Source organism: Phaeobacter sp. CAU 1743 (assembly GCF_039839315.1).
GTDB lineage: Bacteria > Pseudomonadota > Alphaproteobacteria > Rhodobacterales > Rhodobacteraceae > Phycobacter > Phycobacter gallaeciensis_A.
In genome coordinates, this window is sequence record NZ_JBDOQR010000002.1 from 1 (window position 1) to 55,511 (window position 55,511).

The 55,511-nt window shown below is 61.9% G+C and carries 53 protein-coding genes, 2 tRNA genes and 1 pseudogene (1 of these 56 running past the window's edge); 20 read left to right on the forward strand and 36 right to left on the reverse strand.

The window, feature by feature from the left end:
- Positions 1-98 (forward strand): annotated as a pseudogene (locus tag AAFO90_RS00835) (IS5/IS1182 family transposase); the annotation flags it as partial.
- Positions 99-100: 2 nt separating this feature from the next.
- On the opposite strand, the gene AAFO90_RS00840 reads toward AAFO90_RS00835, so the two are convergent.
- The 3 genes from AAFO90_RS00840 to AAFO90_RS00850 all read right to left on the reverse strand — a co-directional run bounded on the left by AAFO90_RS00840 (position 101) and on the right by AAFO90_RS00850 (position 1,521).
- Positions 101-415, reverse strand: a complete 315-nt coding sequence (locus AAFO90_RS00840) for a DUF427 domain-containing protein (protein WP_347508190.1) — start codon at positions 413-415, stop codon at positions 101-103.
- Positions 416-554: 139 nt separating this feature from the next.
- Entirely contained in the window at positions 555-1,256 is a 702-nt protein-coding gene (locus AAFO90_RS00845; RefSeq protein ID WP_065271902.1) for a helix-turn-helix domain-containing protein, read from the reverse strand.
- On the reverse strand, positions 1,228-1,521 hold the full coding sequence (locus tag AAFO90_RS00850; RefSeq protein ID WP_274829925.1) for a hypothetical protein: 294 nt from the start codon (positions 1,519-1,521) through the stop codon (positions 1,228-1,230). The genes AAFO90_RS00845 and AAFO90_RS00850 overlap by 29 nt, the downstream gene beginning before the upstream one ends.
- A 189-nt stretch (positions 1,522-1,710) precedes the next feature.
- Here AAFO90_RS00850 and AAFO90_RS00855 point away from each other — a divergent pair, with 189 nt between their 5' ends.
- From AAFO90_RS00855 to AAFO90_RS00875, 5 genes are all read left to right on the forward strand, one after another.
- Positions 1,711-2,244 carry a hypothetical protein gene (locus AAFO90_RS00855; protein ID WP_274839016.1) on the forward strand — a complete coding sequence of 178 codons (534 nt, stop codon included), beginning with the start codon at positions 1,711-1,713 and terminating at the stop codon, positions 2,242-2,244.
- A gap of 123 nt (positions 2,245-2,367) precedes the next feature.
- A complete protein-coding gene (locus AAFO90_RS00860) occupies positions 2,368-2,985 on the forward strand; it encodes a ribonuclease HII (protein ID WP_065271900.1) in 618 nt (205 codons plus the stop codon).
- Between the two features lie 110 nt (positions 2,986-3,095).
- Positions 3,096-4,199 (forward strand): site-specific DNA-methyltransferase, encoded by a 1,104-nt coding sequence (locus tag AAFO90_RS00865; protein WP_065271899.1) that lies wholly within the window; start codon positions 3,096-3,098, stop codon positions 4,197-4,199.
- Positions 4,200-4,411: 212 nt separating this feature from the next.
- Positions 4,412-5,776: an adenylate/guanylate cyclase domain-containing protein gene (locus tag AAFO90_RS00870; protein WP_347508289.1), complete on the forward strand. Its 1,365-nt coding sequence runs from the start codon at positions 4,412-4,414 to the stop codon at positions 5,774-5,776.
- Positions 5,777-6,036: 260 nt separating this feature from the next.
- Positions 6,037-7,524 (forward strand): globin-coupled sensor protein, encoded by a 1,488-nt coding sequence (locus AAFO90_RS00875; RefSeq protein WP_347508191.1) that lies wholly within the window; start codon positions 6,037-6,039, stop codon positions 7,522-7,524.
- Positions 7,525-7,606: 82 nt separating this feature from the next.
- Here AAFO90_RS00875 and AAFO90_RS00880 read toward each other — a convergent pair whose 3' ends face one another.
- A complete protein-coding gene (locus tag AAFO90_RS00880) occupies positions 7,607-9,031 on the reverse strand; it encodes a sulfotransferase (RefSeq protein ID WP_347508192.1) in 1,425 nt (474 codons plus the stop codon).
- Positions 9,032-9,496: 465 nt separating this feature from the next.
- A tRNA-Arg gene (locus AAFO90_RS00885) sits at positions 9,497-9,573 on the reverse strand.
- Positions 9,574-9,731: 158 nt separating this feature from the next.
- Between AAFO90_RS00885 and AAFO90_RS00890 the strand changes: the two genes are divergently transcribed.
- On the forward strand, positions 9,732-10,757 hold the full coding sequence (locus AAFO90_RS00890; protein ID WP_347508193.1) for a LacI family DNA-binding transcriptional regulator: 1,026 nt from the start codon (positions 9,732-9,734) through the stop codon (positions 10,755-10,757).
- A complete protein-coding gene (locus tag AAFO90_RS00895; protein WP_347508194.1) occupies positions 10,757-11,971 on the forward strand; it encodes a crosslink repair DNA glycosylase YcaQ family protein in 1,215 nt (404 codons plus the stop codon). Before AAFO90_RS00890 ends, AAFO90_RS00895 begins: the two co-directional genes overlap by 1 nt.
- 25 nt (positions 11,972-11,996) lie before the next feature.
- On the opposite strand, the gene AAFO90_RS00900 is transcribed toward AAFO90_RS00895, so the two are convergent.
- From AAFO90_RS00900 to AAFO90_RS00965, 14 genes are all read right to left on the reverse strand, one after another.
- A complete protein-coding gene (locus tag AAFO90_RS00900) occupies positions 11,997-12,914 on the reverse strand; it encodes a helix-turn-helix transcriptional regulator (protein WP_347508195.1) in 918 nt (305 codons plus the stop codon).
- Between the two features lie 144 nt (positions 12,915-13,058).
- Positions 13,059-13,517 carry a thioesterase family protein gene (locus tag AAFO90_RS00905; RefSeq protein ID WP_347508196.1) on the reverse strand — a complete coding sequence of 153 codons (459 nt, stop codon included), beginning with the start codon at positions 13,515-13,517 and terminating at the stop codon, positions 13,059-13,061.
- 19 nt (positions 13,518-13,536) lie between these two features.
- On the reverse strand, positions 13,537-14,742 hold the full coding sequence (gene boxA / locus AAFO90_RS00910; protein ID WP_347508197.1) for a benzoyl-CoA 2,3-epoxidase subunit BoxA: 1,206 nt from the start codon (positions 14,740-14,742) through the stop codon (positions 13,537-13,539).
- The gene (locus tag AAFO90_RS00915; RefSeq protein ID WP_165832684.1) at positions 14,743-14,916 is read right to left on the reverse strand and encodes a hypothetical protein; all 174 of its coding nucleotides are present in this window, start codon (positions 14,914-14,916) and stop codon (positions 14,743-14,745) included. It abuts the gene before it with no gap.
- An 85-nt stretch (positions 14,917-15,001) separates the two neighbouring features.
- On the reverse strand, positions 15,002-16,453 hold the full coding sequence (gene boxB / locus AAFO90_RS00920) for a benzoyl-CoA 2,3-epoxidase subunit BoxB (RefSeq protein WP_065271891.1): 1,452 nt from the start codon (positions 16,451-16,453) through the stop codon (positions 15,002-15,004).
- A 51-nt stretch (positions 16,454-16,504) separates the two neighbouring features.
- Positions 16,505-18,163, reverse strand: a complete 1,659-nt coding sequence (boxC, locus tag AAFO90_RS00925; RefSeq protein WP_347508198.1) for a 2,3-epoxybenzoyl-CoA dihydrolase — start codon at positions 18,161-18,163, stop codon at positions 16,505-16,507.
- Between the two features lie 142 nt (positions 18,164-18,305).
- Positions 18,306-18,761, reverse strand: coding sequence for a DUF309 domain-containing protein (locus AAFO90_RS00930; protein ID WP_347508199.1), 456 nt, complete (start codon positions 18,759-18,761; stop codon positions 18,306-18,308).
- A gap of 1 nt (position 18,762) precedes the next feature.
- Positions 18,763-19,584 carry an alpha/beta hydrolase gene (locus tag AAFO90_RS00935; RefSeq protein WP_347508200.1) on the reverse strand — a complete coding sequence of 274 codons (822 nt, stop codon included), beginning with the start codon at positions 19,582-19,584 and terminating at the stop codon, positions 18,763-18,765.
- Positions 19,581-21,119, reverse strand: coding sequence for a benzoate-CoA ligase family protein (locus AAFO90_RS00940; RefSeq protein ID WP_347508201.1), 1,539 nt, complete (start codon positions 21,117-21,119; stop codon positions 19,581-19,583). The genes AAFO90_RS00935 and AAFO90_RS00940 overlap by 4 nt, the downstream gene beginning before the upstream one ends.
- Positions 21,120-21,386: 267 nt before the next feature.
- The gene (locus tag AAFO90_RS00945; protein ID WP_274835229.1) at positions 21,387-22,892 is read right to left on the reverse strand and encodes a TRAP transporter large permease; all 1,506 of its coding nucleotides are present in this window, start codon (positions 22,890-22,892) and stop codon (positions 21,387-21,389) included.
- Complete coding sequence (locus tag AAFO90_RS00950; RefSeq protein WP_065271886.1) at positions 22,889-23,470, reverse strand: TRAP transporter small permease; 582 nt, start codon at positions 23,468-23,470, stop codon at positions 22,889-22,891. The genes AAFO90_RS00945 and AAFO90_RS00950 overlap by 4 nt, the downstream gene beginning before the upstream one ends.
- A gap of 73 nt (positions 23,471-23,543) precedes the next feature.
- Positions 23,544-24,590 carry a TRAP transporter substrate-binding protein gene (locus AAFO90_RS00955; RefSeq protein WP_065271885.1) on the reverse strand — a complete coding sequence of 349 codons (1,047 nt, stop codon included), beginning with the start codon at positions 24,588-24,590 and terminating at the stop codon, positions 23,544-23,546.
- 516 nt (positions 24,591-25,106) lie between these two features.
- On the reverse strand, positions 25,107-25,805 hold the full coding sequence (locus AAFO90_RS00960; protein WP_274838101.1) for a fumarylacetoacetate hydrolase family protein: 699 nt from the start codon (positions 25,803-25,805) through the stop codon (positions 25,107-25,109).
- Between the two features lie 158 nt (positions 25,806-25,963).
- Positions 25,964-26,050: transfer RNA gene (locus AAFO90_RS00965), tRNA-Leu, on the reverse strand.
- 233 nt (positions 26,051-26,283) lie between these two features.
- Here AAFO90_RS00965 and hemN point away from each other — a divergent pair.
- A complete protein-coding gene (gene hemN, locus AAFO90_RS00970) occupies positions 26,284-27,639 on the forward strand; it encodes an oxygen-independent coproporphyrinogen III oxidase (protein ID WP_347508202.1) in 1,356 nt (451 codons plus the stop codon).
- 45 nt (positions 27,640-27,684) lie between these two features.
- On the opposite strand, the gene AAFO90_RS00975 is transcribed toward hemN, so the two are convergent.
- Both AAFO90_RS00975 and mutY read right to left on the reverse strand, forming a co-directional pair.
- Positions 27,685-28,830: an alkane 1-monooxygenase gene (locus AAFO90_RS00975; protein ID WP_347508203.1), complete on the reverse strand. Its 1,146-nt coding sequence runs from the start codon at positions 28,828-28,830 to the stop codon at positions 27,685-27,687.
- Between the two features lie 77 nt (positions 28,831-28,907).
- Positions 28,908-29,987, reverse strand: coding sequence for an A/G-specific adenine glycosylase (gene mutY, locus AAFO90_RS00980; RefSeq protein WP_347508204.1), 1,080 nt, complete (start codon positions 29,985-29,987; stop codon positions 28,908-28,910).
- Positions 29,988-30,071: 84 nt separating this feature from the next.
- On the opposite strand from mutY, the gene AAFO90_RS00985 reads away from it, so the two are divergent.
- The 3 genes from AAFO90_RS00985 to AAFO90_RS00995 all read left to right on the forward strand — a co-directional run bounded on the left by AAFO90_RS00985 (position 30,072) and on the right by AAFO90_RS00995 (position 31,940).
- Positions 30,072-30,599, forward strand: coding sequence for a DUF721 domain-containing protein (locus tag AAFO90_RS00985; protein WP_274829902.1), 528 nt, complete (start codon positions 30,072-30,074; stop codon positions 30,597-30,599).
- Positions 30,596-31,267, forward strand: a complete 672-nt coding sequence (locus tag AAFO90_RS00990) for a DsbA family protein (protein ID WP_347508205.1) — start codon at positions 30,596-30,598, stop codon at positions 31,265-31,267. Before AAFO90_RS00985 ends, AAFO90_RS00990 begins: the two co-directional genes overlap by 4 nt.
- Before the next feature lie 190 nt (positions 31,268-31,457).
- A complete protein-coding gene (locus AAFO90_RS00995; RefSeq protein ID WP_347508206.1) occupies positions 31,458-31,940 on the forward strand; it encodes a GFA family protein in 483 nt (160 codons plus the stop codon).
- 94 nt (positions 31,941-32,034) lie between these two features.
- Here AAFO90_RS00995 and lpxK read toward each other — a convergent pair whose 3' ends face one another.
- The 5 genes from lpxK to AAFO90_RS01020 form a co-directional block, all read right to left on the reverse strand.
- Complete coding sequence (gene lpxK, locus AAFO90_RS01000; protein WP_347508207.1) at positions 32,035-33,039, reverse strand: tetraacyldisaccharide 4'-kinase; 1,005 nt, start codon at positions 33,037-33,039, stop codon at positions 32,035-32,037.
- Positions 33,026-34,159, reverse strand: a complete 1,134-nt coding sequence (locus tag AAFO90_RS01005) for a glycosyltransferase N-terminal domain-containing protein (RefSeq protein ID WP_347508208.1) — start codon at positions 34,157-34,159, stop codon at positions 33,026-33,028. Before AAFO90_RS01005 ends, lpxK begins: the two co-directional genes overlap by 14 nt.
- Positions 34,160-34,300: 141 nt before the next feature.
- A complete protein-coding gene (locus AAFO90_RS01010) occupies positions 34,301-35,140 on the reverse strand; it encodes a 3'(2'),5'-bisphosphate nucleotidase CysQ (RefSeq protein WP_347508209.1) in 840 nt (279 codons plus the stop codon).
- Positions 35,127-36,473 carry a TldD/PmbA family protein gene (locus AAFO90_RS01015; protein ID WP_347508210.1) on the reverse strand — a complete coding sequence of 449 codons (1,347 nt, stop codon included), beginning with the start codon at positions 36,471-36,473 and terminating at the stop codon, positions 35,127-35,129. The genes AAFO90_RS01010 and AAFO90_RS01015 overlap by 14 nt, the downstream gene beginning before the upstream one ends.
- Positions 36,474-36,617: 144 nt before the next feature.
- Positions 36,618-38,147, reverse strand: coding sequence for a DUF2125 domain-containing protein (locus tag AAFO90_RS01020; protein WP_274829895.1), 1,530 nt, complete (start codon positions 38,145-38,147; stop codon positions 36,618-36,620).
- A gap of 147 nt (positions 38,148-38,294) precedes the next feature.
- Here AAFO90_RS01020 and AAFO90_RS01025 point away from each other — a divergent pair, with 147 nt between their 5' ends.
- The gene (locus AAFO90_RS01025) at positions 38,295-39,044 is read left to right on the forward strand and encodes an SDR family oxidoreductase (protein WP_347508211.1); all 750 of its coding nucleotides are present in this window, start codon (positions 38,295-38,297) and stop codon (positions 39,042-39,044) included.
- Entirely contained in the window at positions 39,041-39,652 is a 612-nt protein-coding gene (locus tag AAFO90_RS01030; RefSeq protein ID WP_347508212.1) for an enoyl-CoA hydratase/isomerase family protein, read from the forward strand. Before AAFO90_RS01025 ends, AAFO90_RS01030 begins: the two co-directional genes overlap by 4 nt.
- Positions 39,653-39,902: 250 nt before the next feature.
- Here the strand turns inward: AAFO90_RS01030 and AAFO90_RS01035 are convergent, their stop codons facing one another.
- Positions 39,903-40,208 carry an HNH endonuclease gene (locus AAFO90_RS01035; RefSeq protein ID WP_347508213.1) on the reverse strand — a complete coding sequence of 102 codons (306 nt, stop codon included), beginning with the start codon at positions 40,206-40,208 and terminating at the stop codon, positions 39,903-39,905.
- Positions 40,209-40,288: 80 nt separating this feature from the next.
- Here AAFO90_RS01035 and AAFO90_RS01040 point away from each other — a divergent pair, with 80 nt between their 5' ends.
- Positions 40,289-41,497 carry a TIGR03862 family flavoprotein gene (locus AAFO90_RS01040; protein ID WP_347508214.1) on the forward strand — a complete coding sequence of 403 codons (1,209 nt, stop codon included), beginning with the start codon at positions 40,289-40,291 and terminating at the stop codon, positions 41,495-41,497.
- Here the strand turns inward: AAFO90_RS01040 and AAFO90_RS01045 are convergent.
- The 5 genes from AAFO90_RS01045 to AAFO90_RS01065 form a co-directional block, all read right to left on the reverse strand.
- Entirely contained in the window at positions 41,470-42,060 is a 591-nt protein-coding gene (locus tag AAFO90_RS01045; RefSeq protein WP_347508215.1) for a glutathione S-transferase family protein, read from the reverse strand. The genes AAFO90_RS01040 and AAFO90_RS01045 overlap by 28 nt on opposite strands.
- 116 nt (positions 42,061-42,176) lie before the next feature.
- On the reverse strand, positions 42,177-43,208 hold the full coding sequence (gene holA, locus AAFO90_RS01050; protein ID WP_347508216.1) for a DNA polymerase III subunit delta: 1,032 nt from the start codon (positions 43,206-43,208) through the stop codon (positions 42,177-42,179).
- Positions 43,205-43,738 carry an LPS assembly lipoprotein LptE gene (lptE, locus tag AAFO90_RS01055; protein ID WP_347508217.1) on the reverse strand — a complete coding sequence of 178 codons (534 nt, stop codon included), beginning with the start codon at positions 43,736-43,738 and terminating at the stop codon, positions 43,205-43,207. The genes holA and lptE overlap by 4 nt, the downstream gene beginning before the upstream one ends.
- Positions 43,725-46,292 carry a leucine--tRNA ligase gene (leuS, locus tag AAFO90_RS01060; RefSeq protein WP_347508218.1) on the reverse strand — a complete coding sequence of 856 codons (2,568 nt, stop codon included), beginning with the start codon at positions 46,290-46,292 and terminating at the stop codon, positions 43,725-43,727. The genes lptE and leuS overlap by 14 nt, the downstream gene beginning before the upstream one ends.
- 90 nt (positions 46,293-46,382) lie before the next feature.
- Positions 46,383-46,904, reverse strand: a complete 522-nt coding sequence (locus AAFO90_RS01065; RefSeq protein ID WP_347508219.1) for a DUF3576 domain-containing protein — start codon at positions 46,902-46,904, stop codon at positions 46,383-46,385.
- 329 nt (positions 46,905-47,233) lie between these two features.
- On the opposite strand from AAFO90_RS01065, the gene AAFO90_RS01070 reads away from it, so the two are divergent.
- Positions 47,234-48,343: a porin gene (locus AAFO90_RS01070; protein ID WP_347508220.1), complete on the forward strand. Its 1,110-nt coding sequence runs from the start codon at positions 47,234-47,236 to the stop codon at positions 48,341-48,343.
- A gap of 113 nt (positions 48,344-48,456) precedes the next feature.
- On the forward strand, positions 48,457-49,107 hold the full coding sequence (locus tag AAFO90_RS01075; protein ID WP_347508221.1) for a YggS family pyridoxal phosphate-dependent enzyme: 651 nt from the start codon (positions 48,457-48,459) through the stop codon (positions 49,105-49,107).
- A 276-nt stretch (positions 49,108-49,383) separates the two neighbouring features.
- Here the strand turns inward: AAFO90_RS01075 and AAFO90_RS01080 are convergent, their stop codons facing one another.
- The gene (locus AAFO90_RS01080) at positions 49,384-49,911 is read right to left on the reverse strand and encodes a L,D-transpeptidase family protein (RefSeq protein WP_347508222.1); all 528 of its coding nucleotides are present in this window, start codon (positions 49,909-49,911) and stop codon (positions 49,384-49,386) included.
- Positions 49,911-50,999 (reverse strand): GTP cyclohydrolase II, encoded by a 1,089-nt coding sequence (ribA, locus tag AAFO90_RS01085; protein ID WP_347508223.1) that lies wholly within the window; start codon positions 50,997-50,999, stop codon positions 49,911-49,913. The genes AAFO90_RS01080 and ribA overlap by 1 nt, the downstream gene beginning before the upstream one ends.
- 171 nt (positions 51,000-51,170) lie before the next feature.
- Here ribA and AAFO90_RS01090 point away from each other — a divergent pair, with 171 nt between their 5' ends.
- Complete coding sequence (locus tag AAFO90_RS01090; protein WP_065271862.1) at positions 51,171-51,857, forward strand: response regulator transcription factor; 687 nt, start codon at positions 51,171-51,173, stop codon at positions 51,855-51,857.
- Between the two features lie 704 nt (positions 51,858-52,561).
- Here AAFO90_RS01090 and AAFO90_RS01095 read toward each other — a convergent pair.
- On the reverse strand, positions 52,562-53,083 hold the full coding sequence (locus tag AAFO90_RS01095) for a DUF3800 domain-containing protein (protein WP_347508224.1): 522 nt from the start codon (positions 53,081-53,083) through the stop codon (positions 52,562-52,564).
- A gap of 166 nt (positions 53,084-53,249) precedes the next feature.
- On the opposite strand from AAFO90_RS01095, the gene AAFO90_RS01100 reads away from it, so the two are divergent.
- Complete coding sequence (locus AAFO90_RS01100) at positions 53,250-54,038, forward strand: exodeoxyribonuclease III (protein WP_065271861.1); 789 nt, start codon at positions 53,250-53,252, stop codon at positions 54,036-54,038.
- 206 nt (positions 54,039-54,244) lie between these two features.
- Here the strand turns inward: AAFO90_RS01100 and AAFO90_RS01105 are convergent, their stop codons facing one another.
- On the reverse strand, positions 54,245-54,766 hold the full coding sequence (locus AAFO90_RS01105; protein ID WP_347508225.1) for a DUF6653 family protein: 522 nt from the start codon (positions 54,764-54,766) through the stop codon (positions 54,245-54,247).
- A gap of 74 nt (positions 54,767-54,840) precedes the next feature.
- Here AAFO90_RS01105 and AAFO90_RS01110 point away from each other — a divergent pair, with 74 nt between their 5' ends.
- Positions 54,841-55,511: the 5' portion of a tetratricopeptide repeat protein gene (locus tag AAFO90_RS01110; protein ID WP_347508226.1), read on the forward strand. 265 nt of this gene lie beyond the right edge of the window; the window shows 671 of its 936 coding nt (coding positions 1-671); its start codon is at positions 54,841-54,843; its stop codon lies beyond the right edge, outside the window.

A 55,511-nucleotide genomic window follows, 5' to 3' on the forward strand; every position in this document is an offset into this window, starting at 1 on the left:
GTCTATCGAAGGATTGGGAAAAATCCATCGCCAGCGCGGCAGCTTGGGTCACAATCGCACACATCCGCCGCGTCACGCGGATGCTCGCAAGACAATGAATTCACTCGAAAAGTTTTGAATCAGACTCGTAGATCCAGACCGCATTGTCGACGCGCTCGTCCTCAAGCTTCAGATCGTGATAGCAGGCGGTGCCTTTGAACGGGCAGAAGGTTTGCAGCGCCACCCGTTCGGACAGGGGCACCAGCACATCGTCGCGCGGGAAATAGACGGTGGGCGGCAGGCGGGTTTCATACATCACCTTTGCCGCGCTGCTTTCGGCGAGAAGGACACCGTTGCGGAACACCCGCACCGGACCGCTGAGCGGTTCGACCAGAATGCCGTATCCCCGGGCGGGGGGCTTAACGTGCACATTCATCCGGGCTGTCCTTTTTAAAAACCGATCTGTGGAGTTGGTCCTATATGGGGCGGGCTCTGCCGGGTTTCCAGATGCGAAACCGGCAGATGCCGCACAGGTGATGTGCAGGTTGCGCACGATGTCGGTGCTCTGTCGCGCATTATACCATGCGGATGACATCCTTGCTAATGGCCAGGACATAGCCGCGTTTGGCGATGTTCTTGACCAGAAGCTCACTTATCATCTGGTTGCCAAGGGTATCGCGCAGGCGTTTGATCCGGGTGGCGCCGGCGGCCTCGTCACAATCGCTGCTGTGACGGCCGGAAATCACCGCTTCGATTTCAGCGCCCGACAGGACGTCATCATCCATCCGCGCTTCGGCCAGGGCCGCGAGGGTCTCCATCGCTGCCGGGGTCAGGCGGAAGCCCATGCTGTTGAGATAGACGGTGTTTTCCTCGCGGCTGATCAGCAGCTCGTTGACCTGAATACCGGCGCGTTCGATCTGCGCCATGCGCCGGTTCAGAAGCAGCAGCATGGTCAGCACCACCAGCGCCGCCAGCATCATCGCAGCGGCAAAGACCAGCAGCACAAAGATCACCATGCGGTAGCTGGCCAGCGTATCGGCAAAGGCGGTGCCGGACTGGGCGAGAATCTCCAGCAGCTTGATCTCGGCCTGGGTGGTCAGGTCGTTTTCCACAAAGACCCGCTCGACACGGGCGTTAAAGGCGTTGGCATCGGGCAGGGTCAGCAGCAGCCAGGTCCCGGCAATCGCCAGTAGCGCGACGATGGCGACGATACCAAACGCGACCACCCGCCCGCCCGCGGCGCGCATTTCAGAAACGGAGGTAATAGGAGCCCGCATTGGCCTTCCTTTGTTGCAGGCCTTCGGGTCCAAAGACCGACAGCACGTTCAAGAGGGTCCATCCGGCAGGCGCCAGACGGGCCGTGATTTCCTTGCGGGCCGGGCCCTTCTTGCAGGGGCCGGACAGCTGGATGACGCCATAATGCAGTTTCAGCGGGTTGTCCTGCTTGGCCTTGTAATCGGCATAGCAATCGGCCGCCTGCACCTGCGGCGCGCCCGCAGTCAGGGCAAGAGCTAGGAGGGGGATCAGGAGCATGTGTTTCATGACGCAACCCTGCGCCTGATCGCGCCGATATTCAATAACAACAGCGTCTTGGCGGGGCTGATATCCGATATCAGGGGGGCGTTATTGCCTGTCCGGCGGCAGCAAAGCCAGGGTGTGGATCACCGGCTTCTGGCCACGATGAAACATTCAACGACATGCCGCCCTGCGCCCCTGATGAAAGGCTTTGATATGACCTACTCCGCTTCCACCCGCCGCTGCCCACAGGGCAAATCCCACCGCAAGTTCATTGCGTTGATTCTGTCGCTGTCGCTGGCTATCACCGGTATCTCCGCCGCGCCTGCCCGTGCCGACGAAGACGTGGCAAAGGTGCTGGCAGGAGTGGCTCTGCTTGGCATTCTGGGCGCGGCGATCAATGATGCGCGGCACCAGGACCGTTACACTGCACCGGTGACCACGCCGCCGCACGGACACGGGTATCCTCAGCACGGCGCGCACCCCCACCACGGTCGTCCGCATCACGGGTCGCGCCCGCTGCCGCCCCGGGTTGCGCGTTATGACCTTCCGGCGCAATGCGTGCGCTATTTCCCCCGCTACAGCCGCAGCCATACCTTGGTCGGGGAGAACTGCCTGAAGCGCCAATACCGGTACGAATCGGCGCTGCCGCAGGTCTGCCGGGTGACCTTCTGGAACGGGCACAAGCATCGCAGCGGTTACAAGCCGACCTGCCTGCAGAACCGAGGTTACCGGTTGGTGCGCCGGTGACGGGCAGGGCGGTGATATTTCCGCAACAGTGAGAGGCGATTTCAGAGGGGTACTGCCCCTCTTTTTCCTTTGGTCGGGCGTGACGGGATTGCAAAACTGCGCTGGTTTGGGTCTCTCGGATCCATGGACCAGCCAGATTACAGCCTTGAAGACGCCGCCCGCGCCCGCGGGTCCCTGATCATCGCCGGAGTGGATGAGGTGGGCCGGGGGCCATTGGCCGGACCGGTCACGGCAGCAGCCGTCATACTGACCCCTGAATGCATTCCCGAGGGGCTGAATGATTCCAAGAAACTGAGCCCGAAAAAACGCCAGGCGGTGGAGCAGGCGATCTTTGACAATGGGGTGGTTGCGATTGCCCATGCCACCGTTGAAGAGATTGATTCCCTTAATATTCTCCGCGCCTCGCATCTGGCGATGGAACGCGCCGTGGCAGCTCTGAACCCGCAGCCGGATTACCTGCTGATCGACGGGAACATGATCCCCAACGGGCTGCAGATTCCGGCCGAAGCAGTGGTCAAGGGAGACGGCAAATCACTGTCGATCGCGGCGGCCTCGATCGTGGCCAAAGAGGCGCGGGATCGGATCATGGTGGATTTAGCGCAACAGTTTCCGGGATATGGATGGGAGAAAAACGCAGGCTACCCGTCGAAACAGCACCGCACGGCGCTGGAGGAATTGGGCGTCACCCCACATCATCGGAGATCCTTCAAGCCGGTCCACAAGATATTGTATCAAGAGTGAACCGTAGACTGCTGTTCTAAAAAACAAATTGACCTCGAATCCCGGATGACTCATCCTGTGGATAACCAAAATGAGCGCAAAAATGCGCCGTGGTTATTGAGGCAGAGCAAATGAACAAAACCATGACGAAGGGCGCCGCGGCGCTCCCTCTAAACGCGATTCTTGGTGGCAATTGCATCGAGGTCATGGCCGGACTCCCGGCAAATTCCGTCGATCTGATCTTCGCGGACCCCCCTTATAACCTGCAGCTGAAGGGCCAGCTTCATCGCCCCGACAACAGCAAGGTCGATGCTGTCGATGATCACTGGGATCAGTTCGACAGCTTCAAGGTCTATGACGATTTCACCCGCGCCTGGCTGCGCGAGGCGCGCCGGATCCTGAAGCCGAACGGCTCGATCTGGGTGATTGGCTCGTACCACAACATCTTCCGGGTCGGATCGGCGCTGCAGGACGAGGGCTACTGGATCCTGAATGATGTGATCTGGCGCAAGTCCAACCCGATGCCGAACTTCCGTGGCAAGCGCTATACCAACGCCCACGAGACGATGATCTGGGCGTCGAAGTCGGAAGGCGCAAAATACACCTTCAACTACGAAGCGCTGAAGGCCTTGAACGAAGGCATCCAGATGCGCAGCGACTGGGTGCTGCCGATCTGCACCGGGCATGAGCGTCTGAAGAACGAGAATGGCGACAAGGCGCATCCGACGCAAAAGCCGGAATCGCTGCTGCACCGCATCCTGGTCGGCTCAACCAACCCGGGTGACGTGGTGCTTGATCCCTTTTTTGGCACTGGTACCACCGGTGCCGTGGCCAAGATGCTGGGCCGCGAGTTCATCGGGATTGAACAGGAAGAGGCCTACCGCGAGGTGGCAGCAAAACGCATCAAGGCAGTGCGCAAGTTCGACCGTGAAGCCCTGCAGGTCTCGGCCAGCAAACGCGCCGAGCCGCGTGTTCCCTTTGGCCAACTGGTCGAACGCGGGATGCTGCGCCCCGGCGAAGAGCTGTTTTCGATGAACCAGCGCCACAAGGCCAAGGTGCGCGCCGATGGCACGCTGGTCGGCGGCGAGGTCAAAGGCTCGATCCATCAGGTCGGCGCCGCGCTGGAAGGCGCACCGTCCTGCAATGGATGGACCTACTGGTGCTTCCGCCGCGATGGCAAAACCGTTCCGATCGATGTTCTGCGTCAGCAGATCCGCGCGGAAATGCAGGCCTGATCTAACCGAGAAAACCAAACAACACCGCTGGTGCCTGTGCCCCGACCTTTGGTCAGGGGCGCGGGCACCTCACCTTGCCCCGCCGATCTGGCGGGGCTTTTTTGGTTCTACCTGCGGGATAGGGGGTGCGTCCCGCCGGGGTGATGCCTATGGTCGGATCGGGAACGAAGGAACGGACGATGGCGGATACGGCTCTGGGTGCGGCGCAGCAGATGCGCGCCGCTGAGACGGTCAATGCGGCGGATCCCGTGGGGGACAGCCAATACGCAGCGGCGGCGCTGGAGGCGCACAAGCGCGAGGGTCTGGAACTCGCGGTGCGGGCGCGCTGGATTGCGATGGCTGTCATCTCGGTCTTTCTGGTTGCCGTCAGCCCGACCTGGGATGTGCTTTATTACCATGGCATTCTGCTGCTGCTGTGCCTCAACGGCTGGCTGATTCAGCGCTATGGACAGGTGGGGCGTTCCCGGGTCGAACTGTTGCTGATCTTCATGGACCTCTTGATCATGACGGTGGGCATGGTGGCGCCGAATCCCTTCAGCCCCAGTGATCTGCCGCTGGCGATGCAGTACAGGATCGACAACTTCCTCTATTTCTTTGTGATCCTGGCGGGCGGGACACTGGCGTTTTCCTGGCGTACGGTGATCGCGATCGGGGTCTGGACCTCTGCGATGTGGGCCGCTGGACTGGGCCTGGCGTGGTGGTTTGCGGACCCCTTTCCAGAACTGACCGCCGCCACGCAGGCCGCTTTTGGTCCCGGCACCGAATTGGCGTCGATGATGGATCCGAACAGTTTCAACATTCCCCTGCGCATTCAGGAGATCTTTGTCTTTCTTCTGGTGGCGGTGACGCTGGGGATTTCCGCGCGCCGGTTCAGCCGGTTGCTGATGGACAACGCGGGGCTTGAACGCGAACGGGCCAACCTGTCGCGTTATTTCTCGCCCAATGTGGTGGACCAGCTGTCGCAGAACGACGATCCGTTGAAGCAGGTGCGCAGCCAGGATGTGGGCGTGTTGTTCATCGACATCGTCGGCTTTACCCGGATGAGCGCGGGGCAGGATCCCCACCGGGTGATCGAGTTGCTGCGGGCCTTTCATGCCCGGATGGAGCGCGAGGTTTTCCGTCATCGGGGGACGCTCGATAAATATCTGGGTGATGGGCTGATGGCGACCTTTGGTACCCCGATGGCTGGACCGCAGGATGCCACCGATACGCTGGCCTGCGCCATTGCGATGCAAGAGGCGCTGGCGGATTGGAACCGCGACCGCCGCCGCCGGGGAGAGCCGGAAATCTGCGCCGGTATCGGCATTCACTATGGCGAGACCGTGCTAGGGGATATCGGTGCAAACCGACTGGAGTATGCGGTGATCGGGACTGCGGTCAACGTGGCGGCACGGCTCGAAGAAATGACCCGCAGACTGCAGGCGCAGATCGTGATGAGTGATGATTTGCGCGGGCAGGTCATGGCCGAGGGGCAGGCGCCGGAGCTTTTGAATGATTTCACCTGTCACGACGGACAGGATATCCGCGGTCTGGATCAGTCCATGCGCGTCTGGAGCGTGACCGCGACCTGTGGCTGACTCGGTCAAGCTACGCCAGCAGAGAAGAGCGTTTCAGGGCATTTTCGAACCGTTTAATTCGGACCCTTGGCGTAAGGCGGGGTGCATGCGGTATGCTGCTCTCTTTTTTAGATTTCAATAATCGAATTTATGGTGAATTAAAATCATTTCACCGCAATGGTTTAGGTCGGTATTCTTGTAACTTTCACGCACGTCTTTAACTAGTCATCAAATGCTGCAAGGCAGAAAGATCACAAGTTTAACAAGGGTACGGGCGTCACATGTCATCCACAGATCATCAGAGTTTTTTCCAGTGGTTTTCTCTTGATACCGATAGCAAGGATCTGATCGCCCAGACCGAAAAACTGCTCGTGCCACACCTCGACCGGGTGCTGGAGCGGTTTTATGATCGCGTGCTGGAACGCGAGGAAACCCGCCGTTTCTTTGCCGATGACAAGGTGGTTGCCCACGCCAAAGCGGCCCAGAAGGCGCATTGGCAGCGGCTGTTCTCGGGGCGGTTCGACCAAGAGTATTTTGATTCCGCCGCTCGGGTCGGCAGGGTCCACTACGAGTTGCGCCTGCCTTTCATTCAGTATCTCGGCGGCTATTCCTCGGCCGGGGCTGATATGATGGATATTCTCGTCCGCAAGCGGATGACCAGCCGGGCGGTGCTGTCAAAACAGGTACAACTGGTGAACCGGTTGATGATGGCCGATTGCGAGCGGGTGATCGCCTCGTATTTCGAGGCGCAGCATGCCGAACACAGCAAGGCACTGGACGTGCTGACCACCGGTATTTTCGAGCTGGAGAAGGGCAACCTGACCAGGCCGATCCGACAAGAAGACGGGATTCCGCCACGGTTCGACGGGATCCGAGAATCTTACAACAATCTGCTTGGCCGCTGGTCTGGGATCATTTCCGATGCCACAACACGCGCCAATTCGGTTGCCGACAAAATCAGCTCAACCTCGGAGCTGACACGGGAAATGGCAGAGCGCGCTGAACAGCAGGCGGCCACCCTGGAAGAGGCCGTCGCCGCCGTCAGCCATGTCTCCGCTGGCACCACCGAGGCCACCCATATGGTCGAGAAGGCCAGCCGACACTCGGACTTGAACCGCAAGGATGCCGAAGAAGGCGGTCTTGTGGTGGAGAGGGCCATCGAAGCGATGGAACGTATCGAAACGTCCTCGTCTAAAATCGCCAAAATCGTAGATGTGATCGAGGATATCAGTTTTCAGACCAACCTTCTGGCGCTGAACGCCGGGGTCGAGGCGGCCCGGGCCGGAGAGGCCGGGCGCGGATTTGCCGTGGTCGCCTCCGAGGTGCGCTCGCTTGCGGCGCGGGCGTCGGATTCCGCGAACGAGATCAAGACCCTGATTGCCGAAAGCTCGATCCACGTCAACGATGGCAGCGATCTGGTTCGCGCCACGGGGCAAAGCCTGTCCGGCATTCGTCAAGGCGTGATCGACGTCTCGCAGCTGATGTCGGAAATCTCCGGCGTAATCTCTCGTCAATCGCTCAGCCTGCAGGAAATCGACAGCAGCATGAGCGATCTGGGCCAGACCACGCTGGATAACGCCACCCGGGCGGGCGCGGTTTATGAGACCACATCGAAGCTTGCCGAGGATTCGGGTCGACTGAAGACCAGCATGGACGGGTTCAGCACGCTTGGGCTTCATGCGGTGGGCGGAGTCGAGGGCCGGATGGACCAAGAGTTCGAAGCCTACCTAGCCAATTCAGTAGACGGCACCGAAGCCAACGCCGCCTGAAAAAATTATGGGTGGCGGTCGCAGCCGTTTCAAGCTTGCTGAGTGTGCTTCAGCAGGCTGACGGCGCTATGGATGCGAATAGTCATCCGAGCCAAAGGCGGAGATCACGCCGTTCCCATTCATGGATCCAGTCCCAGCCACCGAGAGCCTTGATCAGTGGCTGAAGCTGCGCCTCGTAGTTCTTCCAGCGTTCCAGCCCCTTAAGGTTTACGCCTTCACGAACCTGAAGAACGGATGCGGTCCGAATGGTGAGAGGAGAATTCTCCGGATGCAACACATCGTCGGTCCAGGGCAGGTCCAAAAACTCAAGGATTTCCTTCATTTGTGAAGGCGTGTCTTCGACAAGCGCCCGGTAGGACTGCATGCGGAACCTGCCTCCCAATTTCTTCTGAAAATCCTCGGCAGAGCGTTCGGATTGAAGAATGTAATGTGCGATCCACCGCTGCTTCTTGCTGAAACAGGTTGCGCTGCCGACGAGATTGTTTGTCATCAAAGACACTGCAATATCCAAAGGGTGCCTCTTCATATAGATAAAGCACGCCTCAGGCATTGCCTGCGCTGCAAATCCCAGATCAAAGATATTCCCAGGCATCTTGTCGATGATCCACGGCTTGGGTTCATCAAGGGATTGACAAATACCCTTCAGGTAGAGGGCACGACCTGTATCCCGATGGTGCTGCGGCAGGTTCTTACACCATTTCCAATCCGGCTCATTGCAGCTGCACTCCGCCTTCACGGTTTCTTTAGCCCGCTGAAGAGAAGAGCTTTCCCCGACGGATCCAACATCAGGGTGCGTCGATAGCATGGACTCAACCAACGTGGTCCCGCTCCGTGGTGTGCCTGTCACAAAGAGGGCCCGAATCTTCTGGGGTGGGAAGGAAAGGGATTGCAGGTTGTCTCTCGTGAAAACCTCCAATTGGTTGTCGACAGAGGCTTCAAGCTTGGCGCCGTCATACCTGCCTGGTCTCGAATTTTTCGAGGATTGAAAAAACTTTAACGCGGAGGGAAAGTCACCGGACCGCTCAGCCATACGACCAAGCGTGTTGAAAGCGCTTTCGCGATCTTCGGAGGGTGTGTTCCGCAGCCTCACAGCACGCTTCAGTCTTTTGGCGCGTGGACCTGAGGGATCCAAAGGAGAAACAAGATCCAGCGCACAAATCAGGTTGATGTTGCCTGGATGCAGCTCCAGCGCGGCCTCGAAGGCCTGTACGGCCGCTTCCTTTTTCCCCAGAGACAGCATCCTGCTACCCAACCGGGCGAGCAACGCCACATCGTGCGGATTCTGTTCGAGGAGGAGCTGCAGGACGTTCAAAGACTGATCAGAGCGCCGCATTTCCCAATAACAATCCGAAACCAGAGTTAGCAGATCACGATCGTCTGGCATGTGGGCCACAAGCAGCATGAGAAGGGTCAGGGCGTTTTTGTGCTGACCTTTGTTCATGAGGGCACGACACATTTCGAGTGTCGGTTGCCCTTCGATGGTCTTCTGCGGAAGCATCTGATTCATTTCGGTTCCTCGTTACGCGAACATGTTAACTGAAGGCCGCCAGTAGGGGCTTGGAGGGTTGTTCGTTCGTCTCTGCGTGCATCAGGGCAAGTTGCTGGTTCTCAGGCGGTTTCACCTGATCAAACGGGTACTCAGATAGCACCTGGTCGGGGTGGCGCGTCGTTCTTCTGCTTTAAATGGCAGAACCATGCTGCCTTTTTCGGGATTCGTTCACGTCGTCGGATTAACCCGGATTGCTCCGAACCTTTATGACTTCTTATACATAAAGATCCTTAATGGCGCGCTAACCGTGAGTCCGGCCAGACGGGAGCCTGGACCCTCTTGGCGGTGCTGCTCGGCAGTGGCGCGCCAGATGGTTGTTGGTCGGTCCTGATAAGGAGTGAAGCTTCGCAATTGACGAAAAAATCCAGATGCAGCGCTGAAGCAGAGCATTCGCCCATTTGGTTCTGCCAACCATTGATAGGCTGGCGACCCCGGCAGGATTCGAACCTGCAACCTGCCCCTTAGGAGGGGGCTGCTCTATCCAGTTGAGCCACGGGGCCGCGCGTTTCAGGCGATAGCAAATCACATCTGCCATCACAATGCTATGTGGCTGCGTGGTCGTATTTTTCAGATCCGGCAGGTCGGCGTGGTTGCCATTGTGTTGTCATCGCCGTCTGCGCTAACATCGCTCAGGAAACAATCAAAGAGGTCCACGCCCGTGACCACCGACAACAAGCGCCCGCTCACCCTTCGTGATGTCTCGGAAGCCACAGGTGTTTCGGAAATGACCGTCAGCCGGGTGCTGCGCAACCGGGGGGACGTGTCGGAAAAGACCCGCACCAAGGTTCTGACCGCGGCCAAGGAACTGGGCTATGTGCCCAACAAGATCGCCGGCGCGCTGGCGTCGAAACGGGTCAATCTGGTGGCGGTGATCATCCCCTCGCTGTCGAACATGGTCTTTCCCGAGGTGTTGACCGGGGTGAACAAGGTACTGGAAAACACCGAGCTGCAGCCAGTCGTCGGGGTAACAGACTATCAGCCGGAAAAAGAGGAAAAGGTCCTTTACGAGATGCTGTCCTGGCGGCCCTCGGGGGTGATCATCGCCGGGCTTGAACATACCGAGGCGGCGCGCGCGATGCTCAATGCCTCGGGCATTCCGGTGGTTGAGATCATGGACACCGATGGCAAGCCGGTGGATGCCATGGTCGGGATTTCGCACCGCCGCGCGGGCAGCGAGATGGCCAAGGCGATCCTCAAAGCCGGCTACCGTCACATCGGCTTCATGGGCACAAAGATGCCGCTGGACCACCGCGCCCGCAAACGCTTCGAAGGCTTTACCGAGGCGCTGGCCAAGGAAGGCGTCGAGATCGAAGATCGCGCCTTCTATTCTGGAGGCTCGGCGCTGGCCAAGGGGCGCGAGATGACGGCGGAAATGCTGGAACGCTCTCCGGATCTGGACTTTCTTTATTATTCCAATGACATGATTGGGGCCGGCGGGTTGCTGTATCTGCTGGAGCAGGGCATCGACGTGCCGGGGCAGATTGGTCTTGCGGGTTTCAACGGGGTTGAACTGTTGCAGGGGCTGCCGCGCAAGCTGGCCACCATGGATGCCTGCCGTCAGGAAATCGGGCGCAAGGCGGCGGAGATCATTGCCGCGCAGCTGGAAGATCCCGACGCCGAGATCAAACGCCACGTGACCCTGACCCCGACCATCGCTTATGGCGATACGCTGAAACGGCGCTGATGGCACGGGCACGGCTGGGCAACCGGGCGGCGCGGCGGCTGTTTCTGGACCGGCACGCGCTGCTGGAGGCGCCGAGCGGCCCATCAAAGGGTGCTGACCTGCTGGATCTGATTTCGCGGCTCGGGTTTGTGCAGCTCGACAGTATCAACACGGTCGCGCGCGCGCATGATGTGATCCTCTACTCCCGCAGGCCCAGCTATCGCCCCGCCCATCTGAAACGCCTGTACGAGGCCGATCGGGAACTGTTCGAACACTGGACCCACGATGCCGCCGTGATCCCGATGGCCTATTACACCCATTGGCATCTTAGGTTTCAGCGCGATGCCGATCTGCTGCGCAGCCGCTGGCGCAACTGGCGGCGGGACGGGTTCGAGGCGCAGTTTGCCACCGTGCTGGAACATATCCGCGATCACGGGGCGATCAGCTCATCGGATATCGGCAAGGACGAGAAGAAGGGATCGGGCGGCTGGTGGGACTGGCATCCCTCCAAGACCGCGCTGGAATACCTCTGGCGGTCTGGCGCGCTGACGGTGGTCGGGCGCGAGGGGTTTCAGAAACGCTATGACCTGACCGAGCGGGTGATCGACGAAAACCTGCACCCGGGCGCCGCGCCTGTGGATGTGGCGGCGACGGTCGACTGGCTGTGCAATGGCGCGATGGATCGGTTGGGTTTTGCCACCTCGGGCGAACTCGCGGCCTTCTGGGATACTGCCTCGGCCACTGAGGCAAAGGAATGGGCAGCGGCGCAGTTGCAATCCGGTGCCCTTGAGGAGGTCGAGATCGAACAGGCCGATGGTGGCTGGCGCCGGGTGCTGGCGCGCCCGGGCATCGTGGAACAGGCCGAGGCGTTGGGTCCGGCGCCGGGGCGGATGCGGGTGCTGAGCCCCTTTGATCCGGCCCTGCGCGATCGCAAGCGGGCCGAACGCCTGTTCGGCTTTCACTATCGGATCGAGGTCTTCACCCCCGCACCCAAGCGCAAATACGGTTACTACGTCTTCCCGCTGATGGAGCGGGAGCGTCTGGTGGGGCGGATCGACATGAAAGCGGATCGCGGCGCGGGGCAGCTGAATATCACCGCCGTCTGGCCCGAGCGCGGGGTCAGCTGGTCAGCGCCGCGTATCGGCAGGCTGGAGGCGGAACTGGACAGGGTGGCGCGCTTCGCCGGGCTGCAAACCGTTGCCTTCGCCGATGATTGGTTGCGCGACCCGTTGTGAGACAAGCCTGCGGATGCAATCCGGATCAGCCGGTAAAGCCGCGCTCCTGGACCATGGTGATCAGGCTGGCCAGCGACTGATCCACGGTCTGATCCGAGGTGTCCAGTTGCGCCAGCGACCTGCCGTACAGGGCCTCGCGGCTGGTCAGGATCGAGCGGAGCTGTTCCATCGCCTCGGGGTTGCCCGCCATCGGGCGTTCATCGCCCTGCGCCCGCACCCGCGCCATATGTTCATCGGGCCGGGCCTTGATCCAGATGGTGTGAAAATGCGCCAGAACGTTGGTGTAGGTCTCCGGTTCGGCGACGATGCCGCCCGCGACGGCCAGGATCAGGCTGTCATGGGTGGCGATGATGCGGTCGATCGCCTGCGCCTCCAGTTGGCGGTAGCCTTCCTGGCCGTAAAGCGCCATCAGTTCGGACACCGGCATGCCGGACTGGCTTTCGATTTCGCTGTTGAGCTCGACAAAGGGAATACCAAGCTCCTTGCCCGCCATGCTGCCAAGGGTCGATTTGCCTGCGCCGCGCAGACCCACCAGACAGACGCGCCCGGCGCGCTGGGTTTCCGGCGTCTGCGGCGCCAAGAGGTCCAGAACCGCCTGCTGGATGCTGCTGGTGGCGCCGCGATAAAGATCCGCCACCCGCACCGCGTCCGAGGTCCAGGGATCCTCTTCGCCGATCAGCCATTCGATGCGGTGATCCAGTGCCACGGCCACCCTTTGCAAGAGGCCGATGGAGATATTGCCCTCTCCGGCCTCTAGCTGCGCCAGATAGCGCGGCGACACACCCGAACGGTCCGATAGAACCCGGCGCGGAATACCCTTGCGCTCGCGTGCCTTGCGGACCCGTTCCCCCACGCGTGAAATCAGGGCGGGAACGACCTGGTCGATCTCGCTTTTGTCCTGCGCGGGCCGGGTTTCGCCCCGGAAATTGGTGATCTCACTCATGCGGCGCCGATATATGAAACATAATGCACAAACTTAAGGCGCTGCCGCATCCGGTTCAAATGAAAACCGGTACGGGCGCGGCTGCGGAGTGCATTATCTTGCGGGACCCCACGTCAGTGGGGCGCGGGAGCGGGGAATGGGAACCTAGGCCGGGCGCAACCGGGGTTCGACCACGGCGCGGTAATCCGGGGGGGGCGCCTTGGCGGTGAAATTGGTCGGATCGATAAAGACGCAGGTAAAGGTGCCTTCGAAACACAAAACACCGTCCTGCCGTGCATCCACCCGGAAGGTGATCGATTTGGTGCCGAGCTTGCAGGGCCAGACCTCGCACATCAGCCGGTGGCGTGGGGTCACCGGCGAGCGGAAATCGATGTTCATGTTCACGAAGGGCGTGCCGGTGCCGCGGTCCAGTTCCATCTGGAACCAGCCATCGCCATCCAGGTTATGTTCCCACCAGGCATCGATCGCCTCCAGCGCAAAGGCGGGCAGGCGGCCGGTATAGGCGATCTTGGCCGGATCGCAGTCGCCCCAGCCGACGCGGATTTCGTACACGAAGTTCTCCGTCCCGGCGTCCTGTCCGGCGGGGGCGATCTGGTCTGTCATCTGGGTTTTGTCCTGCGGCTCAATAGGTTTCGACGTGGTAACGTCCGTCGGTGCGCATCTTATCGCGCAGTTCGGCCCAGTTCAAACCATGGGAGCGGGCAATATCACGCAAGGCTTCTTCGACGCCTTGCTCCATCGCCTTCAGCCCGCAGATATAGATATGGCCCGCCGGGTTCTGCATCAGCGCGGCAACCCGGTCGGATTCCTCGCGCAGACGGTCCTGCACGTATTGCTTGGGCGCGTCCTCCTGCCGGGAAAAGGCAAAGAGCTTGGTCATGAACGTATCGGGGATCTTTTTTAGCGGGCCGAAGTAGGGCAGCTCACCCGGGCGGCGGGCGCCAAAGATCAGGGTCATCTTGCCGGTCTCATGCGGTGCCTCACGCAGGCGGCGCATGGTGAAGGCGCGGAAGGGGGCCGAGCCGGTGCCGGTGCAGATCATCATGATGTCAGCAGCCGGATCCGAGGGCAGCAGGAAGGTGGCGCCGAAGGGCCCTGTCACCTGTACCTCGTCGCCCGCAGCAAGATCGCAGACGTAGTTGGAGCACAGGCCCTGTTCCTCGCGTTTCACGGTCAGCGAGATGTTGTGGTATCCGGGGCGTTCGCCATCGCGCGGGCTGGACACGGAATAAAGCCGCGGCAGATGTGGTTTGCCTTCGGCGTCGGTGCCGGGGGGGATGATACCGATGCTTTGGCCTTCGAGAACCGGAAAGGGCAGGCCCGCCGGATCCAGGATGATGTGCCGTACATCGCTGTCGCTGTCCTTGTCGGTCAGCCGGTAATTGCCCTGCACCTTGACCCGGGCCGGTTTGCCGGGGGTGTACATGTTGATCACCGGCTTGCTGGCGCTCGCGGGGGCGGTCGCCTTGCCGCCCGCGCCGGCATGGGCATCGGCCAGCAGCGCAGCAACGGCATCGTCCAACGCCTCGACATCGCCTTCGGCAGCGTCGCCGCCGGAAATCTCTTCCTGCTCGGGCAGTTCCATCCATTCGAACTGCTCATCCACCGAATAGGGGGTGTTCACCACCCGCCATTCGTCGATTGAACCGGTCGGGCAGACCGGGATGCAATCCATGCAAAAATTGCATTTCTCCGCGTCGACCACGACGTTCATGTCGTCATGTTCGATCGCCTCTTCGGGGCAGGTCATTTCGCAGGTGTAGCAGCGGATGCAGATCTCGGGATCGATCAGATGCTGTTTCAGCGGCGCGGTGGGGGCGTTTGTCATTCAGCTTCTCGGCGCTTTTTTGAGGATCGCATCGGGCACGGTCAGCGCATCGATCAGCTCGCGACACATGCCGACACAGTCGGAACAGCCCACACAGGGGCCTTTGAGGCCATTGATCTGAACCGACACACGGTTGGCATTTGGCGTTTCAGCTTGGCTGCGGGTGATGTCCATCTGGGGATCCTCCGGTCTGGCTGTTGAATTCCGGCGCCTGCCGGTCAGTGTGACAGGCGCCGGCAAAGAGAGGGTTAAACCCTGCTTATGCCATGTGCAGTTTCACGTATTCGAAATCGCCCGGCTTGTTGTCGATGCCGACCTTGGGCGGCGAAATCCAGCTGGCGTATTTGCCCGGCTCGTAGACCGGTTTCATCAGCGACTGGATAAAGGCACCGTCTTCCTTGTTGGGCAGCCAGTCCTTGACCTTGGCGTCCCACTGCTCTTGCGAGATGATGTTGCCTTCGGGGTCGCAGCGCACTGCGGAGAACACGCCGATCTGGCGGTGGAAGCCTTCGTGCGGCAGCTTCATCTCGAATTCGATGCCGTGCTTTTCGATGATCTTGTTCCAGCGGCCCACGCCACCTGCGGCGTCTTTGACGTAGTCGTCGCGCAGACGCATGTTGATCGCGGTCAGGGCCGGCACTTCTTCGGCGACGATCTGACCATCCTTGACGGTGCGCACAACGTAGGTGTCGTTGGTCAGCTTGTGGTCGTCTTTCAGGCGCATTTCCATGTAACGCCCCTTGATGCCCGAGTTGAAGGCATTGGCGGCGTTGGTGGAAACTTCCTGACCAAAGAGATCAAGTGACAGCGTGTAGTGCAGGTTCAGCTTTTTCTGGATGGTAGGCAGGTCAATGACACCCAGATCGCGGATTTTGTTGATGTCATAGGGGTCGGTGATCCCGGCCTTGTTCATCGCTTCGCAGGTGGCCTGAATGGTCCGGCCCACACCGGTTTCGCCCACGAACATGTGGTGCGCCTCTTCGGTCAGCATGAAGCGGCAGGTGCGCGACAGCGGGTCAAAGCCCGATTGTGCCAGCGATTCCAGCTGCATCTTGCCGTCGCGGTCTGTGAAATAAGTGAACATGAAGAAGGACAACCAGTCCGGTGTTTCCTCGTTAAAGGCACCCAGCATCCGCGGCGCCTCTTCGGAGCCGGAGGAGCGGATCAGCAGCTCGTTCGCTTCTTCGCGGCCATCGCGGCCAAAGTATTTCTGCAGCAGGTAGACCATCGCCCAGAGATGGCGGCCTTCCTCGACGTTGACCTGGAACAGGTTGCGCATGTCATAGAGCGACGGCGCGGTGAGGCCGAGGAACCGCTGCTGCTCGACCGAGCCCGGCTCGGTATCGCCCTGAATGACAATCAGGCGCTTTAGCATGTTGCGGTATTCGCCCGGAACCTCCTGCCAAGCAGGTTCGCCATAGTGTTCGCCCATCGGGATGGTGCGGCCTTCGACCTGCGGCGCCAGCAGCACGCCCCAGCGGTATTCCGGCATCTTCACGTAGTCGAATTTGGCCCAGCCTTTGGGGTCGACCGAAACCGCGGTGCGCAGGTAGACCATCGATTCCTGAAAGTTCTGCGGGATCAGGTCGTTCCACCAGTTGATGTAACCGGGGTGCCATTTTTCCAGCGCTTTCAGCACCTTCTTGTCGCTGGACAGGCCAACGTTGTTGGGAATCTGGGTGTCATAGCTGACATTGATGAGATCAAGCATATCGTTCCTCCGTCACGCGGCGCCGCCTTGGGCTACCGCTGTATTTCCTGGTTACACGCGTTCCATGTTGTATTCGCCGCGCTGGCCGGTGCCGTAGCGCTGCAGGGCGCCATCGCTGCCCACCGCGTTGGGGCGCTGGAAGATCCAGTTCTGCCAGGCGGTCAGGCGGCCAAAGATACGGGTTTCCATCGTTTCCGGCCCGGCAAAGCGCAGGTTGGCCTCCATGCCGGTCATCGCATCGGGGCTGAAGCTGGCGCGTTCCTCAAGGAAGATGCGCACCTCGTCCTCCCAGTCGATATCGTCAAAGGCATAGGTCACAAGGCCCAGCTCTTCGGCCTGATCGGCCTCAAGCGGCTCACCGATATGATCGCGCAGTGCCTCGACCGACTCGGGGGTGCCGAGGAACCGGGTCTGAAGCCGCGTCAGGTCGTTGCCCATCGGATAGGTGCCAAAGTTCCCTTCGCTGAGCGTGATGGCGGCCAGCGGGCGATTGTCGCCTTCGAATTCTTCCAGCATCATGTAGGAGCGGTCGACGGCCCACAGCAGTTCCGCCAGCGGCCCGGCAAAGCAGGAGCCGTGTTCGACCACGGCCACCAGCGAGCGCGAGGTCATGTCGACGCGTTTCAGCAGACGCTTCCAGTACATCAGGATTTCATTGGCCAGCCAGTGATCGCGGTTGTTCAGCAGCAGCGCTTCATGCGCCAGCAGTTTTTCGGCGTCACCTTGGGTCTGGAACACCATGGTGCCGACTTCGCGTTCATTGAGGCGCAGATGCAGAATGGCATCGTCCAGCTCGCGCGCCAGACGCAGCAGGTAGGTCTGATCGCCTTCGGCCTGCAGCGTAGCGGTATCTGCCGGGGCATCGCCATCGGGGCCTTTCAGGGTCACGGTGGCGCGGCCGCCTTTGCGGTCGATTTCGACCTCGACCAGCGTATAGGTGATCGAATCCTCGCCAAAGCTGCGGGTGATCGGACCCAGGGTGATGCCGGTCAGCCCGTCTGCCTTACTGCTGGCAGCCGCAAATTCCTGGGCGCGCTGGGCAACGGTGTCGGCGAATTTTGAATTCGGCACCACCTCATCCACCAGACGCCAGTCGACGGCGCGCTGGCCTTTGACGCCTTCTTCGACCGAGCAGAAGATATCGGCCAGATCGCGGCGCACCTTGCGTTTGTCGGTGACACGGGTCAGCCCGCCGGTGCCGGGCAGAACCGCCAGCAGCGGCACTTCGGGCAGGGCGACAGAGGAGGCGCTGTCATTGGTCAGCATGATGTAGTTGCAGGCGAGGGCCAGTTCATAGCCACCACCGGCGCAGGCGCCCTGAACGGCGGCAATGTACTTCTGACCCGAGTCCGCCTCGGCGGCCTCGTAGGTGTTGCGGGTCTCGTTGGTGAATTTACAGAAGTTCACCTTGTGGGCGTGGCTGGCGCCGCCCAGCATACGGATATTGGCGCCGGCGCAGAACACCTTGTCCTTGCCCGAGCGCATGATCACCACCTTGACCTCGGGGTGTTCGAACCGCATCCGCTGCACGATGTCGGACAGCTCGATGTCGACGCCCAGATCGTAGGAATTGAGCTTCAGCTGGTAGCCGTCGAACAGCCCGCCGTCTTCGTCCACATCCATGTAGAGGTTTGCGATGGGGCCATCATACTCCACCCGCCAGTGGCGATACTTCGAAGGGTCGGTTTGAAAATCGATTGCCTGGGGCATGTCGCGCTCCTGAGTTCTGTTGTGAGTAACCTACCGCAGCTTTGCAGGCTGGCAAAGGAAAAGATGCATAATAATGCCTTCTTTCGGCATAATAATGCAGAATATTGCGGTGTGATTGCGGAATATCCGCTTTGAAAGTGCATTATAGTGCACTTTTTGTGGTGTTCTCGGTCTGGCGGCGAAGGTCCAGCAGCTGCGCCCGAATCTGATCCTCCTGCAGGTCTGCGGTGATCCACAGCGCCCCTGGCAGGTCGGTCATCTGCGCGTCGGCGATATCGCAGAGCCGTTGCACCGCGCGCGGGCGCTCCATTTTCTGCTTCAGCGCTGCATTCGCGAGCTGGATCATCCCCTGCACTAGTCGTCGTTCGGCCGAGGGATCAGGCAGGGCCATCCAGACCGCTTCCCAGACCTCATGTGCTTCCCAGAAATAACCGGTCCGGAAATACTGACATCCGGCACGCCAGGCGTCTGACGCGAAAACAGCCCCAAGGGGCTGTTCCGGTCTTGCTGTCTCGCAGATCGCATCGAAGGTGCCTTCCGGATGCCGGGGCGTCTGGCCCGGGATATGGGCGTGCGGCGGATCCGGAAAACGGGCCATGTCAGGCGGTTTCGACCTCGGCGGCCTCGATCCGGGCCAGACGGCTGGTGAATTCGGCGACCGCGTCGATGACCTTTTGCGGCTGGTCCTGTTGTGGGCTGTGGCGACAATCCTCCAGCACCAGCATATCGCAGGGGCAATAGGTGCGTTCCTCGATCACCTCAACCTGGGCGAGGGTGCCGTATTGGTCCTCGCGGCCCTGAATGGCCAGAACCGGCACCCGCAGATAGTCGATCACATCTGCAACGTCCCAGTCACGGAAGCCTTCGTCGAGCCAGACATCGTTCCATCCGCGGAAGGCGCCTTCGGGGTCCTTGTGGTATTTCGCCAGCTTTTCCTTCAGATCGCCACTGTCATAGGCCTCTTTCGCCTTGGCGATTTCCGCAAGGCCGCCCGGTTCGGTGAAGAAATGCGGCGCCATCAGGATCAGCCCGCGCACCCGGTGATCCAGCACGCTGCCGCCGTAGATCGCCGCGATGGTGGCGCCGTCGCTGTGGCCCATCAGCACGCCATGCTCCAGCCCGATGGCATCCAGCAACCCGGGCAGCACGTCCTTGGCCTCGCGGGTCATGAAATCGAGCGGCCGGGGCAGGGTCACGGGATCGGACTGGCCATAGCCCTGACGAGAATAGACAAAGACGCCCCAGCCGGTGGCCGCAGCCAGTTTTTCGGGGAAATCGCGCCACAGCGCCACGCAGCCCAGCCCTTCGTGCAGCAGCACAAGGGTTGGCGCCTGATCCGGCGCAGGCCCATGGCAGGCATATTCCAGATTGGCACCGCCTGCCGTGACCGTGCCACTTCCACCCCATTCAAACGCCATCATGCATCCTCCCGCAATTTGAAGCGCTGGATCTTGCCGGTTGCCGTCTTGGGCAGGTCGTCGGCATAGACGATCCAGCGCGGATATTTCCACTTGCCGACCTTTTCCTTCACAAACGCCTTGAGATCGGCGGTCAGGGCGTCGTTCCCGGTCCCGTCCTTCAGCACGATATGGGCCTTGGGTTTTTCCAGACCTTCTTCGTCGCGGGCGGGCACAACGGCGGCCTCCAGCACGGCGGGATGGGCGACCAGCGCCTGTTCCAGCTCAAACGGAGACAGCCAGATCCCGGAGACCTTGAACATATCGTCGGTACGGCCACAGTAGATGAAACGCCCGTCCTCGCCACGTTCGTATTTGTCGCCGGTGCGGGTCCATTCGCCTTCGAAGGTACTGCGGCTCTTGCCTCGCTGGTTCCAGTATCCTTCGGCGGCCGAGGCACCGCGCACCAGAAGTTCGCCGATGCCGCCTGCGGGCACCTCCTCGTCGTTCTCGTCCACCAGCCGCAGTTCGTACCCCGGCACCGCCACGCCTGAGGTGCCATAGACCACATCGCCCGGCGCATTCGACAGGAAGATATGCAGCATCTCGGTCGATCCGACACCATCGAGGATTTCGACGCCCCATATGTCTTCCCATTTGCGGCCGACCTCTTCGGGCAGGGCCTCACCTGCGGAAATGCAGCGGCGCAGGGGCGCGTCAGGTTTCTCGGCGGTTTCCAGCGCCGCAACCGTAGCCGCATAAAGCGTCGGCACACCGCAATAGAGGGTTGGCTTTTCTGAATCGAGGATCGACAGCACCGAGTCCGGTGTCGGACGGCCATCGAACAGGATGGTGGTGGCGCCCGCCGACAGCGGGAAGGTCATGCCATTGCCCAGCCCATAGGCGAAGAACAGTTTTGCCGCCGAGAAGATTACATCGTCCTCGGCCACCTGAAGCACCTGCGCGCCATAGGTGTCGGCGGTGGCAGCCAGCGCCCCATGCACATGGCGCACGCCCTTGGGTTGCCCGGTGGAGCCAGAGGAATAGAGCCAAAAGGCGGTTTCATCGGGGCAGCAGGCCACGGCCTCCATCGGCTCTGCCCCGGCAAGGAAATCCTCGAAACTGTCGCAGCCCTCCGGCGTTTCGCCGCCGATCACCACGACGCGCTGCAGATCCGGGCAGGCAGCGACGGCGGGTTCCACCACCGGCCAGAGTTCGGCGCTGACAAACAGGATGGTGGCGCGGCTGTCTTTCAGGATGACCTCGTAAACCGAGGTCGAAAGCAGGGTGTTGAGCGGCACCGGCACGACACCGGCCTTGAGCGCGCCCCAGAAGATCTGCGGGAATTCGATCTGGTCCAGCACCAGCATGGCGGCGCGGGATTCGCGGGCTATGCCTGCCTGGCGCAGGGCGCCTGCCATCCGGTCCGAGCTTTCGGCCAAATCGCCATAGGTAAGCTGCCGCTGCGCGCCGGCGGCCTCCCGGAAGGCCACCTTGTCCGGGCGCTCGCTCCGGTGGCGATCCACAAAATATCCTGCCGCATTGCCGCTGGGTGTCATCCTCGCTCCTCCCTGATGTGCCGCGGAAGGCGCGGGGCGCTCCGGCGGCCTGCGCGGCCCTCCCCGGCGGCGCAGTCTTGATCTGGGACGGATTAATGCACCGGTCGCAAAATAATGCAACATATCGCTGCGATAAACTGCATTATTTTGCACATATTTCCGCCGATGCAGGTGCGAGGCGGGCCGGTCTGGTGGCTCGCAGACAAAAAATCCCCCCGCCAGAGGTCTGACGGGGGGATCAATTGCAGGGGTCGTCGGACCCGATGGTCAGTGCAGCAGCATCAGCGGCAGCAGCGTGATGATCGGGAAGGCGACCAAGATTATCACCCGGATGATGTCCGATGCCACAAAGAACATCACCGCCTTGTAGGTGTCGACCATGCGGGTGGTCCGGTCCATCGCGTTGATAATGAACAGGTTCATGCCCACCGGCGGGGTGATCAGGCCAACCTCGACCACGATCAGAACCAGAATGCCGAACCAGATGGCGACGTATTCCGATTCGATCCGGTTGACGCGGCCTTCGGTGACGCGGATGCCCAGTTCCTTCATCTGCTCCCGGGTCAGTTCCATGCCGTTGGCAATGGCTTCCTGTATCGAGGCCAGCATTTCAGCCCCCATGCCATCCGGCACCCCGTTGCGCAGCACCTCCATCGCTGCATCCGCCTGCATCGCGGGCAGGGACAACAGGCCGAAGTCCATCACCGAGATCACCGGGAAGAAGATCGGAATGGTCAGCAGAATCATCGACAGGCTGTCCATCAGGCACCCAAAGACCAGGTAGAAGGCCAGGATCAGCGCCAGAACCACCCATGGGCTCAGCCCCTGGCTGACGACGAAATCTGCCAGTTCCTGCGGCACCTTGGTCAGCGCGAGGAAGCCGTTATAAAACCCGGCGCCCAGCACGATGAAAAAGATCATCGCGGTCGAACGGGCGGTGACGATAAAGCTATCGACCATGGTTTCGCGGTTCAGACCGCCATTCAGCCAGGCGATGAAACCGGTGCCGAATGCGCCTACGGCTGCACCCTCGGTCGGGGTGAACCAACCGGCGTAGATGCCGCCGACCACCAGGCCAAAGACCAGCAGAACCGGCCAGACCTTGACCAGGTTTTCCATCCGTTCCGCCCAGGGAACCGAGGGGCGGGTGCCCGCGCTTTCGGGGAACATGCGCACATAGATCGAAATCGCGATGACATATCCAACCGCGGCGAGGATGCCGGGAATGAAGGCTGCGAGGAACAGCTTGGCGATATTCTGCTCGGTCAGGATGGCATAGATCACCAGCACCACCGAAGGCGGGATCAGGATGCCCAGGGTGCCGCCCGCCGCCAGTGTTGCGGTCGAAAAGCCACCGGCATAGCCGTATTCCTTCAGCTCGGGCAGAGCGACACGGCCCATGGTTGCCGCCGTGGCCAGCGAGGAGCCGCAGATCGCACCAAAGCCGGCGCAAGCCCCGATCGATGCCATGGCGACGCCGCCTTTCCTGTGGCCCAGGAAACTCGCGGCCGCCTTGAACAAGGCGGATGACATGCCGCCCAGCGTCGCGAAATGGCCCATCAGCAGGAACATCGGCACGATGGTCAGAGAATAAGAGGAAAAGGTCGAGTAGGTCTCGCTTTTCAGGCGCCCAAAGGCAACCTGGGTTCCGTCGGTGACCAGGATCAACCCGACCAGGCCCACCAGGAACATCGAAAGCCCGATGGGAACCCGAAGGAAGATCAGGATCATCAGGATGGGGAATGAGGATATTCCGATTTCAAGAGCTGTCACTGCTCACCCTCCACACCGTCCCACAGCTCAATGCGGCCGGTCATAAATTCGGTTGTACGCACGATCGCGACATAGATCGCCACCACAGCAGCCATGCTGGAGGCGAAGAGGCTGGCGGCATAGGCCCACCAGGTAGGAAACTCGAGCAGGAACGAAGTCTCGCCATTGTAGTACTTGCCGACCATGCCGGCGCCGAGCCGTTCTGTGATCAGGGCGAGAACCCCCGCGAACAGGATCGCGACCACCATGCGCAGGAACCGGTTCACCTTGACGGGAAAGGCGTTTGCCACCACGTCGACCGAGGCATGGCCCGATGTGATCTGGCACAGTGGGATAAACGCGAAGATGGCGAATGCCACGCCGGCCTCTACCAGTTCGAAGTCCCCGTTGATTGGTCCGATGTAGTTGATCAGCCAGTCTGACAGCGCAGGAGCGAGCCCTTGCATGAGGCTTCCGTGCAGCACGCCGTTCAGCAGGCGGCCGATGATCGAAAGGCAGGTCAGGATGATCAGGAGAACGAGGACCATACCGCCCAATATGGCCATCTTCCTGGCCAACCCCATCATGAGCTTTTGCATGGTGTTTACCCTTTTCTGAGTACGCAAAGGGCCGCGGCACGGGTGCGCTGCGGCCCTTTGACTATGCTACCGCTTACTTCACGTATTGCGGTGTGTATTTTTCGATCAGGTAGGTTGCTTCTTCCAGCAGGGCCTGCCCGTCGATGCCTTTTTCAGTCATGTCGGCCAGCCATTTGTTGTAGATCGGCTGAGCCAGCGCGCGCCACTCGTCGGTCTGTTCCTGGCTGAGGGTGATGACATTGTTGCCGTTGTCCAGCGCGAATTCGCGGGCCGGGCCGTCGGAATCTGCTTGGGTGCCGCCGGCGAAGACGGAGAACTCCAGACCGGAGTTGTCGTCGATGGCTTTCTTCAGATCATCGGGCAGGCTTTCATACTTGTCCTTGTTCATCGCCAGAACGAAGGTCAGGGTATAAAGCGCCTTGCCGGTGAATTCGGTGTGGTTCTCGACCAGTTCCGGAACTTTCAGAGCGGTGGTGACTTCCCACGGGATGGTGGTGCCGTCGATCACGCCTTTGGACAGGCCTTCGGGGATCGCGGGAACCGGCATGCCGACGGGGGTTGCGCCCAGTTCGGTCAGCAGCGCGTTGACCGAGCGGGAACCGCCACGGATCTTCATGCCCTGCAGGTCGGCGGGGGTTTCAACCGGATCCGTGGTGTGGATCATACCGGGGCCGTGCACCCAGGTGCCAAGGATGTGGACGTCCTTGAACTCGGTGTCCTTCATGTGGCGTTCGAACATTTCCCAATAAGCGTGCGAGGTGGCACGCGCGTTGGTCATCATGAAGGGCAGTTCGAAGACTTCGGTCGACGGGAAGCGGCCCGGCGTGTAGCCGACCACGGTCCAGACGATGTCGGCAACGCCGTCGATGGCCTGGTCCATCAGTTCCGGCGGCTTGCCGCCCAGCTGCATGGAGGGATAGCGGTCGATCTTGATACGGCCATTCGAGGAGGCCTCAACGTTGTCGGCCCAGACATCCAGAACCAGTTTCGGCACATTTGCCTGCGCCGGCAGGAATTGGTGCAGCTTCAGCGTTACCTCCTGCGCGAAGGCGGATGTGGCGCATACTGCGGCAATGGCCGCCGCGCCTGCTGCGCCAAGAATCTTTCTGCGAGTGGTCATGTGATTCCTCCCTTTGACCCTACTTCCAAGCAACATAATGCAGGCAACTAACATTATTGCAATATATTGCCTATTTTCTTTCTGTTTTGGTCCCCTCCACACCCCTGCGGATCACAAAACAAACTTCGCTGACCTCCTGCTATTTGGTGCATTTGTAACCATCAACAGCAGATCATGCATTTTTCACTCATGAATTGGCTGGTCCCAAATCAGCGCTCAGACTCGTTTAGAAAATGTTACAAGATTTTCATATCTGAGCCGTGACGGATACATTCGAGCATTTCATTTCGTGAAGATCAATCACTGATTGGCGCAGGAGCCATGAAAAAAGACATTTCGGCGGATCGCTGCCTTGCCGCTGCGGTCGCAACCCTCCCTATCGCTGCGCAGGACTGTGGTACGCTTTGCGCACAGCCCTGTAATTGATAGGGCCAAGGCGCCGGGATCAGGAATGGACCCAGCGCACATATTCTTGACGGTTTCGAACCTTCGGGGCGGCTCTATGGCCCTTTGATCTTATTCCGCGGCGCTGAGGGTCAGTTCGACCTGGCTCAACCCGTCGATTCCGCCAGTCATCGACTGTCCGGCTGTTACCGCTCCCACTCCTGCTGGGGTGCCGGTGAGGATCAGATCGCCCGGCCGCAGGTGGTAATAACCCGACAAGTGGCAGAGGATGTCCTCGACCGACCAGATCATCTCATCCAGGCTGGCATCCTGACGTATTTCACCGTCGACGCTAAGCCAGATCCGCTTGCCCGCTGGGCCGTCCCAGTCAGCGCTGCGGGTCAGGGGGGCGAAAACCGTGCCTTGTTCCAGATCCTTGCCCAGATCCCAGGGGCGCCGTTTGTCCTTCGCCTGCCCCTGCAGATCCCGGCGCGTCATGTCCAGCGCGCTGCCATAGCCATAAACCGCTGTGCGGGCCTCTTCCGGTGTGGCGCGGAACAGCGGCGCGCCGATGGCCACGGCCAGCTCCATCTCGTGGTGGAAATCAGAGGTGCCAAGCGGGTAGGGCACGGTAGCGCCGGTCAGAATCGCATTGGCTGCGGATTTGGTGAAGTAAAAGGGCGCTTCGCGGTCGACCTCGTTGCCCATCTCGGCAGCATGTGCGGCGTAGTTGCGCCCGACGCAGAAGATACGCCCGATGGGATAGGTGCGGTCCTCTCCCAGAACCGGGATCGTAGCGGTTTCGGGCAGGGTAAACAGGGTATCGGTCATCTCGGGCGCTCCTGATGGTCACGGGCTGGGCTGCGGTATCATGATGGATGCCTAGCACAGGAAAACCCGTCCCGCAGCCCCGCACGGACCGATCACGGACAGCGACAGATCAGAGGCGCTCGGGGCCAAGATTCTACAACAATTTCAGGAGAGTGATATGGTGCCCAGAAGAGGACTCGAACCTCCACGTCCATACGGACACTAGCACCTGAAGCTAGCGCGTCTACCAATTCCGCCATCTGGGCACGGGTTGGTGAGGGGCCGTATAAGCAGAGTCGCGCGGGGCGTCAAACTCAAAATGCGCCCAATGTCACAAAATTTTTGTGCGGGGATGGCTGCTGCCGATGTCCCGCGAATTCAGGCGGTTGATGGCGCCTTTCTGGCTGGACCGTTGCAATAGCCGACCGGGTGGGTGATTTTTCCCGTGCAATTTGATCCTGCGCAAAGTCAGCGCGCGCCTGAGCGGCAAAAAGGCGGTATGACACAGATTGACCGCCTTGCCGCCCTTGGCCTGTTCGACAGCCGGGTGCCCCGCTACACCTCCTACCCGACCGCTCCGGTCTTTTCTTCCGCCGTGGGTGCGGCAGAACAGGTCGGGCATCTTGATGCGCTTGATCCGGCGGTTCCGGTTTCGGTGTATCTGCATATCCCGTTCTGCGAGCGGCTCTGCTGGTTCTGCGCTTGCCGGACCCAGGGCACACGTCGGCCCGAGCCGGTGGAAAGCTATGTCGAAACGCTGGAGGCCGAGTTGAAGCTGGTCGCGCCGCATCTGCCCGCGGGGCTGCAGATGGGGCGGTTGCACTGGGGCGGTGGCACGCCGACCATCCTGCCGCCAGCGCTGATCCACAGGCTGGCCCAAGCGGTCAAGGCGGTCTTCCCGCCGACGCCGGACTGGGAGTTCTCGGTCGAGATCGACCCGACGCTGGTGGACCGGGACAAGATCGCGGCGCTGGCCGAAGAAGGCATGAACCGGGCCAGTATCGGTATTCAGGATTTCAATCCCGAGGTGCAGGCCGCCATCGGCCGGGAACAGCCATATGAGGTGACGCGCGCCTGTGTCGAGGATCTGCGGGAGGCGGGGATCACCTCGCTCAATGCCGATCTAGTCTACGGCCTGCCACATCAGGACGCCGCGCGACTGAAGGATACGGTTGAAAAGGTGCTGAGCCTTGCACCGGACCGGATCGCGCTGTTCGGCTATGCCCATGTGCCCTGGATGGCCAAACGTCAGGAGCTGATCGACGAATCCGCCCTGCCGGGAGACGCCGAACGCTATGATCTGGCCTGCGCGGCTGCGGATCAGTTCCGCGCCGCTGGTTATGAAACGATTGGTATCGACCATTTTGCCCTGCCCGAGGACGGGTTGGCCAAGGCGGCCAAAAGCGGCCACCTGCGGCGCAATTTTCAGGGTTACACCGATGACCGGTGCCCGACGCTGATCGGTTTGGGTGCCTCTTCGATTTCGCGTTTTGCCGGGGGATACGTGCAGAACGCCGCTGCGACCCCTGCCTATGTGGAGCGGATCGAAAAAGGGCAGCTCGCCGGGGCGCGGGGCCATGAGATGAGCGAAGAGGACCACCTGCGTGGTCGCGCCATCGAGATGATCATGTGTGATTTCCGTCTCGACCGCGCGGCGCTGGAACGGGAATTCGGTGATCTATCGCGCAGTATCGATCCCGATCTGGTCGCCGTTCAGGCCCGGTTCGGAGAGCTGGTGACACTTGATGGCAAGGCGCTGGAGATCCGCCCCGAAGGGCGCGCCCTGACCCGGCTGATCGCCAGCCATTTCGATGCGCATAAACCCGAAGGCGCCCGCTACAGCCGCGCCTCCTGAGCCGCGAACACCGGGGTCTGCGTGGCCCCGGCCACAGCAGCCTCGTCAGCGGGGCATCGGGTTGCGCGCCTTGTTGTAGGCCGTCCAGTCGGTGATTTCCGGATAATACATCTGGCGCCAGTGGCGCACGCGCGGGTTCATCACCCGACGCCAAAGGGGCGGCATCATCGCTGCCACCGTCATCACCGGATAGCCATAGGGCAGCTGCGGCGCGTCTGCCTCGGTATAGTTCTGGAGCAGCGGGAAGCGCCGGTCGGGTTTATAGTGGTGATCGGAATGGCGTTGCAGATTGATCAGCAGCCAGTTTGACGCCTTATGCGCCGCGTTCCAGGAATGGCAGGGGCGCACCGGTTCGTATTTTCCGTCCCCCAGATGTTTGCGGGTCAGCCCGTAGTGTTCGACGTAATTGACGAGCTCCAGCTGCCAGATGGCGACGCCCGCCTGCACCAGAAACAGCACCAATCCGCCAAATCCGCCCAGCAGAACCGCCAGAACCAGCATGGCCGCCTGTAGCGCCCAGTAGCGGAAGAACGGATTGGCCGGATCGCTCCAGGGGCGGTCTTTCTTGGCCAGTTTTTCCTTTTCGGCGCGGAAAGCAGATTGCCAGCATTGCCGCAGCACCCGCGGGTAGAAGCGGTGGAAACCTTCGTTGTAGCGCGCCGTGACAGGATCGCGTGGCGTGCCGACATAGCGGTGATGCACCAGCAGGTGTTCGGAGCGGAAATGCGAGTAGAGTACCATCGCCAGCAGGATATCGGCCAGCCAGCGTTCCGCCCTGCTGCGCTGGTGCATCAGCTCGTGACTGTAGTTGATGCCCACGGTGCCGCTGACCACGCCCATGCCAAAGAAGATGCCGAATTTTTCCAGCCCGTTCAGCGTTTCACTGCCCGCCACGTAGAAGATCAGGCCAAACAGCGTCAGGAACTGGATCGGCACCCAGGCGATGGTCAGCATGCTGTACCAGCGCAGATCCTCCTCGGGCGTCATCGGGTCGGCATTGTCGAGGTTGAGGCCGAAAACCCCGTCGAGCGCCGCAAAGAGATACCATGTCACCAGTGGCGTCAGCAGTACCCACCAGCCACCCATGATGGCGGAGAACCACAAGAGCGGCACCAGCAGGAAGGACAGCCAGAACGGCAGGGCCGATTGCCAGCGGCTCAGGGTTTCCGGGGCGATCTTGGTGGCGATCATCGTCAGCACTCCCAAAGTATGGCGCGTCGGGAAAACCCTATGCCGGGTCCGGCCCAAACCCAAGAGGTCGAATGGCCTCAGTCGCCGCCGGTCTGCCCGCCACGCCACAGGTCAAAGGCTTTGCGCATCACCGTCGGCAGGTCCGAGGGGCGGAACGCGTGTCGGGAGATAATCTCTTGTTGCTCGGCGGGTGCAAACCCCTCAGGCAGCTCTGCCACCATCACCCGCAGGATCAGGTGGAAATGGGTGAAGGTATGGCGCACCTCGGCGCCGAGATCCTGCCAATCCGCGTCAAACGGCGGCGCAGGCTGGGGCGACTCGCCCCATTCCGGGCCGGGCCAGCCCAGCATCCCGCCCAAAAGCCCCTTGTCCGGTCGCCGCTCCAGCAGCCAGTCCCCGGCGCTGCTGCGCGCCAGATAGACGATGCCGTGACGGGTGGGTTTGGCTTTCTTTGGGGTCTTCTTCGGCAATTCAGGCGCGGTGCCTGCGATTCGCGCCGCGCAGGGCTCCCGCCAGGGGCAGATGCCGCAGGCGGGCGATTTCGGGGTGCAGATGGTGGCGCCCAGATCCATCACCGCCTGTGCATAGCAGCCGGGACGGACCTCAGGGGTCAGCTCGGCGGCGCGGTCCTTCAGCAGCGGTTTTGATCCCGGCAGCGGATCGTGAATATCATGCAGCCGCGCCATCACCCGCTCCACATTGCCATCCAGAACGGTTTCGGGGCGGTCGAATGCGATCGAGGCGATTGCCGCCGCCGTATAGGGGCCGATCCCCGGCAGTTTCAGCAGCGCCTCGTAGCTGTCCGGAAAAGTGCCATCCAGCTCCTGAGCCACCACCCGGGCGCATTTCAGCAGGTTGCGGGCGCGGGCGTAGTAGCCGAGGCCTGCCCATTCCGCCATTACGTCGGCATCCTCGGCCGCGGCAAGGTCCTCGACCCGGGGCCAGCGGGCGGTGAAGCGCTGAAAATAGTCGGTCACGGCGGCCACGGTGGTCTGCTGCAACATCACCTCGCTCAGCCAGACACGATAGGGGTCGGGCCGCACTCCGGCGGCGCGGTCTGCCGGGCCGGTGCGCCAGGGCATGTCCCGCGCCTGCCGGTCGTACCAGTTCAGGATATCGCGGCTGAGCCCGCCTGGATCCGCATTCAGATCACGCATAGTTTACTCCCGGTTCCTGCCTTTTTCTGGCCCCTGCAAACGGACCCTTTACAATAGGGCGGTCAGTCACGCAAAACCACAGTTATGGCATTCAGGCGCAGCAGCACACGCGGGTTCGCACGGACTTCCAAGCTTTTGAACGACCAGATCCGCAAGGCTGGCGAAAGTCGGGGCTTTGCGGTGTCGCGCCTGTTGACCCATTGGGAAGAGATCGTCGGGGCCGATCTGGCGGCAATGGCCCGGCCGGTCAAGGTCGGCTATGGCCGCAGTTCTTTCGGAGCAACGCTGACGGTGCTGACCACCGGGGCCAATGCGCCGATGCTGGAGATGCAGAAGGAACGGCTGCGCGAAAAGGTGAACGCGGTCTATGGCTACAATGCGATTTCCAAGGTGCTGATCACCCAGACCGCGCCGATCGGGTTTTCCGACGGTCAGGTCTCGTTCAAATACGCACCCAAGGAGAACACCCCACTGCAGCCTGATCCACAGGCCGTATCCGAGGCCGCCGCGGCGGCCGAAGGGGTGGGAAACGAAGAGTTGCGCGCCGCGCTGGAACGGCTGGGGCGTAACGTTCTGACAAAACAGAAAACAATTCGAAAGGGGTATGAATGACCCGTCTTATGTCTGGTGTCTTTGCCGTGGTGGCTGTCGCTGCCGGCGCCTATGCCATCTCTGGGCTGAGTGGCCAAAACCGGCTGCCCGAAAACCCGCTGATCGGGGCCGCCTATGCCCAGGACGCCGAGGTCGATACCTCGGCCATTACCGAAATGGTGCAGGGCGCCGAGGATGCGCCGGTGACCCTGATCGAATACGCTTCCTACACCTGCCCGCATTGTGCCAACTTCCACACGGGCCCCTACAAGAAGCTGAAAGAGGAATATATCGACACCGGCAAGGTGAAGTTCATCTACCGCGAAGTCTACTTTGACCGCTACGGTCTTTGGGCTTCGATGATCGCGCGCTGCGCCGGTCCCGAGAAATTCTTTGGCATGACCGATCTGATCTTCAAGGAGCAGTCCGACTGGGCCCGTGCCGGTGGCGCCACCGAGATCGTCGACGCGCTGCGCAAGATCGGTCGCCTCGCCGGGCTTGAGAACGATCAGCTGGAAGCCTGCCTGCAGGATGGCACCAAGGCGCAGACTCTGGTGACCTGGTATCAGGAAAACGCCGAAGAGCATGATGTGACCGCGACGCCTTCCTTCGTGCTGAACGGCAAGAAGATCGAGAACCAGTCCTACGACTCCTTCAAGGCGCTGATCGACGCCGAACTGGAAGGCTGATCCCCCTTACGGATCCACGCGAACAGAAAACCCGGTCCGATGTGGCCGGGTTTTTCATTGGTCATATCAGAAGATCACGTTGATCCGCTGTGAGCCCAATTTCCCGGGTGCTGCGCTCTGCGCGAATGTCGGCTTGGCATAGTACATAGAGCTCTGGCTCCAAACTGATTTGAGAAGGTTGAGAGAAATAATGACAACTGGATTAACTGGAAGCTGCCTATGCGGGCAGGTAGCTTACGACACGGGTAGCGAGCCGCTTTGGATCACCATTTGCCATTGCCGTTTCTGCCAACGTGCCACGGGCTCGGATCGAATGATCCAGCCAGTTTTTGAGAGGCGTGGATTTAACTTCGGAGCTGTCAGACCGAAGGTCTATACACAACCGTCAGACGGAAGCGGCAAGGATATCAACGTACACTTCTGTCCGGATTGCGGAACAAAACTGGCGCTGACTTTCGAACGGTGGCCAGACAAGATCGGCCTCTACATTGGAACGCTGGACAACCCTCATGCGGTCAAGATTGGGCCCGACAATTGCAAGCACATCTTCGTCTCCGAAGCGCAGCCAGGGACCCTCCTGCCTCCGGAAGTGAAGGTCTTTGATCGTCACGTAGCGGAGAGCGATGGTACGCCAATCGAGCCAACCATTTATTCGAAGCCCATCACCACTTAACAAAAGCAGCCGTTCGCGCAACCGCAGCGAATGCTCCCTTCTGTCCGCACAGATGACCAACACGATTTTCTGACATGGCCTATTCTTTTCGTGGCTAGGGCGGTGGCGGTGCCGCCCGTTTCAGAAGATCAATCAGCGGGTCTGCCTCTGCAATCTCTAGCCGCACCGGCAGGGTGATCACCTTGTGGCGGAAACTGGCGGGCAGGCGCACAGCGTCCTTTTCGGTGGTGACCAGCTGCGCGTTCAGCGCCTTTGCATCGGATTCGAGCCGGGTCAGAAGCGCCGTTGGCAGGCTCTGGTGATCGTCCAGCGCCTCGGCTCGGGCCAGATCGGCGCCAAGAGTGCGCAATGTATCAAAGAACTTCTGCGGATAACCGATGCCGGCAAAGGCCAGAACCCGGGTGCCCTGCCAGGGCATACCGGTTTGCAAAGGCGCCAGATGGGCCGAGACATGCGGCAGATCACTCAGCGCCGCGCCCCAGAGGCGGGCGAACTTCTCCTGCGCCGCAGGAGCGCCGATGGACAAGACGGCATCGGCGCGCGCCAGACCTTCGGCCACCGGTTCGCGCAGCGGCCCGGCGGGCAGGCAGCGGCCATTGCCGAAGCCCCGTGCCGCATCCACCACCACCAGTGACAGATCCTTGGCCAGGCTTGGGTTCTGAAACCCGTCGTCCAGCAGGATCACCGTCGCCCCGGCAGCCGCAGCGGCGCGTGCTCCGGCGGCGCGGTCGCGGGCCACCCAGACATTGGCAAAGGCGGCCAGCAACAGCGGCTCATCCCCGGTTTGCGAGGCCTTGTGGCGGGCGGGAATGACCTCTTCGGGGCCAATCAGCGTGCCGCCATAGCCGCGGCTGACCACATGCGGGTCGTGCCCCATGGCGCGCAGGGTCTCGGTCAGCCAGATCACCGTCGGCGTCTTGCCGGTGCCTCCGGCATTGAGGTTGCCGACGCAGATCACCGGCACGGCGACCTTCGCTGGCGTGCCCTTGGCAAGCCGGGAGCGGGTCACCGCGCCATATAGACGGCCCAGCGGCGCCAGCAGGATGGCGCGCAGATCAAAGGCGCCGGGCGCCTTGTTCCAGAACTCAGGAGGCCGCATTACGCTCCTCCCTCAGATCGAGCAGATCCTGCACCCGGTCGATCAGCTGATCCGTCATCGCTGCGCCCTCTGTGACGGCTTCCCAACCTGCCAATGCCATTTCCGCCGCCATATCGGGGGCCGACAGGTGCAGTACCATTTCGGCCAACTCCTGGGGTGTGTAGATGCATTCGGCAGCACCGCAATTCGCCAGCTGGGCATAGATCTCCTGATGCCGCACGGTGCCGGGACCGTGCAGAATGGCCGAGCCGAGCGCGGCGGCGTCCAGCGGCGAATGACCCTCGCGGCCCCGGTGCAGGCTGCCCGCCATCAGGCAGACAGGCGCCAGCCGATACCAGAGGCCAAGGTCGTCCTTGTCCGCCAGCAGAACCTGCGTGTAATCGTCCGGTTCATCCCCGGCGTCCCAATCGGCATATTGCAGCCCGCTGTCCTTCAGGGCGGCGCGACATTCATTGAGGCCACCATAGCTGTCTGGTGACAGCACAAGGATCAGCCGGTGCAACAGCCGCAGAGCGATCCTGTGTGCCTCCAGCACCATCGGCAATTCGTCCGGGCGCACTTGCGCCGCCAGCCAGACGGGACGGCTGCCAAGCACCCCTTGCAACTCGGTCAGTTCCTCGTCGTTGCAGCCGGGCGGTGAGGTCGAGATCCGCAAACGTCCGGCCATCTGCAGCTTGTCCGGCGAAATGCCGGTGCGCTGCAACTGGCTCTGGACCTCGGCATCGGGAGTGAGGATCGCAGCGAAGCCATCCAGCATGCGGCGGCGCTGATCGGGCAGCCAACGGCTGGTGCGGCTCGGCAGTTCCTTCTCCGTCAGATCAACCAGCAGCGCGTCGATCCGTTGTTCGCGCATGTGCCGCAGCAGGACGCGGCGCAGCCGTCCGCCGGACCAGATGCAGAAATCCGGGCGCCAGAGGTTCAGGAAGGCGCGCACATCCGTCGGGCTGTCAGGGGGCAGGTGGCCAGCGGGGGTATCACAGCCTTCGGCCTCGGGCGGGGGCGCCATGTCCGGCTCCCAGGTGGCGAGAACCGACAGATCCGGCCGCGCCGTCTTAAGCCGGTTTCCGACATCGCAGAGGGCCATGTAGCGTTCGGTGCTGGTCGCATGCACCCACAGCACTTCCCCCTCCGGGCGCGGAGGCAGGTCAGTGCTGGGAACCGTCCTTGATACGGGGCGGGAGCTGCGGCTGGGCATATGGGGCGTCCAAAAATTCATCTGCGTGTCGCGGGCAACCGGTGTGGTCGGACCGTAACGTCCGGATCAGCTTGCAATGCCGGGGCCGTCGGGGTCCAGCGCCTCGATCAGCTCCTTATGCAGGGCCGGAGGTCCGGCCACCACCCCATTGAGCAATGGCACAGGATTGTTGAACCTCAGGTCCTGGCCCAGACGGTCGGTCGCCTGCCCGCCAGCCTCGCGCAGGATCAGATCGCCGGCGGCGATGTCCCATTCCCAACTGCGGCGCAGGGTCAGCATGGCACCGGCGCGCCCGTCTGCGACCTTGGCCATGCGATAGGCCAGCGACGGGCGATAGCTGCGGGTGAAACCGGGGGCATTGCGGGTACGCCAATGTTCGGCGGCGAGGTTGGGCCGCGCGGTCAGCACCTCGGCCAGCGCCAGATCGGTCAGCGAGGAGGCGCGGATCGGGGTGCCATTCCGGGCAGCTCCCTGTCCCTGCGCCGCGGTGTACATCAGACCGCGCTGCGGCAGGTAGATCACTGCGGCGGTGACCCGGCCCCGGGTGGCAATCGCGAGGGAATGCGCCCAGGTGCGCGAGCCTTCGGCAAAGGCGCGGGTGCCGTCTATGGGGTCGATGATGAAGACGCTGTCACGGCTTAACCGGTCGGCGCTGTCCTCGGTTTCTTCGGATAGCCAGCCATAATCAGGCCGCGCCTCGGGCAGCATCTCTTCCAGCAGCGCATTCACCGCCAGATCTGCCTCGGTCACCGGCCCCTGACCGCCGGGCTTGTCCCAGCGCCGCGCCGTTGGTCCGCTATAGCGGCTGGCGATCTCGCCCGCAGCCTCGGCGGCGGCGATCAGCAGTTCGAGATCCGTAAGGCCCTTTGCCTGCTCTTCTGTCTGGGCGTCGTCAATTGCCGGCAAGCGTCATCCCCTCGACCAGCAGCGATGGCACGACGCGGGACAGGTAGCTCCGCGCGTCATTGGCAGGCACGATCCGCATCAGCATGTCGCGCAGATTGCCCGCGATGGTGCATTCGTTCACCGGATAGGCGATTTCACCGTTCTCGATCCAGAACCCTGAGGCGCCGCGCGAGTAATCGCCGGTGTTGGGATTGATGGTTGAGCCGATCAGCGAGGTGACCAGCAGCCCGGTCCCCATGCCCGCAATTAGATCGGCGCGGCTTTGATCGCCTTGGGTCAGCGCCACGTTCCAGTTCGACGGCGACGGCACTGAGCCGATGCCACGGGCGGCGTTTGCGGTGCTTTCCATCCCCAGTTTGCGGGCCGAGGCCAGATCCAGCGTCCAGCCGGTCAGGGTGCCGTCCTCGACGATGGCGCGGCGGCGGGTGGCCAGACCTTCGCCGTCAAAGGGGCGCGAGCCTGCAATGCGGGGGCGGTGGGGATCCTCGATCACCGACAGAAGCGTGGGCAGCACCTGCTGTCCCAGACTGTCCTGCAGCCAAGAGGAGCCGCGTGCGATGGCAGCGCCATTCACGGCAGACAGAAGATGACCGACCAGCGATGCGGAAATCCGTTCGTCGAACAGCACCGGATAGGTGCCGGTCTTGGGCCTGCGTGCGTTCATCCGCGCCACGGTGCGTTCCCCGGCGGTGCGACCGATCTCTTCGGCGCTGCGCAGGTCGCTTTGATAGGTGCGGGAATCGCCGTCGTAATCACGCTCCATCCCGGTGCCGGTGCCCGCGATGCCGGTGCAGGAAATCGACCGGCCGGTGCGGGTGTAGCCGCCGGAAAACCCGTTCGAGGTCGCCAGATAGACTGAGCTGCGGCCATAGCCCGCGCCTGCGGATTGCACCTGGCTGATCCCGTCGATGGCCTGACAGGCGGCTTCGGCGGCCAGCGCATCCTCTTGCAGGGCGGCCGGGGCCGGATCGGCGGCGGGGTCGTTCAGATCCAGCGCCGCAAGGTCCCAGTCCTGCGCCAGCTGATCCGGTGCGGCAAGGCCGGTATAGGGGTCCTCGGGCGCCTCTCGGGCCATGGCCACGGCGCGTTCGGCCATGGCGGCAATGGTTTCGGGGCGGCTGTCGGAGGAGGAGACCAGCGCCTGACGCTGTCCCAGGAAGACGCGCAATCCCAGATCGGTGCCTTCGGAGCGTTCGGCATGCTCCAACCTGCCCTCGCGCACCTCGATGCTGAGGGAACTGCCTGCAGCGGCCATAGCATCGGCAGCATCCGCGCCTGCCTTGCGGGCGGCATTGATCAGGGCATGGCAAAGCGTCTCGGGGGTCTGGGTCATGGGCGTCTCGGGCCATCCTGTTGCTGCGGGTCGCCATAGAGCTAGCCAGAGGAACCCCCTGCTGCAAGGGCGCAGGGACAATTGCCGCAAGAAAAAGGGACCGCGCAAAGGCGGTCCCGTAAAGCGTTTTTGCTGTGGGTCAGCTTATTTGATGCGCTGGCCGTTGGCGAGGATCTTGCCGTCTTCGGAAATCTCGATCTTCGAGTTCAGCGTGTCTTCGCCTTCGCCGGGAACAGCCAGCATGCCCATCATCATCCGGGCGCCCATGGCGTCATCATCGCTCATCAGGCCCATTTCGATCAGCTTGTCCATCAGGGTGTTGGCACCGGTCAGCGACAGGTTCGCTTCGCCCGAGGGGGCCGGCATGCCGTCAAAGCTGGTCAGATCATCGTTGTTGAAGGCGAAATCACCGGTACCGGTCAGCTTGGCACCCGCTGCCGAGACCAGCAGCTCCTGGATGGTGACCGCGTTCAACTCACCCGGTGCGACCTCTCCATCCTCGACCTTTTCCATGGCTTCGGCATCGAAGACGTCGAACAACACCTTGCCCTTGCCGGTGAGGCTCAGCACGACGCTGGCCGGATCATGCGGCAGGGCGCCGGCCGGATCGACCATGCCCCAGAGCATTTCCGGAACCGCGAAGTCGCGCAGCGCCACGCCAAGCGCGAAGTCCTGTTCTTCCTCGGACTTGGCAAGGGGAATGGTGATGTTGAAACCAGCCTCGGCCATGCTGAGTGCCAGCGGGAAGGGAATATCCGATCCGGTGACGTTGAAGGCCATGTCCTTTTGCGTGACGTCATAGGTCAGTTTGCTTGCGTCCATCGCAACGCCAAAATTGCCGCCGCCCGAGGTGCTGTCAAAGGTCAGGCTGTCGCTGCCATCCTGAAAGGCAAAGGCAGAGGTGCCGCTGGTGTAGGAGAAATCGGTATCCAGACCAAAGCCGGCGGCCAGCAGCGCGGAGAAATCACCGCTCTTGTCCAGATCGGCCGGAACCGTGCTGGTGCCATGCGCCTGAAGCTGCTGCATCGCGCCGTTGAAGGAGGCGAAATCCTCGCTGTCCGGATCCTTGAAGCCAAGATCATAGCTCAGCGCTGAAGCGGTCCAGGTCTGATCGTAGCTGCGTACCCCGGCCAGCGACATGGTGGTTTTTGTCACCATGTCGGACAAGGATACGGTGCCCCGGATCGCATCCTGGGGGATGTCCTCGCCAGTGGCTTCCAGCCCGTCCAGCGTCATCGTCATCTCGCTGGTGGCATAGTCATAGGTCATGTTCTCGGAATCACCCGAGACCGTCACCGGCGTGCCGTCGTGGGTGATGATCAGATTTACCGTCAGCTTGTCATCATCTTCGCTGGCGCGCACGGTCAGCGGAAATTCCTTGGGCACCAGAATGCTGACGGTTCCGTCGCTATTCTCGGTGAATTTGATCTCGGGCATGCTGAGCCCGGCGGTCACGTCTTCTTCGTCGGGGATCGGCATCATCATCGACAGATCGGACACCGTCAGCGTGTCGCCCGACATGCTTTCGGTGGCGGTCACCTCGTAACCGGTACCGGTCATGTAGGATTTCCAGTCGGACCAGACGTCCTTGGCGCTGAGATCGGCCAGCGCCCCCTGGGCGGAAACAGTCAGAAGAAGAGCGGCGCCACAGCTGCGCGCGAGAAAAATGGACATGGGTGAAACCTTTCGTAGCAAGCGTTGGATACCATGGTCCGTCGCGGCGCCACCGGCGTCAAGGGGCCTGGGGCTGGACCGTTCCCCCTAGGGAGTTTACCACAGAGGGGAACCACTGTCGCGATACAGGTATTGGAGAGAAATCATATGGATATGCAGGGCAAGACGGTCGTCATCACAGGGGCCAGCCGCGGCATCGGAGCCGATGCAGCAAGGGTTTTCGCCGCCGCGGGGGCCAACCTGGCTCTGCTGGCGCGCAGCACCGATGCGCTGGGCGAACTGGTCGGGGAACTCGGCGGAAATGCGCTCGCTTTTGCCTGTGATGTGGCGGAACCAAGCGCGGTTGCGGCGGCGCTGGAAAAAGCACACGAGCATTTCGGCAGCCTTGATGTGCTGATCAACAACGCCGGGGTGATCGAACCGATCGCGCGTCTGGAAGAGGCTGATCCGGCGGCCTGGGGCAAGCTGATCGATATCAACATCAAGGGTGTGTTCAACGGCATCCGCGCGGCGCTGCCGCTGATGAAACCCGTCGGGGGCGGCACCATCATCACGGTGAGTTCCGGCGCTGCGCATAACCCGCTGGAGGCCTGGAGCGCCTATTGCACCTCAAAAGCCGGGGCTGCGATGCTGACTCGCGCCCTGCACCTGGAGGAAGGCGGCAACGGCATCCGCGCCATGGGCCTGTCGCCGGGCACCGTCGCGACCCAGATGCAGCGCGAGATCAAGGCCAGCGGCATCAACCGGGTGAGCGAGCTCGATTGGGAAGATCACATTCCCGCAGAATGGCCCGCCAAGGCGCTGTTGTGGATGTGCGGCAGCGATGCCGATGATTTCCTCGGCCAGGAGATTTCCCTGCGCGACGACGCGATCCGCCGCCGGGTGGGCCTGATATGATCAACCTAGAGATTTCGAATGAGGGTCTCTGGGTGGTGACGATCAACCGCCCGGACAAGGCGAACTCGCTGACGGGTGAGATGCTGACGGAACTGGCCGAGATCGCTGAACGCGCGGGCGAGGCGCGAGGCTTTATCCTGACCGGCACCGGCAAGGTATTCAGCGCCGGCGCCGATCTGGAGGCGGCGCGCGCGGGGCTTGCGACCTCGCCCCTGTGGGAGCGGCTGTCGGGCGCCATCGCGGCGCTGCCCTGCCTGACCATCGCGGCGCTGAACGGCACGCTGGCCGGGGGCGCCAACGGCATGGTGCTGGCCTGCGATATCCGCCTGGCGGTACCTTCGGCAAAATTCTTCTATCCGGTGATGAAGCTTGGCTACCTGCCGCAGCCTTCGGACCCGGCGCGCATGGTGGCGCTGATCGGTCCTGCCCGCACCAAGATGATTCTGGCCGCTGGTCAGAAGATCGAGGCCGAAGAGGCCTGTGCCTGGGGGCTGGTGGACCGGATCGTGGAGCCCGATGCCTTGATGGAGAGCGCCCGCGCCCTGCTGAGCGATGCCCTGGCCGCCAAGCCGGAGACTGCACGCGGTATTCTGGAGATGTGCCGCTAAGAGGGGCAGGGGCGGCTCCCGCCCGTCCTTGGGGCATTGATATGCCCCGCGTCCCGTTGGGCGTAGCGCCGCGCTGTCGCGCGGCGTTTTTCCTGCTGAGAGGCCCTGTTGAGGGCAGAAACTGCCTCAACAGGGCCATATCGAGTGTAGAGGCACCGTCACCGCCTCAAGGCGCTTTGCCCCTGCTGTGCAGGGTGGCCTGCGGCCAGCCTTGACCCGCTGTCGGTGCCGGAGCAGAGCCGGGGGCGCATCAACGCTTGCGTCGCTTTCCCGGTACGCGGGAGGAAAAGCCAGTTGGGCGTTTGCGGACCCAGGCGATGAAGCGGGCGAGGCGCGGATGGCTGCGCAGCGCGTCGATGGTGGCATAGTCGCGGGCCAGCTCGGCCTCGGTCAGGGCTGCGTGGATTTCGCGGTGGCAGATATGGTGTAGCAGCACGGTGGGGCCGCCCTTGCCACCTTTGAGTTTCGGGATCAGGTGGTGCAGGCTTTGCGGAACGTCCGCGGGGATGGGGCGGTTGCAGAGGGGACATATGGGTGTCGGGTTCGGCTCTGGCATCCTGACCTCTCGTCTTTGCGGCTGGACTGCATTAGATGCGGCGCAGATGGATGCGGGCAAGGGGCGGAAGGCGGAGTTTCATGGCGGGGCAATCGGAACAGTGGGATGCGGTGGTCATCGGCGGTGGGCCTGCGGGGTTGATGGCGGCTGAGGAACTGGCGCGCGCAGGCTATCGCGTACTGGTGGCCGAGGCCAAACCGTCGCTTGCGCGCAAGCTGTTGATGGCGGGGAAATCCGGCCTGAACCTGACCAAGGATGAAACCTTCAAGGACTTGATCGAACACTATGGTGCCGCGCGGGACTGGCTTGCACCCATGGTGAGGGCATTTGATGCGGGCGCCGTGCAGGACTGGGCACGGGGACTGGGGCGCGATCTGTTCACCGGCTCCACTGGGCGGGTGTTTCCCAGGGAAATGAAAGCCTCGCCGTTGCTGCGCGCCTGGCTGGCGCGGCTGGAGGAGTTGGGCGTTGCCCGCCGCACCCGCTGGCGCTGGACTGGTTGGGAGGGGAACTGCCTGAGTTTTGAGACGCCCGAAGGGGTGGTGCGGCTGCGCGCAGGGGCAACGGTTCTGGCGCTGGGCGGTGCAGGCTGGGCGCGGCTCGGCTCGGACGGGGCCTGGGCGGAGTTGCTGGCGGCGCGAGATGTGGCGTTGGCGCCCTTCAAACCTGCCAATGCCGGGCTGGTGGTGGATTGGTCTCATCACATGGCGGCGCATTTCGGCGTTCCACTGAAAGGGATTGCACTGCGCGCGGGGGCGCTGTCTTCGCGCGGGGAGGCGGTGATCTCTGCTCGCGGTTTGGAAGGGGGCGGAATCTACGCCATTTGCGCGGCGGTGCGGGAGGGCGCGGATTTGACGCTGGACCTGCTGCCGGATCTGACCGTGGAAGAGGTGACGCGCAGACTGACGCGCCCGCGTGGCAAGGCGAGCCTTGCCAATCATCTGCGCAAGGCGCTGAAACTGACGCCTGCGCAGATCGCGCTGATGCAGGAATTTGCCCGGCCGCTGCCGCAGGAGCCATCAGAGCTTGCGGCGCGGATCAAGTCCCTGCCGGTGCGTCACCAAGGTCTGCGCTCGATGGATGAGGCGATTTCGACCGCCGGGGGCGTCTGCCACGAGGCGCTGGATGTGGGGCTAATGCTGAAAGAAATCCCCGGCACCTTTTGCGCCGGGGAGATGCTGGATTGGGAGGCGCCCACGGGGGGCTACCTTCTGACGGCCTGTCTTGCCACCGGGCGCTGGGCCGGACGTGGCGCGGTCGATTACTTGGCCAGCGCTGCGGTGCGCTGAAAGGCGTCGCGGCTGCGCACGGTCTTGGAATAGTCGAGCAGGGCACGGCTTTCGACCGGGAACTTGGCGCCATAGGCCCAGTTCAGGCAATGCACGCAGATGATATCGGCGATGGTGAACGCGTCCCCCATCAGGTAGGGGCCGGTCAGGCGCGCTTCGAGCCGGGCGATGTTGCGCTCGAACTCCCAGCGCAGGCTGTCCTTGATTTCGGGCACGCGCTGCTCTTCGGGCAGGGCAAAGCTGTGGCGGGCTGCGGTCCAGAGCACGGCGTCGATTTCATCCAGGATCTGATGGGTGACGGCATCCTGTTTGGCGCGGGCCATGGTCCCTGCGGGCGCGGTGAGCGCGCCGTGCTTGTCCGCCAGATAGGTGATGATGGCGGTGGAATCGGTGATCACCTCGCCGTCTTCGACCAGCGCTGGCACCTTGCCCGAGGGGTTCACGGCGACAATGTCAGCGCTGTGCGGGGCGGCGGTGTTCAGATCATAGGGTTGGCCCAGTTCTTCGAGCGTCCAGATCACGCGGAAGGCGCGGGTCATCGGTTTGCCGATCACGGTGTACATAGGTTTCTCTCCCTCAGGTTTTGCTGCGCATCAGATGCGCGCAGCTGTCTTTGCGTCAAGGCTGAAGCCTGCCTGCACCCGTCGATGGCCGCAGAACGTTGCGGCCTTTTGGGCCCTTACTGGCGGGCGCGGCTGAGCATCGCCAGCCGAATCAAAGCGCGCTCCATCAGCGCCAGCGCCGGGGCGGTCTGCCCGGCCGATCGCAGCTGCAGGTCGGTATCGGTCAGAATGGTCAGCGCGGTCTGCAGCTTGGCGGCGCCCCAGCCCTGCGCCTGCCGCAGCACCCGGTCGCGGCGCTTGCCATAAAGCGGCGGCCGCAGGCGGCCGATGCCCTGCGCCGGACCACCGGGATCGGCGGCCACGGTGTAAAGCGTGCGGAAATGGCGGGTCGCCCCGATGCAGAGTGTCACCGCATTGGTACCCTGCGCCTGAAGGCGGCGCAGCAGCGGGCCGATCTCGGCGCTGCGCCCCTCGGCCACCACGTTCAGCACATCGTCAAGTGCGGCTTCGGTGGATTGCGGTGCGACGGCGTCGATATCCTCAAGGCTTAGGGGGCTGCTGTCCTGGTATTTGTAGAGCGCCAGCTTTTCGATCATGCGGGAGAAATCGCCGGGGCCGATGTCATTGGCGATATCGGTCAGCGCCGACATGCTGTCGCCGGGCACATCGCGGATCTGCGCTTCGGAGAGGATCCGCTCAATCTCGGCCCGCGAGGGCGGATCGTCATAGATGCCGGTGGCATAGGCGTTGCGATGCGATTCGAAACCCTTGCGCAGTTTCGATGTGGCCTTTAGCTGCCCGGCGGTGACGATGATCTGGGCATCACCCGGTTGCCAGTCCTCCAGCGCCGCGAGAATCGCAGGGGCGGCGCTGTCGTTGGCCTCTTCGACAAAGACCGCGCGTGGGCCGGGAAAAAAGCCGACCGCCTTGACCGCGTCCAGAAGCTGTGCCGGATCCTTGCGCAATTCGGAGCCGGGCATCCGGGTCAGGCGCATTTCTTCCTCAGCGGCGGCGCCCAGCAGGGCCGCCAGCATCTGTTGCCGTTTCAGCGCCACCCGCATGGCATCGGCGCCATAGATCAACAGACCCGTCTTGTCGGGATCGGGCTTTTTGAAATAGCCCTCGGCGTCGCGCGGGGAGAGCTTCATTCCGCAGTCGGCGCCGCAGCGGCCAGATCCGCAGTGGTCAGCACCCGGGCGGTGATCTGGTCAGCCAGAATCTGCATCAGCCGCGCATTGGCATCGCGTTCCCCGGCCAGGGTTTCCACCGTCGATCCGGTGGCGGAATAGCCGGTAAAGGCATCTTCGCTGCCGCTGGCCACGATAACGCCGTCGGACAGGCGGATCAGGCTGTAGCTGGCAACGCCGACGATGGAATAGCGGGTGGTTTCATTGCCCGCGGTGATCGCCTGACCTTCGCTGCGGGTGCGCAGCGACAGGTCCAGCCGGTAATCGCCGCCAGAGGCGCGGCCAACCCGTTCCTCCAGATTGCGCACCAGCAGGTAGGCGTTCACTTCGTTGTCGGTCTTGATCTCCTCGGGGGACTGAATGGCGATCTTGCCATAAAGCGCCGCGCCGGTGCCCCCCGGCGCATAGACCGGGGTGAAACCACAGGCGGCCAGCCCCAGCAACAGGACCAGCGGCAGCGCGAGGATATGCCTTGGATCAGGCAACGACATTGACGATACGACCCGGCACGACGATCACCTTTTTCGGGGCGCAGCCATTCAGCGCCTTTTGCACAGCTTCGTGCGCCAGCGCGCGTTTTTCAACCTCAGCTTTGTCCAGATCTTTGGCGACGGTGATTTCGCCGCGGCGTTTGCCGTTGATCTGGATCGGCAGGGTGACGCTGTCCTCGACCAGCATCGATTCGTCGGCAGCAGGCCAGGCTGCCGTGGCGACCAGACCTTCGCCGCCCTGCGCTTCCCAGACGGCCTCGGCCAGGTGCGGGGTCATTGGCGACATCAGCTGCGCCAGCGCCATGATCGCCTGTTTCTGCGCCGCCGCGCCCGCCTTGGATTTGGCCAGCGTATTGGTAAAGGCGTAAAGCTTGGCAATCGCCGCGTTGAAGCCGAAGGATTCGACGCCCAGCGTCACGTCGCGGATCGCCTTGTGCATCTCGCGCAAAAGGTCGTCGTCGCCGCTGCCGGATGCATTCGGGTCCATCTCGGCGATCTTCACGGAGAGGTTCCAGACCCGGTTCAGGTGCTTGTAAGCGGCCTCGGCTCCGGCGGCGGTCCACTCCACGTCGCGCTCCGGCGGGCTGTCGGACAGCACGAACCAGCGCGCGGTATCGGCGCCAAAGGCCGAGATAATGTGCAGCGGGTCGACCACGTTGTTCTTGGATTTCGACATCTTGGCCGAGGGAATCACCTCAACCTCGGCGCCGGTCTCCTTGAGGAAGGCCTTGCCGTCGCGCAGCTCGACTTCCTCGGGGTAGTGATAGACCGGGCGGCCATTGTCGCCTTTGGTCTGGTAGATCGCGTGGGTCACCATGCCCTGGGTAAAGAGCGCGTCGAACGGTTCTTTCGACTTCTCCGGCAGGTGGCCGCAGATGTGCATCGCGCGGGCGAAGAAGCGCGAATACAGCAGGTGAAGAATCGCGTGTTCGATGCCACCGATATACTGGTCGACGTTCATCCAGTAATCGGCCTCTTTCATCACCGTGGGCGTTTCGGCGCGCGGCGCGGTGAAGCGGGCGAAATACCAGGACGAATCGACGAAGGTATCCATCGTGTCGGTTTCGCGCTGGGCAGGCTTACCGCATTTCGGGCAGGCACAGTCGCGCCAGCTGGGGTGGCGGTCCAGCGGGTTGCCCGGCACCGAGAAATCGATGGCTTTGCCGTCTTCGTCATAGGGCAGGGCGATCGGCAGGTTTTCCTTCTTCTCCGGCACCACGCCGCAGGCGTCGCAATGGACCACGGGAATCGGGCAACCCCAATAGCGCTGGCGGCTGAGACCCCAGTCGCGCAGGCGGAATTTGGTGACGCCTTCGCCCCAGCCTTCGGATTCGGCCTTGTCGATGGTGGCGTTGATCGCCTCTTCACCGGTGGCCACGTCCAGCCCTGCGAAGTGGTTGATCCATTTTACCTTTTCGGTCTTCGGCGGCACAAATGCCTCGTTTTCGACCGGCTTGGGATCGTCCAGCGCCAGGAAGGTGTCGGTGACCGGCAGGTCGTATTTGCGGCAGAAATCGAGGTCACGCTGATCATGCGCCGGGCAAGCAAAGATCGCGCCGGTGCCGTAATCCATCAGGATGAAGTTGGCGATCCAGACCGGCAGTTCCCATTCCGGGTTCAGCGGGTGTTTCACACGGATGCCGGTGTCGCGGCCCAGTTTCGGCGCGGTCTCGATGGCCTCGGCGGTGGTGCCGCCCTTGCGGCATTCGGCCAGGAATTCCGCCAGTTCGGGGCTTTCGGCCTCCAGCTGTTTGGCAATCGGATGGTCGGGCGAGATCCCCACGAAGGAGGCGCCCATCAGCGTGTCGGGGCGTGTGGTATAAACCTCGATCGGTTCACCACCGTCGGCGCGCTCAAAGGAGAACTGCAGGCCGCGCGATTTGCCGATCCAGTTTTCCTGCATCAGGCGCACCTTGGCGGGCCAGTTGTCCAGACCATCAAGGGCGTCCAGCAGTTCCTCGGAATAGTCGGAGATCTTGAAGAACCATTGCGTCAGTTCGCGCCGTTCCACCAGCGCGCCGGAACGCCAACCACGACCGTTTTCAACCTGTTCGTTGGCCAGAACGGTCATGTCGACTGGGTCCCAGTTCACCACGGCGTTCTTGCGGTAAACGAGATCCTTTTCCAGGAAATCCAGGAACAGCGCCTGCTGCTGGCCGTAATATTCCTCGTCACAGGTGGCGAACATCCGCGACCAGTCGAGCGACAGGCCCAGCGGCTGCATCTGTTCGACCATGGTGTCAATATTGGCGTAGGTCCAGTCCTTGGGGTGCCCGCCCGAGGCCATGGCGGCGTTTTCCGCAGGCATGCCAAAGGCATCGAACCCCATCGGGTGCAGTACGTTGTGGCCGGTCGCAATCTTGTAGCGCGCGATCACGTCGCCCATGGTGTAGTTGCGCACATGCCCCATGTGCAGCTTCCCCGACGGATAGGGGAACATCTCCAGCACGTAATACTTCGGCTTGTCTGCCGTCCGTTTGGCCTGGAAGATTCCGGCCTTTTCCCAGGCCTCCTGCCATTTTGCTTCGATCTCGGAGGCAGAGTAACGCGACATGGATGCGGTCCTTTAGAATGAAAACGCCGGGCTGCAGGGCCCGGCGCTGGTGATACTGATGTTTTGCACGTCTTTCCAGAGGGCAGCGTGTTAGAACTTTTTGTCTGCGATCCGCAGCTGGCGCGCCCGCGCGAGAATCGCGTCCTCAACGGCGCGCACGGTGCCCGCGCTGACCGATCCGCCCCGGCTTTGCAGCGAGACATTGAGCGAGCGCGCGTCCAGCGCCGGGTCGCGCACGTGCACCGTGGCGCGATATGCCCGGCCGCCGCCCGGCGGCGTGCCGTAGCCGGTGACGATCACGCCGGTGAACGGGTCCACCGTCTGCACCGGCAGGAAGTTCAGCACATCCAGCGTCGCCGCCCAGATGTAACGGTTCACATTCACCGTCTGATCGCCGGTGCCCGACCCGAACACGTCCCAGATGGAGGATTTGGAGTAGTTGGTCACTGCCGAATCCGAGCCCAGGTTCGCACCCCCGTCGGCATGTGGCGTCCCGACAGTCACCCGATTGAACAGGCCGCCACCGCCACCTTGCCTGCGCGCCCCACAAGCGGCCACGGCGGTGGCCAGCACGAGAATCAGCGTCAACTTTAGGGTCCGGTGCAGGGTCATTGTTTCGTTCCGAAGCGGCGGTTTCCAACCATCCTACCCAAGCCCTCGCGGGGGGGCAAGGGCCTTGTCATTTCCGGCCTTTTGCCCGCCTATCATATTGAATCCGCCCACAATGCGCATATTTCCCGCAGTCCGTTGGGTTTTCGACAAAATTCGAGTCGCCCTCCGACACATGGCAAGACTGTGGCAAAGCTGCACCATACGCCGCGACTTTGCCACAATGCCGGGGCCAAGCCTTGCAAAACACCCGGCGAAGGAGTGAAACGCTCCTCATACCCACACCGGATTCTCTGGTATGGGCGTATGATTTTTAAAACGAGGGAAAAACTATGAAAAAAGTTCTCTTCGCAACGACGGCGCTGATTGCTACTGCCAGCATGGCCGCCGCCGAAGTGCGGATCAGCGGCTACGGTCGTTTCGGTCTGGGCTACACCAGCGGCAGCGACGCGCGCACCGCCGGCGGCGTCCAGGTCACTGGTGGATATCCGAACAACGGCAACGAACAGGCAATCAACGGTGCGTCCAAGAGCCAAATCATCAGCCGTATGCGTCTGCAGTTCGACATGTCGACGGAAACCGACGGCGGCGTGACCCTTGGTGGTCGTATCCGCACCGAGTCCGATACCGGACAAAGCAGCGCATCGCAGACCGTGCTCTGGAGCGCCCCGCGCTTCTACGCCACCGTTGGCGGGTTCACCCTGGGTGTCGGCAACATCATCGGCGCTTTCGAAGGTGTTCCGGGTGCCTATCTCGAGACACGCTCCGCCGGTAACGGTCTTGACGGCATGCAGTTCGTTTCCCACGTCGGCAACGTGAACAACGAATACTTCAACTGGGATTACTTTGACTCCGACGGCGTCGGCTTCAATGGCGTCGAAGCTCTGTATTCGGCTGGCGCATTCAGCGCGCATGTGTCCTACAGCGTCGACGATGGCTCCGCCGCCTTTACGTCCCTGCCGAACCCGGCACCTGTGACCACCGGCGCTCTCACGGCGGTGAACCGCAAGCGCTCCGCGGTGAACCTTGCCTACACCTTCAGTGACTGGACAGCTGCGGTCGGCTTCCAGGATTCGAACTACCGTTTCGAAGACAAGGCGTTTGTCTCCATCGCAGGTCAGCTGGGTCAGTTCGGCGTTCGTCTGGCTTATGCTGACAACGACGGCATCGACAAGTTCGGTCTCTATGGCAACATGGACATCGGCGCGGCTTCCAACATCGTGCTTTGGGTGACCAGCGAAGACGCGGTTTCCGCCACTGACGTTGCCAACGGTCGTAACGACAACCGCGATGCGATTGCCACTTCGAACCAGCAGGAAGGTACCTCCTACGGTATCAACTATTCGTATGACCTCGGTGGCGGCGCTTCCTTCGAAGCCGGTGCCCAGCGGTCTTCGTATGGCAACACTCAGGTTCAGGCCGGCGCTGTATTCAGCTTCTAAGCTGAACCACAGCACGCTGAACGCGTGAACTTGGGCGGGTCTTCGGACCCGCCCTTTACTTTTGCGCGGCAGTTGTGTTTGGTGAACCCGAACGCAACTGTACGGGGCACACTATGCCGCTGGACGACATTCTGGCCCGCGTCGCGGCCGCCGAAACCAGGGCCGGGCGGGACAACGGGTCTGTCACCCTGATCGCGGTCTCCAAGATGCAGCCCGACGAAAGGGTGCGCGCGATGCTGGAGCAGGGCCATCGCGTTTTCGGTGAAAACCGGGTGCAGGAGGCGGCCGGGAAATGGCCGGGCTTCCGCGCCGAATTCGACGGGGTCGAATTGCACCTCATCGGCCCGCTGCAGACCAACAAGGCCCGCCAGGCCATGGCCCTGGCGGATGTCATTCATACGCTGGACCGGCCCCGCCTGGCGACTGCGCTGGCCCGGCTGGCCCAGGAAACCGGCGCCTGCCCGGATCTGTTCGTGCAGGTCAATACCGGCGCCGAGGAACAAAAGGCCGGGGTTCTGCCCGAAAACGCGGATCAGTTTGTCGCCGACTGCCGGGCGCTGGATTTGCCAATCAAGGGCCTCATGTGCATTCCGCCTGTGGAAGAAGAGCCCAGTTTGCATTTTGCGCTCTTGGCCAAGATAGCCGCGCGCAATGGGCTGCAGGGCCTGTCGATGGGTATGAGCAGCGACTTTGAACAGGCGATTGCCTTTGGCGCTACCCACGTCCGGGTTGGGTCAGCCATCTTTGGCGCGCGTGGCTACTAAAGCGTCATGCGAAAGACCTGAATCACATAACGCTGCCTGAAATCAAAGATTGGGGCGCGTTACGTGATACCTGATGTTTCAAGTATTTCGTCAGACGCTATAGAAGATTTTGAGAAGATTTTGCGCGCGGGCTAGCCCTTGTGCCGCTGTATTGTACGAGGGGCCAGCCCCTCGTGCTGCCGGTTTAATACGAGGGGCCAGCCCCTCGTGCTCCCCGGGATATTTCTGGAAAAACGAAGGGGGGCGGCGGTTTGTGGCAGTCGATTTGATCTGAGCCTAGCGGCCGTGCGCCAGGCCTGCGGGTATGATCAGGCGTGCGCCAGGGCGGATATGCCGGGCCAGCCAGCCAAGGTTGGGGCGTGAGAATGCCAGGCAGCCTTCGGTTGGGTAGCCCGGGCGGCGCCATTGATGCAGGAAGATGGCCGAGCCGCCTTTGGGGGTGGCTCTGGGCCAGTTCCAATCGGTGATCAGCACCAGATCATAAAGCGGATCGGCGCGGCGCAGGCGCTCGTGACTGTAGCTATGCGGCGTGCGGACCATCAGGTTGTAGTCAGGATCTTTCACATCGTCTGACCATAGGTCGCTGGGTCCGATCGGCACCGCCCAATCCGTGGGGGGAAGCATACGGTCCGGACGGTAGAGCATCCCGGCGATGCGATGTACGCCCACGGGTGTAGCGCCGTCGCCTTCGCGCTTGCTCAGCGTCAGCCCGCCCTTGCCGATGGCGCAGGGCAGGAGGCGCCCCATGAAACGCAGACCGCGCGGGGTCAGGACCAGATCCCGGGGAGACAGCGCGGGGGGCATCACAGCAGATGTCCGGATTTGGCCGCCTTGGTCGCGAGGTAGCCTGCGTTATGGGCGTTTTCGCCAACCTTCAGCGGCACCCGCTCGGCCACCGCGATGCCGGTCTTTTCCATCATGGCGATCTTGTTGGGGTTGTTTGTCATCAGCCGCACGGAACTGAAACCCATCTCTTTCAGAATCGCAGCGCCTAGGCGGAAATCGCGCTCGTCATCTTCGAACCCCAGCCGGTGGTTTGCCTCGACAGTGTCAAAGCCCTGGTCCTGCAGGCTGTAGGCGCGCATCTTATTGGCAAGGCCAATGCCGCGCCCTTCCTGGTTGAGGTAGAGCAGCACGCCTGCGCCCTCGTCTCCCATCTGCGCCAGTGCCCCGCGCAGCTGTGGCCCGCAATCGCATTTCAGCGAGCCCAGAACATCGCCGGTGAAACAGGCCGAATGCAGCCGCGCCAGCACGGGCTTGCTGCGGTCGGGGCGGCCGATTTCGACCGCATAATGTTCCTCGGCGCCGTCTTCGGGGCGGAAGATGTGTAACCGGCCCGCCTCGGCAGCGACCATCGGCAGGCGGGCGGCGGCCACCGGATGCAGGGGTGAGCTTTGGCTGAGCAGCGGTCCGGCAGCAGCCCGGGCGATTCGGGTCAACCCGTGCTCGGATGCGAATTGGGGGGCCGTGTTGACGGGCACCAGTAGCGCCGCAGGCAGCAGCCGCGCTGATTTCACCAGGGCAATCGCCAGACGGTGCAGATCGGCGGATCCGTCGCGCAGGCTGGTGAGCGGGCCTTTCATCGGCGTATTGAGATCATCGGCGGGATCGGCCAGCGCCTGTATCCACTGCAAGGAGGCCTGAGCGGGGACTTGGATGCGCGCGAGATCCTCATCATAGGCGCGCGCCTTCAGGGTTTCGGCGCGCCGGGCGGTCAGCGCCAGCGACACCGGGCCAAGGGCCAGAAGCTCCGTTAGCCGCTCGGGCGTCAGGCTTTCGACGGCAATCGCCAGCGCCGCGCTGTCGCCACCCTCCAGCACCACGGGCAGGCCCATGCGCAAATCGACCCGTGCGCGGGCCAGCAATTCAATCATGGTGGGCATCAGGCTCATGCGACCATCCGGAAGTTCGTGACATTATAACAGCCCTTACCTAGGCCCAAATGCAACGGAAGTGAAACAATTCCTGTCTGACGGACACGAGGGCGTGAAACTTCTGCAGCATACCTTGTCGTTGGGGGATGCTGACCGCATCTGTCTGCACACGAACTGGAGGACACCGCCATGGCGCAACTGAAGAAGATTTTGCTGGTAGACGATGACGACGATCTGCGCGAGGCGCTGAGCGAGCAGCTGATCATGACCGAGGACTTTGATGTCTTCGAAGCAGAGAACGGTCAGGCCGCCATGGAGCGGGCCAAGGAAGCGCTCTATGATCTGGTGATCCTCGACGTGGGGCTGCCCGATACAGATGGTCGCGAGCTGTGCCGCCTGCTGCGCAAACAGGGCGTCAAGGCACCGATTCTGATGCTCACCGGCCATGACAGCGACGCCGATACCATTCTCGGCCTTGACGCGGGCGCCAATGACTATGTGACCAAGCCGTTTAAATTCCCGGTGCTGCTGGCTCGGATCCGCGCCCAGCTGCGCACCCATGAACAGTCCGAAGACGCCGTCTTTGCGTTGGGTCCCTATACCTTCAAACCGGCGATGAAGCTGATGGAGACAGAGGACAACCGCAAGATCCGCCTGACCGAGAAGGAAACCAACATCCTGAAGTTCCTCTACCGGTCGAACGACGGTGTGGTGGCGCGCGATGTGCTGCTGCACGAGGTCTGGGGCTACAATGCCGGCGTGACCACCCATACGCTGGAAACCCATATCTATCGCCTGCGCCAGAAGATCGAACCCGATCCCTCCAATGCCCGTATTCTGGTAACGGAATCCGGTGGCTACCGCCTGTCGACCTGACCGGATTGTGACAGTTCGGGGCTTGAAACCTGCGGGGAAAAGCTGTTGACGCAGATCAAAGATCTGTCTGTCAGTCATCTTTACCCTGATCCCATCCCGCGCATATCCGGGTCATGATATGCACCTCCCTGTTGGACTGGGCCGGGCCTTGTGCCCGGCCTTTTTTTGTCTGCGGACCGGCTGAGTCCAGATGTCGCGGATAGACAAAAATTAGTGACGGATTCCACAAGGTGTGCAAAGATTCACTGCGTGGGATACGCCGGAGTTCACCCATGTCGGAGCGCAACAAGCGGCTTTGGCGGTTTTTAGTACGGTTGTCCAAATGGATGACAGCCTATTAGACTAGAAGCAACTTGGGTCCGGGGCCCACGCGCCCTAAAATCGATATCCGTAGTGTGAGAAGATCAACTTTTGATCGTCGGTTAGGTGAGCCTTCCATGGCGGAGAAGGTTGCAAGACCAAACCATAGTCGGCAATCACTCCTGCTTCTCGACCCATCCGGGGTTCAAGAGCTTTAGCCGGCTCGACAGCCCATTTCGGGCCTAAGGCATCTGCAGCTTGATAGACCGCACTTGCGACCACATCTGCGAGTTGCAATCCAGCGACGCTGTAGTGTGGGACATACTCGACCAAACCGAAACGAAGCACTTGGTGCGCAATTTCGCGTTTGCTTAGGAAAGTAGAGCCTCCAGCCGACTGCGCCTTCAGTAGTTCCCAATACGCCTTTGTCTGGCCGTATGAGTGACCTCCACGTGCACTAAAATTACCTTCAAGTATCGCGGGCTGCCGAAGCGTTTGATGCTATCTCGAAGGCAGAAATCCGTCACTCGCTCCATGAGTATTCTAACGCAGTAATTGTAATACCACTGCTTACCGCCACGTCTCGCTGCGCGAGTGTTGTTGTGCCCGCGCATGTTTTTCTTGTTCGATACGACTGCAAAAAACCTGCATGGGTAATCCGCTAATAGTTCACAAGCTCGTCTCCTTTTCGTTGGAGATAGGTCTCTGTAATGCAACGCAGGTCCTTGGACCGCATTGATTTCGGTGCGGACGCTTTTGACCCACTCCACTGTTTTAGTTTCATATTCGGTACGGATTAGCATGCCGCCGATGCACAACCATTCACTGCCGCCGTTTTCATCGATGGGCTTTACGCGCTTGAGGCCGTCATCTCCGGCCTCATCAATATACAGCACATATTCATACGGTTCCGACAAACTGCTCATGACATATGGAAACAACTGACGCTAACCAGAGTCAACTGGGTCAGAAACCCAATGCTGATTGATGACGGCTCATGGATGTGATTTCGCCTCTGGTATCCGGTGGGCCGGGAGGGCAAGAATGGCGCCGAGCCGCTGCCATGACCCGCTGTTACGAAAGAGACGCGCAATGCCCTTTACCCTTGCCACCTGGAACATCAACTCTGTCCGCCTGCGCGAGCCGATCGTGCTGAAGCTGCTGCAGGAAGAGGCGCCCGATGTCCTGTGCCTGCAAGAGTGCAAGAGCCCGGTCGACAAGATCCCGATGGAGGGCTTTGCCGCGCTTGGCTATACCCACATGATCGCGCGAGGGCAGAAGGGGTACAACGGCGTCGCCATCCTGTCGCGGATGCCCATCACCGAGGTCGGCAGCATGGATTTTGCCGATCTGGGCCATGCCCGCCATATTGCAGGTCAGTTGGACAATGGCGTCACTATCCACAACTTTTACGTCCCGGCCGGCGGCGACAAACCCGACCGCGAGATCAACGAGAAATTCGGTCAGAAGCTCGACTACCTCACTGGCATGCGGGATTGGTTCCACGGCGAAAAGCCACAGAAATCGATTCTGGTCGGCGACCTCAACATCGCTCCGCGCGAAGACGATGTCTGGGACCACAAGAAATTGCTGAAGATCGTCAGCCACACCCCGGTCGAGGTCGAGCACCTCGCCGAGACGCAGGATGCAGGCGACTGGGTCGATATCACCCGGCAGGACATTCCCGATGGGCGACTCTACAGTTGGTGGTCTTACCGGGCAAAGGACTGGGATGCAGCGGATAAGGGACGGCGTCTGGATCATGTCTGGGCGACGGGCGACATTTCCAGCGCAGGTCACTCTAGCCGCGTTCTGCGGGACGCCCGTGGTTGGGAAAAACCCAGCGATCACGCACCGGTCTTTGCCACCTTCGACCTCTAGGCAGAGGGCGGGGGTGCTCCCGCCTGCTTTGGAGCAATCGTTGATTGCCCCGCCGCAGTTGGGCCGTGCGCCGTGCTGACGCACGGCGCGGTGCCGCGTTCAGACGTCACCGTCGTGGAGAAACAGCAGCGCGGTAACGCGCTGCCCGGCCCAAGGCCGCATGAAGGCGCCCCATGGGGCGTCTGCGGGCGCGGGAGGGCATGCCATCAGTGCAGCCATTTTGCATATTCCGAGCGTTGCGCCTGCATGTCCTGATACAGCCAGACCATCCTGTCAAAGAACCAGAGTTTTCCGCCGACCATCAGGCTGAGACCGAACAGTGTCAGACCTGGGTCCAGCTGCCACACCCCGTAAACCCACGGAACAACGCCCACCCCGGAGATCAGGGTCAGGATCCTGGCCCATTGCGCGTGATGCGGTGGGATCGGCACCTTGGCACGGTTCAGAAAGACCCGTTCGCCGAAGGTGCCCCGCGCCGCCCAGTTGCCGGTTGTGGCTGGCGGGCCAAAGGCGCGCGGGTTCCACCATGTCCAGATCAGTACCAGAGCAACCGGCGCCAAAGCGCCCCACCCGAGCCAGAGATGAGACCAGATCGCGAGGGTCATAAGCGGGAGAATCGACACCTGGCTATAAACGCTCAGCGGGTTTGCGTGACGGGCCCAGGCCGCGTCATCCATAGCCATCAGGCGCTCGGACAGGGCAAAGATGTCAATGCGCGGAACCGGCACGCGGCAACTCCTCTCTTGGTTTCTTGGCCTTGGGATTCCATATAGGGGGCAAGTTCCAAACGGAGAACAAGAGCATGATGGATATTCTCGGAGGCGCGGGCGCGCCCACGCCCGCAGGTGATCTGATCAAGGACGTCACGGAAGCGACCTTTATGCAGGACGTGGTCGAGGCCTCGATGCAGGCGCCGGTGATCGTCGATTTCTGGGCGCCCTGGTGTGGCCCTTGCAAGACATTGGGTCCGGCGCTGGAGGCGGCTGTCACGCGCGCCAATGGCGCGGTCACCATGGCCAAGATCGATGTGGACCAGAACCAGCGCCTGGCGCAGGCGCTGGCGCAGCAGGGGCTGCCGCTGCAATCAATCCCCACAGTGGTGGCCTTTGTGCAGGGCCGCCCGATCGACATGTTCCAGGGCGCGCTGCCGCCAAGCGAGATCGACGCCTTCCTGAAAAAGGTGATTGAGGCCGCAGGCGGGGAAGCAGGCGATGGCCTTGGTGAGGCGCTGGAGGCGGCTGAGGAAATGCTCGCCGAAGGCGCAGCGGCCGATGCGGCGCAGACCTTTGCCGCGGTTCTGGGCGAGGATGACAAGAACGCCGCCGCCTATGGTGGTCTGGCGCGGGCACATATCGCGATGGAAGATCTGGATCAGGCCGAGGCAATCCTGAACGGCGCGCCTGCCGAGATTTCCGACGCGCCCGAGATCGAAGCGGCTCGGGCCCAGATCGAGCTGGCCCGTCAGGCGCAGAA

Bases quoted from the DNA above. Each gene is read 5' to 3' on its own strand.
- AAFO90_RS01045 (WP_347508215.1), bottom strand. From the start codon at position 42,060: ATGTACACCGTGATCGGCAAACCGATGACCCGCGCCTTCCGCGTGATC.
- lpxK (WP_347508207.1), bottom strand. From the start codon at position 33,039: ATGCGGCCTCCTGAGTTCTGGAACAAGGCGCCCGGCGCCTTTGATCTG.
- holA (WP_347508216.1), bottom strand. From the start codon at position 43,208: ATGAAGCTCTCCCCGCGCGACGCCGAGGGCTATTTCAAAAAGCCCGAT.
- AAFO90_RS01065 (WP_347508219.1), bottom strand. From the start codon at position 46,904: ATGACCCTGCACCGGACCCTAAAGTTGACGCTGATTCTCGTGCTGGCC.
- boxA (WP_347508197.1), bottom strand. From the start codon at position 14,742: ATGACAAACGCCCCCACCGCGCCGCTGAAACAGCATCTGATCGATCCC.
- AAFO90_RS00985 (WP_274829902.1), top strand. From the start codon at position 30,072: ATGGCATTCAGGCGCAGCAGCACACGCGGGTTCGCACGGACTTCCAAG.
- AAFO90_RS01080 (WP_347508222.1), bottom strand. From the start codon at position 49,911: ATGCCCCCCGCGCTGTCTCCCCGGGATCTGGTCCTGACCCCGCGCGGT.
- AAFO90_RS01100 (WP_065271861.1), top strand. From the start codon at position 53,250: ATGCCCTTTACCCTTGCCACCTGGAACATCAACTCTGTCCGCCTGCGC.
- AAFO90_RS01075 (WP_347508221.1), top strand. From the start codon at position 48,457: ATGCCGCTGGACGACATTCTGGCCCGCGTCGCGGCCGCCGAAACCAGG.
- AAFO90_RS00960 (WP_274838101.1), bottom strand. From the start codon at position 25,805: ATGACCGATACCCTGTTTACCCTGCCCGAAACCGCTACGATCCCGGTT.
- AAFO90_RS00915 (WP_165832684.1), bottom strand. From the start codon at position 14,916: ATGGACATCACCCGCAGCCAAGCTGAAACGCCAAATGCCAACCGTGTG.
- AAFO90_RS00870 (WP_347508289.1), top strand. From the start codon at position 4,412: ATGCGCGCCGCTGAGACGGTCAATGCGGCGGATCCCGTGGGGGACAGC.
- AAFO90_RS00995 (WP_347508206.1), top strand. From the start codon at position 31,458: ATGACAACTGGATTAACTGGAAGCTGCCTATGCGGGCAGGTAGCTTAC.
- AAFO90_RS00860 (WP_065271900.1), top strand. From the start codon at position 2,368: ATGGACCAGCCAGATTACAGCCTTGAAGACGCCGCCCGCGCCCGCGGG.
- AAFO90_RS01020 (WP_274829895.1), bottom strand. From the start codon at position 38,147: ATGTCCATTTTTCTCGCGCGCAGCTGTGGCGCCGCTCTTCTTCTGACT.
- AAFO90_RS00855 (WP_274839016.1), top strand. From the start codon at position 1,711: ATGACCTACTCCGCTTCCACCCGCCGCTGCCCACAGGGCAAATCCCAC.
- AAFO90_RS01030 (WP_347508212.1), top strand. From the start codon at position 39,041: ATGATCAACCTAGAGATTTCGAATGAGGGTCTCTGGGTGGTGACGATC.
- AAFO90_RS01090 (WP_065271862.1), top strand. From the start codon at position 51,171: ATGGCGCAACTGAAGAAGATTTTGCTGGTAGACGATGACGACGATCTG.
- AAFO90_RS00955 (WP_065271885.1), bottom strand. From the start codon at position 24,590: ATGACCACTCGCAGAAAGATTCTTGGCGCAGCAGGCGCGGCGGCCATT.
- AAFO90_RS00875 (WP_347508191.1), top strand. From the start codon at position 6,037: ATGTCATCCACAGATCATCAGAGTTTTTTCCAGTGGTTTTCTCTTGAT.
- AAFO90_RS00990 (WP_347508205.1), top strand. From the start codon at position 30,596: ATGACCCGTCTTATGTCTGGTGTCTTTGCCGTGGTGGCTGTCGCTGCC.
- AAFO90_RS00865 (WP_065271899.1), top strand. From the start codon at position 3,096: ATGAACAAAACCATGACGAAGGGCGCCGCGGCGCTCCCTCTAAACGCG.
- AAFO90_RS00905 (WP_347508196.1), bottom strand. From the start codon at position 13,517: ATGACAGACCAGATCGCCCCCGCCGGACAGGACGCCGGGACGGAGAAC.
- hemN (WP_347508202.1), top strand. From the start codon at position 26,284: ATGACACAGATTGACCGCCTTGCCGCCCTTGGCCTGTTCGACAGCCGG.
- AAFO90_RS00840 (WP_347508190.1), bottom strand. From the start codon at position 415: ATGAATGTGCACGTTAAGCCCCCCGCCCGGGGATACGGCATTCTGGTC.
- AAFO90_RS00895 (WP_347508194.1), top strand. From the start codon at position 10,757: ATGGCACGGGCACGGCTGGGCAACCGGGCGGCGCGGCGGCTGTTTCTG.
- leuS (WP_347508218.1), bottom strand. From the start codon at position 46,292: ATGTCGCGTTACTCTGCCTCCGAGATCGAAGCAAAATGGCAGGAGGCC.
- mutY (WP_347508204.1), bottom strand. From the start codon at position 29,987: ATGCGTGATCTGAATGCGGATCCAGGCGGGCTCAGCCGCGATATCCTG.
- AAFO90_RS00940 (WP_347508201.1), bottom strand. From the start codon at position 21,119: ATGACACCCAGCGGCAATGCGGCAGGATATTTTGTGGATCGCCACCGG.
- AAFO90_RS00950 (WP_065271886.1), bottom strand. From the start codon at position 23,470: ATGCAAAAGCTCATGATGGGGTTGGCCAGGAAGATGGCCATATTGGGC.
- boxB (WP_065271891.1), bottom strand. From the start codon at position 16,453: ATGCTTGATCTCATCAATGTCAGCTATGACACCCAGATTCCCAACAAC.
- boxC (WP_347508198.1), bottom strand. From the start codon at position 18,163: ATGCCCCAGGCAATCGATTTTCAAACCGACCCTTCGAAGTATCGCCAC.
- AAFO90_RS01015 (WP_347508210.1), bottom strand. From the start codon at position 36,473: ATGACCCAGACCCCCGAGACGCTTTGCCATGCCCTGATCAATGCCGCC.
- AAFO90_RS01040 (WP_347508214.1), top strand. From the start codon at position 40,289: ATGGCGGGGCAATCGGAACAGTGGGATGCGGTGGTCATCGGCGGTGGG.
- AAFO90_RS00975 (WP_347508203.1), bottom strand. From the start codon at position 28,830: ATGATCGCCACCAAGATCGCCCCGGAAACCCTGAGCCGCTGGCAATCG.
- lptE (WP_347508217.1), bottom strand. From the start codon at position 43,738: ATGTCGTTGCCTGATCCAAGGCATATCCTCGCGCTGCCGCTGGTCCTG.
- AAFO90_RS00935 (WP_347508200.1), bottom strand. From the start codon at position 19,584: ATGATGGCGTTTGAATGGGGTGGAAGTGGCACGGTCACGGCAGGCGGT.
- AAFO90_RS00850 (WP_274829925.1), bottom strand. From the start codon at position 1,521: ATGAAACACATGCTCCTGATCCCCCTCCTAGCTCTTGCCCTGACTGCG.
- AAFO90_RS00880 (WP_347508192.1), bottom strand. From the start codon at position 9,031: ATGAATCAGATGCTTCCGCAGAAGACCATCGAAGGGCAACCGACACTC.
- AAFO90_RS00900 (WP_347508195.1), bottom strand. From the start codon at position 12,914: ATGAGTGAGATCACCAATTTCCGGGGCGAAACCCGGCCCGCGCAGGAC.
- AAFO90_RS01095 (WP_347508224.1), bottom strand. From the start codon at position 53,083: ATGAGCAGTTTGTCGGAACCGTATGAATATGTGCTGTATATTGATGAG.
- ribA (WP_347508223.1), bottom strand. From the start codon at position 50,999: ATGAGCCTGATGCCCACCATGATTGAATTGCTGGCCCGCGCACGGGTC.
- AAFO90_RS01070 (WP_347508220.1), top strand. From the start codon at position 47,234: ATGAAAAAAGTTCTCTTCGCAACGACGGCGCTGATTGCTACTGCCAGC.
- AAFO90_RS01035 (WP_347508213.1), bottom strand. From the start codon at position 40,208: ATGCCAGAGCCGAACCCGACACCCATATGTCCCCTCTGCAACCGCCCC.
- AAFO90_RS01025 (WP_347508211.1), top strand. From the start codon at position 38,295: ATGGATATGCAGGGCAAGACGGTCGTCATCACAGGGGCCAGCCGCGGC.
- AAFO90_RS00930 (WP_347508199.1), bottom strand. From the start codon at position 18,761: ATGGCCCGTTTTCCGGATCCGCCGCACGCCCATATCCCGGGCCAGACG.
- AAFO90_RS00845 (WP_065271902.1), bottom strand. From the start codon at position 1,256: ATGCGGGCTCCTATTACCTCCGTTTCTGAAATGCGCGCCGCGGGCGGG.